This is a genomic window from Pseudomonas sp. 14P_8.1_Bac3 (assembly GCF_025466085.1).
Taxonomy (GTDB): Bacteria; Pseudomonadota; Gammaproteobacteria; order Pseudomonadales; family Pseudomonadaceae; genus Aquipseudomonas.
This window is the reverse complement of sequence record NZ_JANLOD010000004.1, coordinates 1-57,134: the sequence shown is the minus strand read 5'-3', so window position 1 is coordinate 57,134 and position 57,134 is coordinate 1. Positions and strand designations below refer to the sequence as shown.

Below are 57,134 nucleotides of genomic sequence, written 5' to 3'. Positions count from 1 at the left end.
GCCTCGTGGCTTTTGCTGGCGACACTTGCAGCGTTGTGGGCATTGCCGTCCCCGGCTGCGCAACTGGTGCGCATCGGTGCAGCACATTTCCCGCCTTATACCGTGCGCCCGGAATCCGGCGCGGACACCGGCCTGCTGCCGCAATTGGTCGTAGCGCTCAATGCCTTGCAAAGCGACTATCAGTTTGTGCTGGTGCCGACCTCGATTCCGCGACGCTTCGGCGACTTCAAGCAGGGCCGGGTGGACATGGCGATTTTCGAGAACCCGAACTGGGGTTGGAAGGACATTCCCCATACCGACGTGGACATGGGCCTGGAGGACGCCGAGATTTTTGTCGCGCAACGGCTACCGAATCGTCAGCAGAACTATTTCGCCGACCTCACCGGCAAGCGCCTGGCATTGTTCAGCGGCTATCACTATGAATTCGCCAACTTCAATGCCGACCCGAAAGTCCTCGCGCAAAACTACAACGCCACCCTGACCTATTCCCACGACAGCAACCTGCTGATGGTCCTGCGCGGGCGCGCCGACATTGCCCTGGTGACGCGCTCGTACCTGAGCGATTACCTGCTGCGCAACGAGAAAGTCGCCAATCAGTTGCTGGTGTCCCAGCGCGTCGATCAGGTTTATCACCACTACGCCATCCTCCGTCCGGCCGCGCCAATCAGCGGCGAGGCCTTTGGCAAATTGCTGCAAGGGCTGCGCGACAACGGCCAGATGCTGAAGATTTTCGATCCCTACAAGATCGCCGTGGTGCCGGTTCAGTAATCAGGTGGGAAACACACAAAACCTGTAGGAGCCAGCTTGCTGGCGATGGTCGTTAACGATGACGCGGGCTGTCTGCGTCACCGCGGCGCAGGTGTTTCCATCGCCAGCAAGCTGGCTCCTACAGTTATCGGGTTATCCGGGTGTTCCGGGAATTCGTGAAGAATCCTAAATTTCCCACGCTGGCTCACGTCACTTCGTTGAACTGTCGACGATTACCGTGAGCCCGACCCATGCCCGATCTGAATGACCTGACTGCCCTGGCCCTGCCGACGGGCAGTCGCCTCGTTGCCGACGAAAGCCAAAACCGGCTGAGCCTGAGCCTGGACGCGCAAGTGCTGATTACCCTGCAGTTGACCCGTGAGCCGGAAATGCAACTACGGGTCGAGGCAGGCGTGGACACGGACGCCGTATGGGCCGCGAGTTATTGGCTGTTTGCCCGCGATCCCGTTTGTCAGCAACTGACCTGGCACCTCGATGAAGCGCCTGCCGAAGCCTTGCTCAGCGGGTTGCTGATCCCGACCGACATCGCCGGCCAGTACCGTTGCGAGCGCACCTTGTTCTGGCAGTTGCCGCAGCCGTGGCTGGGCCACTCACTGACCAGCAGTTATCCACAGCAAATGGTCATCAGCGGCGGCAAGCGTCATCCACTGCGGCCGTTGAAACCGCGAGGGGAAGTGTATCGGCGTTTCGATGCGCGGCTGGGTGTATGGATTTCCCTGCGCACCCTCGACATCGACCTGGACCTGGCGCGGTTCAACCGCTGGCAGAACAGCGCGCGGGTCGCGAACTTCTGGCAGGAGCAGGGCAGTCTCGAAGAGCATCGCGACTACCTGGGCAAACTCGCAGCTGATCCCCACACGGTGACGCTGATCGGCTGTTTCGATGATCAACCGTTCGCCTATTTCGAAGCCTACTGGGCCAAGGAAGACCGCATCGCGCCGTTCTACGAGGCCGGCGATTACGACCGTGGCATTCACATGCTGGTCGGTGAAGAAAACCATCGCGGTCCGCACAAGGTGGCCAGTTGGTTATCGGCGTTGGCGCATTACCTGTTTCTCGACGATCCGCGCACGCAACGGGTGGTCGCAGAGCCGCGGGCCGATAACGCGAAGATGATCGGGTACATGCAGGGGCAGCGTTTTCATTGCAAGAAAGAATTCGATTTCCCGCACAAGCGGGCGGCGCTGATGGTGTTGGGGCGGGAGCGGTTTTTTGAGCGGTGCGACTTGGCTTGACGTTCGGGACTCAAGACCTACGGCGGTCTTGAGTCAGTCATCGCTGGCAAGCCCGCTCCCACAGGGTTAGCGATGAACCTGTGGGAGCTGGCTTGCCAGCGAAGCTTTTAGCGGCGGGCAAACGTGTCCGCCCGACTCCCCGACACCTTGCGGCAATGCACCAGCGCATCACGAATCATGAAGTTCACCAGGGTCGGCGACACGCCGAGCTCCTTGGCGATGTCCTTTTGCGGCACGCCGTGCAGGCGGTACATCTCGAAGGCATAACGGGTGCGGCTCGGCAGCTCGGTCAGCGCATCGGCGATGTGTTCCAGGGTGGAGAAATTGATGTGCGAAGTTTCCGGCGAAGCACCCTGGATGACCACGTTCAGACCTTCCTCTTCAGGTCCGGAATATTTCTGCTCCAGCGCCTGCTTACGGTAGTGATCGATCGCCAGGTTGCGCACGATCTGGAACAGGTAACTGAGCTGAGCCTTGATCGAGGACGTGATCTGCGGCGCCGATTGCAGGCGGAAGAATGCGTCCTGAACCACATCTTCGGCACGCGATCGGCAGCCGGTAATACGCGCGGCAATCTTGACCAGAATCAGTCGATTGTCGACGAACGCCTGAAGTAGCGGTGAATCGCACCTGCTTGTGGATACTGGTTCCGTCATGGAAATCACCTTGCAGCAAAAGGGGTCGTGGGACGTCAAGTCATTTCGAGCCGTCCTACACATCGAGCGACAAATTATTCTTAATGATAATGATTGTCAATTGAGAAAGAGAACTAATGCTTCCCGATGGTGCAGAGTGAGAACTGCAACACGCTGCCGCAACCTGCCCCCGTTGACGATGAAGCCTGCCGACTAATTATTTCAGAACGTCATCCGTTCTCATTGGTGAATGGAACAGCGCAAACCTCACAACCCTGTAGGAGCGAGCGCGCTCGCGTTGGTCGTCAACGATGGCGCTGACCGCCTGACACTCCGCGGCGTTCTCCTTTTTTCTCAAGCACTCGCCCTACAGCCGAATTCAGGCAGGAAACCCCATGACCGACGCGTTCGAAATACCTGGCACACTGGTCCAAGCCCTTCAGCGCCGCGCGGCCCAGACACCGGATCGGGTGGCCTTGCGTTTTCTCGCCGAAACCCCGAATCAGACGGTGGTGCTCAGTTATCGCGAGCTGGATCAACGGGCGCGCACGATCGCTGGCGCCTTGCAGGCCAAGACCGATTTCGGTGATCGCGCGGTCCTGCTGTTTCCCAGCGGCCCGGACTACGTCGCGGCATTCTTTGGTTGCCTGTATGCGGGCGTGATCGCGGTACCGGCCTATCCGCCGGAGTCGGCCAGGCGTCATCACCAGGAACGTTTGCTGTCGATCATCAGCGATGCCGAGCCGCGCCTGCTGTTGACCAGCGCGGGCCTGCGCGACACCTTGCTGCACATCGAAGGTGCGCCGCCGCTGCTGTGCGTCGATACCCTCGACAGTGCGCTGGCCGCCAGTTGGGTCGAGCCGAACCTGGCGGACGATCACTTGGCTTTCCTGCAATACACCTCCGGTTCGACCGCGCTGCCCAAAGGCGTGCAGGTCAGCCACGGCAACCTGGTGGCCAACGAACTGCTGATTCGCCACGGCTTCGGCATCGACCTCAACCCGGATGATGTGATCGTCAGCTGGCTGCCGCTGTACCACGACATGGGTTTGATCGGCGGGCTGTTGCAGCCGATTTTCAGCGGCGTGCCGTGCGTGTTGATGGCGCCGGCGTACTTCCTCGGTCGGCCGTTGCGTTGGCTGGAAGCGATCAGCGAATACCGCGGCACCATCAGCGGCGGGCCGGATTTCGCCTATCGACTGTGCAGCGAGCGGGTCAGCGAATCGGCACTGGAACGCCTCGACCTCAGTGGCTGGCGCGTCGCCTATTCCGGCTCGGAACCGATTCGCCTCGACACTCTGGAGCGTTTCGCCGAAAAGTTCGCCGGCTGCGGGTTTACCCCGGACAGTTTCATGGCGTCCTATGGCCTGGCCGAGGCCACGTTGTTCGTCGCCGGCACAGCCCGTGGCAACGGCATCTGCCATCTGCGGGTGGACGATCAGGCATTGGCGCAGCACCGCGCCGAGGTGGGCGAGGGCAGCGCCATCATGAGTTGCGGCAGCAGCCAGCCGGCGCACGCGGTGCGGGTGGTCGACCCATTAACCCTCGACGAGTTGGCCGACAATGCGGTTGGCGAAGTCTGGGCCGCCGGGCCGAGCATCGCCCACGGCTACTGGCGCAATCCCGAGGCCAGCGCCAGGACTTTCGTGCAACACGATGGGAAAACCTGGCTGCGCACCGGCGACCTGGGGTTCATGCGCGACGGTGAACTGTTCATCACCGGTCGCCTGAAAGACATGTTGATCGTCCGCGGACACAACCTCTACCCACAAGACATCGAGCAGACGGTCGAGCGCGAAGTGGAAGTGGTGCGTAAAGGTCGCGTCGCGGCGTTCGCGGTGAATATCGACGGTCAGGAAGGCATCGGCATCGCCGCGGAAATCAGCCGCAGCGTACAGAAAATCCTGCCGCCGGAGGCGCTGATCAAAGCCATTCGCCAGGCTGTTGCCGAGGCGTATCAGGAGCCGCCGAGGGTGGTGGTGTTGCTCAATCCGGGTGCCTTGCCGAAAACCTCCAGCGGCAAACTGCAACGCTCGGCATGCCGCAATCGCCTGGCGGACGGCAGCCTCGACAGCTACGCGGTGTTTCCGTCGGTGGATGCTCCAAGCGAGGAACAAGCGGCGTCAGGCTCTGAGCTGGAAAGCCTGATCGGGCAGATCTGGGCTGAGCAATTGCAGGTGAAACAGGTCAGCGCCGATGACCACTTCTTCCTGCTCGGCGGCAACTCGATCGCCGCAACGCAGGTGGTGGCGCGTTTGCGCGGAGCCCTGGGTCTGGAGCTGAACCTGCGCCTGCTGTTCGAAGCGCCGACCCTGGGCGCCTTTGCTGGAGCGGTCGCGCAGCAGCAACAGGACGGCGGCCTGGCCCAAGGCGCGATCAGCACGCTGTCGCGCACCGAAGCACTGCCGCAATCCCTGGCGCAAAACCGCTTGTGGATTACCTGGCAACTGGACCCGCAGAGCAGCGCCTACACCATTCCCGGTGCCTTGCGCTTGCGCGGCGAACTGAATGAAGAGGCCCTGCGCAGCAGTTTCCAGCAACTGATCGAGCGCCACGAAGCCCTGCGCACGCGCTTCTTCGAACGCGACGGCGCGGCGCTGCAACAGGTGGATGCTGCCAGCGAATTCGACCTGCAACGGATCGACATCAGCGACCTTCCCGCCGCCGAGCGTGAAGCGCGGGCGCAGCAAATCCGTGAAGACGAAGCGCACACCCAGTTCGATCTGCAGAAAGGTCCGCTGCTGTGGGTGACCCTGGTGCGCCTCGACGATGAGGATCATCAGTTGCTGGTGACGTTGCACCACATCATCGCCGACGGTTGGTCGCTGAACGTGCTGATCGACGAGTTCTCACGGCTGTATGCGGCGGCTTCACAAGGGCAGACGGCGACGTTGCCCGCATTGCCCACGCAATACGCCGACTACGGCAGCTGGCAGCGTCAATGGCTTGCGCAAGGCGAGGGCGAGCGGCAACTGGCCTACTGGAAAGCGCAGTTGGGCGACGATCATCCGCCCCTGAGCCTGGCCACCGATCACCCGCGTTCGGCGCAGCACCTGCACAGCGCGGCGCGTCACACCCTCCGTTTGGACGCAACCCTCAGCGATGCCATTCGCCAGACTGCCCAGGCCCATCAATCCACATCGTTCATGCTGTTGCTCGCGGCGTTCCAGAGCCTGTTGCACCGCTACAGCGGCCAGCGCGACATCCGCATCGGCGTGCCCAACGCCAACCGCCCACGCCTGGAAACCCAAGGGCTGATCGGTTTTTTCATCAACACCCAGGTGCTGCGCGCCGAGGTGGATTCGCGGCTGCCGTTCATCGAGCTGCTGGCGCAAACCCGCCACGCGGCGTTGGGCGCGCAAGCGCATCAGGACCTGCCGTTCGAGCAACTGTTGGAAGCGTTCCCCCAGGCTCGCGAGCAGGGCCTGTTCCAAGTCATGTTCAACCACCAGCAACGGGACCTGAGCGCGCTACGACGCCTGCCCGGACTGCTCGCCGAAGAACTGCCGTGGCACAGCCGCGAAGCCAAGTTCGACCTGCAGCTGCACAGCGAAGAGGACCGTAACGGGCGCCTGAGCCTGTCTTTCGATTACGCCAGCGAACTTTTCGACGCCAGCACCATCGAGCGTCTGGCCGAGCATTTCAGTCAGCTGCTACGCGCCGTGTGCGCGCAACCGAACACGGCTATCGGCGACCTGCCATTGTTGGCGCCGACCGAGCGCGATCAGCTCGCCCACTGGAGCGTCGCGCCGTGCCCGGTGGCCAGCCAATGGCTGCCGGAACTGCTTGGCGAACAGGCGCGCCTGACCCCGGAGCGCACCGCGCTGATCTGGGACGGCGGCAGCCTCGATTTCGCCGAACTGCACACCCAGGCCAATCGCCTTGCGCATTATCTGCGCGATAAAGGCGTCGGCCCGGACGTGTGCGTGGCCATCGCCGCGGAGCGTTCGCCGCAACTGTTGATCGGTGTGCTGGCGATCATCAAGGCCGGCGGTGCCTACGTGCCGCTGGACCCGGATTACCCCGCCGAGCGCCTCGCCTACATGCTCGGCGACAGCGGCGTGGAATTGCTGCTGACGCAAACGCAGTTGCTTGATCGACTGCCGGCCAGCGACGGTGTCAGCGTGATCGCCATGGACGCGTTGCATCTGGAGAACTGGCCGAGCCAGGCACCGGGCCTGCATCTGCACGGCGACAACCTCGCCTACGTGATCTACACCTCCGGCTCCACCGGCCAGCCGAAGGGCGTCGGCAACACCCACGCGGCGCTCGCCGAACGTTTGCAATGGATGCAGCACACCTATCGCCTGAACGACAGCGATGTGCTGATGCAAAAGGCGCCGATCAGTTTCGACGTGTCGGTGTGGGAATGCTTCTGGCCGCTGATCACCGGCGCGCGCCTGCTGATCGCCGCCCCCGGCGAACACCGCGACCCGCAGCGCATCGCGCAGCTGGTTCAGCAGTACGGTGTGACCACGCTGCACTTTGTGCCACCGCTGTTGACGCTGTTCATCGATGAACCGTTGAGCGCCGAATGCACCAGCCTGCGCCGGCTGTTCTCCGGTGGCGAAGCGTTGCCCGCCGAGTTGCGCAATCGGGTGCTGGAGCACCTGCCAGCGGTGCACCTGCACAACCGTTATGGCCCGACCGAAACCGCAATCAACGTCACCCACTGGCATTGCACCCGCGCGGATGGTGAGCGTTCGCCGATTGGCCGGCCGTTGGGCAACGTCGTTTGCCGAATCCTCGACAATGACCTCAACCCGGTTCCGGCCGGCGTGCCGGGTGAACTGTGCATCAGCGGTATGGGTCTGGCGCGAGGCTATCTGGGCCGTCCTGGCCTGACCGCTGAACGCTTCGTCGTCGATCCGTTGGGCGAGCAGGGCGCCCGTTTGTACCGCAGCGGTGACCGCGCGCGTTGGAGCGCCGACGGCGTGATCGAATACCTCGGCCGACTCGATCAGCAGGTCAAACTGCGCGGCTTCCGCGTCGAGCCGGAAGAAATCGAGGCGCGTTTGCTGGCGCAGGGCGGCGTCGCCCAAGCGGTGGTGCTGGTGCGCGAAACCGCCGCCGGTGGCCAACTGATCGGCTACTACACCGCCAGCGAAACCGCTGAAAGCGAAGACGCGCAAACCACGCGCCTGAACACCGCGCTGGCGGCCGAATTGCCGGAATACATGGTCCCGGCGCAACTGATGCGCCTGGACGCAATGCCCCTGAGCCCGAGCGGCAAACTCGATCGTCGCGCCTTGCCGGAACCGCACTGGCAAGTGCGCGAACACGTTGAACCGGTGACTGAACTTGAGCAGCAGCTCGCCGCCATCTGGCGAGAGGTGCTGGGCCTGAAGCGGATCGGTCTGCGCGACGACTTCTTCGCCCTCGGCGGCCATTCGTTGCTGGCGACGCAAATCATCTCTCGCAGCCGTCAGGCCTGTAACGTCGAACTGCCGTTGCGCGCGCTGTTCGAACACAGCGAACTGGGCGCGTTCGCCGAGCAGGTGCAACAGGTTCAGGCGAGCGGCCGCACCCATCAACAGCCGCCGATCGAGAAAGTCGACCGCAGCCAACCGGTGCCACTGTCCTATTCCCAGCAACGCATGTGGTTCCTGTGGCAGATGGAACCGGACAGCCCGGCCTACAACGTCGGCGGCATGGCGCGGCTGCGCGGGGTGCTGGATGTCGGGCGTTTCGAGACGGCGTTGCAAGCGCTGATCATGCGCCACGAAACCCTGCGCACCACGTTCCCGAGCGTCGACGGCGTGGCGCAGCAACGGGTGCACCCGGAGACCGGGATGCGCATGGACTGGAAAGATTTCTCGGCGCTGGTTGCCGAGCTGCGCGAACAACGGGTTCAAGCCCTGGCCGACAGCGAAGCGCATCAGCCCTTCGACCTGGAAACCGGGCCACTGCTGCGTGCCTGTCTGGTCAAGACCGCCGAGCAGGAACATTACCTGGTGCTGACCTTGCACCACATCGTCACCGAAGGCTGGGCGATGGATATTTTCGCCCGGGAACTCAGCGCGCTCTACGAAGCCTTCGTCGATGACCGCGAGTCGCCACTGGCGCCGCTGCCGGTGCAGTACCTGGATTACAGCGTGTGGCAGCGGCAGTGGCTGGAATCCGGCGAGCGCCAGCGTCAGCTCGATTACTGGACTGCGCAACTGGGCCGCGAACATCCGCTACTGGAACTGCCCGCGGACCGTCCGCGTCCTGCGGTGCAAAGCCATCAGGGCGAGTTGTTCCGGTTCGACCTCAGCGACGACCTCGCGGCACGGGTTCGCACGTTCAATGCGCAAAACGGCCTGACCCTGTTCATGACCATGACCGCCGCGCTGGCGGTGCTGCTTTACCGCTACAGCGGCCAGACCGACCTGCGCATCGGCGCGCCGGTGGCCAACCGGATTCGTCCGGAAAGCGAAGGCCTGATCGGCGCGTTCCTCAACACCCAGGTGCTGCGTTGTCAGCTCGACGGGCAGATGTCCGTCGGCGAATTGTTCGCGCAGGTGCGCCACACCGTCATCGAAGGCCAGTCCCATCAGGACCTGCCGTTCGATCATCTGGTCGAGGCGTTGCAGCCGCCGCGCAGCGCTGCCTACAACCCGCTGTTCCAAGTGATGTGCAACGTGCAGCGTTGGGAATTCCAGCAAAGCCGCACCCTCGCCGGCATGACCGTCGAGTACCTGGCCAACGATGCCCGCGCGACCAAATTCGACCTCAACCTGGAAGTCACCGACCTCGATCATCGCCTCGGTTGCTGCCTGACTTACAGCACCGACCTGTTCGACGAGCCGCGCATCGCGCGCATGGCCGGTCACTGGCGCAACCTTCTCGAAGCGCTGCTGGGCGATCCGCACCAGCGCCTCAGCCAATTGCCGTTGCTCGAAGCCACGGAGCAGCAACAACTGCTCGACAGCCTCGGTGTCGAGCCGGGCGAGCATCGTCTGGATCAGTGCGTTCATCACCTGTTCAGCGAGCGGGCCCTGGTGCGTAAAGACGCGCCGGCATTGACGTTCGCCGGGCAAACCCTGAGTTACGCCGAGCTCGACAGCCGCGCCAATCAACTGGCCTGGATGCTGCGCGAGCGCGGCGTCGGGCCGCAGGTTCGCGTCGGCCTGGCGCTTGAACGTTCGCTGGACATGGTCATCGGCCTGTTGGCGATCCTCAAGGCCGGTGGCGCCTATGTGCCGCTGGATCCGGAATACCCGCTCGACCGTCTGCATTACATGATTGAAGACAGCGGCGTCGGCCTGCTGCTCAGCGATGCAGCGATGTTTGCCGCGCTCGGTGAGCTGCCGGCTAACGTAGGCCGTTGGTGCCTGGAAGACGACGCGGCGGAACTGGCGAGTTACCCGATCAGCGAGTTGCCATCGATCAGCCTGCCGCAACATCAGGCGTACCTGATCTACACCTCAGGCTCCACCGGCAAGCCGAAAGGCGTGGTGGTGTCCCACGGTGAAATCGCCATGCATTGCCGCGCGGTGATCGAGCGTTTCGGCATGCGCCCGGACGACTGTGAGCTGCACTTCTACTCGATCAACTTCGACGCGGCAACCGAGCGGTTGCTGGTGCCGTTGTTGAGCGGCGCGCACGTCGTGTTGCGCGCTCAGGGCCAGTGGGACGCGGAAGAAATCTGCGGACTGATCCGTCGTCACCACATCAACATCCTCGGTTTCACCCCGAGCTACGGCAGCCAGTTGGCGCAGTGGCTGGCGACCCAAGGCGAGACGCTGCCGGTGCGCATGTGCATCACCGGCGGCGAAGCGCTGACCGGTGAACACCTGCAACGGATTCGTGCGGCGTTCACTCCGGGCCTGTTCTTCAACGCCTATGGACCGACCGAAACCGTGGTCATGCCGCTGGCCTGCCTGGCGCCGCAGCAACTGGAGGAAGGTTCGGCCAGCGTGCCGATCGGCAGCGTGATCGGCGCGCGCGTGGCGTACATCCTCGACGCCGACCTGGCCTTGGTGCCACAAGGCGCGACGGGCGAGTTGTACGTCGGCGGCGCCGGCCTGGCCCAGGGGTATCACGACCGCCCGGGCATCACCGCCGAGCGCTTCGTGGCCAACCCGTTTTCCACTGACGGTGGGCGTATTTACCGCACCGGCGATTGGGTGCGGCAGCGCGCCGATGGCCTGGTGGAATACCTCGGCCGCATCGACCATCAAGTGAAGATTCGCGGTTTCCGCATCGAGCTGGGCGAGATTGAAACCCGCCTGCTGGACCATGATTCGATCCGGGAAGCGGTGGTGCTGGCGCTCGACGCACCGAGCGGCAAGCAACTGGTGGGCTATCTGGTCACCGACGTCGCCGAACAGGACGACACGCAACAAGCCGCGCTGCGCGAAACCCTGAAAAATCATCTGAAATCCCAGTTGCCGGAATACATGGTGCCGACGCACCTGATCCTGCTGGCGAGCATGCCGCTGACCGCCAACGGCAAGCTTGATCGCCGTGCCTTGCCGGCGCCGGACCCAGAGCTCAATCGCCAACAGTACGTGGCGCCGAGCAACGAGCTGGAGATGACCCTGGCGCAGATCTGGTGCGACGTGCTGAACGTCGCGCAGGTCGGCCTCAACGACAACTTTTTCGAACTGGGCGGCGACTCGATCCTGTCGATCCAGGTGGTCAGCCGCGCGCGGCAGCAGGGCATTCACTTCAGTCCGCGGGACCTGTTCCAGCACCAGACCGTGCAGACCCTCGCCGCCGTGGCCAGCCGTACCGAGCAAGTCACGGCAGAGCAAGGCTTGCTCAGCGGTGAGTCGCGCTTGACGCCGATCCAGCATTGGTTCTTCGCCACCGACATTGCCGAGCGTCAGCACTGGAACCAGGCGTTGCTGCTGGAGCCCACCGTGATGCTGGAACCGCATCGCCTGGAGCAAGCGCTGTTGGCGGTGATCGAACAGCACGACGCGTTACGCCTGCGTTTCAGCGAGACGGCGGGCGGATGGACTGCCGCGCATCAGCCGGTGTCCGACGCTCCCGCATTGTGGCAAGTGCGGGTAACGGCGATGGAGCAATGCGCGGCGCTGTTTGCCGACGCCCAGCGCAGCCTTGATCTCGACCATGGGCCGTTGATGCGGGTGTTGCTGGTCGACGGTCCCGAGGGCCAGCAACGGCTGTTCCTGGCGATCCACCATTTGGTAGTGGACGGTGTTTCCTGGCGCGTGCTGCTGGACGATCTGCAAACGGTGTATCGCCAACTGCAAGCCGGGCAGTCGGTCAAGCTGCCGGCGAAAACCAGCGCCTTCAAGGACTGGGCCGCGCGCTTGCTGGCCTATGCCGGCAGCGAATCCCTGCGCGAAGAACTGCGCTGGTGGCAAGCGCAACTGGCCGGGCCGAGCGCCGAATTGCCGTGTGAGCGTCCTGAAGGCGGCCGGCAGCATCGTCACGCCGACACCGTCAGCGTGCGCCTCGATGCCGAGTCCACCCGGCAACTGCTGCAACAGGCGCCGAGTGCCTATCGCACTCAGGTCAACGACCTGTTGTTGACCGCACTGGCGCGCGTGCTGTGCCGCTGGAGCGGTGATGAATCGGCGTTGATTCAACTTGAGGGCCACGGTCGCGAAGCCCTGTTCGACGAGATCGACCTGACCCGCACCGTCGGCTGGTTCACCAGCGCCTACCCGCTGCGCCTGACCCCCGTGCACATCGAAGAAGCGGCCGGGCAGGGCGCCTCGATCAAGGCGATCAAGGAACAGCTGCGCGCTGTGCCGCACAAGGGGCTGGGCTATGGCGTGCTGCGTTACCTCGCCGATGAAGCGTGCCGGGAGGCCATGGCCGCGCTGCCGCTGGCGCCGATCACCTTCAACTACCTCGGCCAGTTCGACCAGAGCTTTGGCGCGGACGCATTGTTCCGTCCGCTGGATGAGCCGGTCGGAGCCGCCCACGATCCGCGGGCGCCGCTGCCCAACGAGCTGAGCGTCGACAGTCAGGTCTACGGCGGCGAACTGGTGCTGCGCTGGACCTTCAGCGCCGAACGCCACGACCCGCAAACCATCAACGAACTGGCGGACGCTTACCTCGGCGAGCTGCAGAGCCTGATCAGGCATTGCCTGCGCGACGATGCGGGCGGCCTGACGCCGTCGGATTTCCCGCTGGCCAGGCTGACCCAACCACAGCTCGACGCCTTGCCAATTCCCGCCGCGCTGATCGAAGACGTCTACCCGCTGACGCCGATGCAGGAAGGCATGCTCCTGCACACCTTGCTCGAACCCGGCACCGGCCTCTACTACATGCAGGATCGTTACCGCATCAACAGCGCGCTGGATCCGCAGCGATTCGCCGACGCCTGGCAAGCGGTGATCGCCCGTCACGAAGCGTTGCGCGCGTCGTTCTGCTGGAACGTCGGCGAGGCCATGCTGCAAGTGATCCACAAGCCGGGCAGCACGCCGATCGACTACCTGGACTGGCGCGCAATCGCCGAAGCCGAACAGGAGCCGAAGCTGCAGGCACTGTTGAAAAGCGAGCGCGAAGCCGGCTTCGATCTGCTAAACCAGGCACCTTTCCACCTGCGTTTGATCCGCGTCGGCGAAGCGCGCTACTGGTTCATGATGAGCAATCACCACATCCTCATCGACGCCTGGTGCCGTTCGCTGCTGATGAACGATTTCTTCGAGATCTACACTGCGCTCGGTGAAGGCCGGGAGGCGCAACTGGCGGTGCCGCCGCGTTATCGCGACTACATCGGCTGGCTGCAGCGCCAAAGCCTGGCCGAGGCGCGGCAGTGGTGGAAAAACAACCTGCAAGGCTTCGAACGGACCACGCCGATTCCGAGCGACCGACCGTTCCTGCGCGAACACGCCGGTGACAGCGGCGGCATGATCGTCGGCGACCGCTACACCCGCCTCGACGCCCGCGACGGTGCGCAATTACGCGAACTGGCGCAGGCCCATCAGTTGACCGTCAACACCTTCGCCCAGGCGGCGTGGGCCCTGGTGCTGCGGCGCTTGAGCGGCGATCGCGACGTGCTGTTCGGCGTCACGGTGGCCGGGCGCCCGGTGGAGATGCCGGAAATGCAACGCACCGTCGGCCTGTTCATCAACAGCATCGCGCTGCGGGTGAAAATGCCCGAAGACGATCAGCGGTGCAGCGTGCGCCAGTGGCTGAGCGGTTTGCTCGACAGCAACATGCAACTGCGTGAGTACGAATACCTGCCGTTGGTGAGCATCCAGGAAAACAGCGAATTGCCGAAAGGCCAGCCGCTGTTCGACAGCCTGTTCGTCTTCGAAAACGCGCCGGTGGAAGTCTCGGTGCTGGACCGCGCGCAAAGCCTCAATGCGACCTCGGATTCGGGGCGGACCCACACCAACTTCCCGCTGACGGCGGTGTGTTACCCAGGCGATGACCTCGGTCTGCACCTGTCCTACGACCAGCGATATTTTGACCAATCCACCGTCGATCGCATGCTCGCTGAGTTCAAGCGTTTGCTCCTGGCGCTGGTGGAAGGCTTTCATGGCGACATGGCGGACTTGCCGCTGCTGGGTGGCGCAGAACAGGATTTCCTGATCCACGGCTGCAACCAGAGCGAGCACCCGTACCCGCTGGAGAAAAGCTACGTTGAGTTGTTCGAGGCTCAGGTGGCGCTGCATCCACAACGGATCGCCGCCAGTTGCCTCGATCAGCAACACAGCTATGCCGAGCTGAACCAGCGCAGCAACCGTCTCGGCCACGCGCTGATCGCGGCCGGTGTCGGGCTGGATCAACCGGTGGCGTTGCTGGCGGAACGCAACCTCGATCTGCTCGGGATGATCATCGGCACCTTCAAGGCGGGTGCGGGTTATCTGCCGCTGGATCCGGGGCTGCCGAGTCAGCGGTTGAGCCGGATCATCGACCTGAGCCGCACGCCGTTGCTGGTCTGCACGCGGGCCTGCCATGAACAGGCGCGAGCGTTGCTGGACGAATTCGCCTGTGCCAATCGGCCTCGGCTGCTGGTGTGGGAGGACGTGCAGGCGAGCGACGTGTCGGATGTGAATCCCGGCCTTTACAGCGCCCCGGATAACCTGGCCTACGTGATCTACACCTCGGGCTCCACCGGCCTGCCGAAGGGCGTGATGGTCGAGCAGCGCGGCATGCTCAATAACCAGTTGAGCAAGGTTCCGTACCTGGATCTGAGCGCGGCCGACGTGATCGCACAGACCGCCTCGCAAAGCTTCGACATTTCGGTCTGGCAGTTCCTCGCCGCGCCGTTGTTCGGTGCGCGGGTGGACATTGTGCCGAACACGATTGCCCATGATCCGCAAGGCTTGCTGGCGCATGTGTCGGCGCAAGGCATCACCGTGCTGGAGAGTGTGCCGTCGCTGATCCAGGGCATGCTCGCCCCGGAGCGCATGCGCCTCGATGGCCTGCGCTGGATGCTGCCGACCGGTGAAGCGATGCCGCCAGAGCTGGCCCATCAGTGGTTGCTGCGCTACCCGGACATCGGGCTGGTGAATGCTTACGGGCCGGCGGAATGCTCGGACGACGTGGCGCTCTTCCGCGTCGATATAGCCTCGACCCGCGGCAGTTATTTACCGATTGGTACGCCGACCGACAACAACCGTTTGTACCTGCTCGACGGCGCGCTGGAGTTGGTGCCCTTGGGTGCGGTAGGCGAGCTGTGCGTGGCGGGCACCGGCGTTGGGCGCGGTTACGTCAGCGATCCGCTGCGCACCGCGCAAGTGTTTGTACCGGATCCGTTTGGCGCGCCGGGCGATCGGCTGTATCGCACCGGTGACCTGGCCCGCCGTCGCAGTGATGGCGTGCTGGAGTACGTCGGTCGCATCGACCACCAGGTGAAGATTCGCGGCTATCGCATAGAACTGGGTGAAATCGAAGCGCGTCTGCATGAGCAGCCCGAAGTGCGTGAAGCGGCGGTCGGGGTGCAGGAGGGCGTGAACGGCAAGCACCTGGTGGGTTATCTGGTGGCGGCGGATTGCACGTTGAATCCGGCCGAACGCCTGGAGCGCATCAAGCAGCGTCTGCGCGCCGAACTGCCGGAATACATGGTGCCGCTGCACTGGTTGTGGCTGGAGCGGATGCCGCTCAATGCCAACGGCAAACTGGACCGCAAGGCATTGCCGGCGCTGGAGATCGGCCAGTTGCAGCAGCAGGATTACCAGGCACCGCGCAATGAACTGGAGCAGACCCTGGCGGCGATCTGGGCCGAGGTATTGAAGGTCGGGCAGGTGGGCATTCGCGACAACTTCTTCGAGCTCGGCGGCCATTCGTTGCTGGCGACGCAGATCGCTTCACGGGTGCAGAAAACGCTGCAACGGGATGTGCCGTTGCGGGCGATGTTCGAGTGCAGCACGGTGGAGGAGTTGGCCGGGTACATCGAGGGGTTGGCGGCCAGTGACATCACCGGGGAGAAGGTGGATCGGTTGAATGATTTGATGGCGGAGCTGGAAGGGCTCTAGTTCTTTAGCGCCTGTACCGGCCATTTCGCGGGCAGCCCGCTCCCACAGTGGAATGCATTCCTCCTGTGGGAGCGACCCTGCTCGCGATGGCCTCATCGGATTTTGCGACAATTGACGAGTTGACTGCCGAGTCCTGCCAACCCAGTCTGCCGTCTCCCTTTTGGCAATGGAGACAGCCCAATGCCTTTCGTTACGATTGACGGACAGAAACTTCACTACCTCGACCAAGGCACCGGCCCGGCCGTCGTCCTGGCCGGCAGTTACCTCTGGGACCATGCCCAATGGGTGCCGCAGATGCTCGCCTTGTCACGCCATTACCGGGTGATCGCCCCGGACCTCTGGGGCCACGGTCAATCCGGGCCGCTGCCCGACGGCACCACAACCCTGGACGACATCGCACGACAGCAGTTGGCGTTGCTGGATCATCTGGGCATCGATCGGTTCACCCTGGCGGGGCTGTCGGTGGGTGGCATGTGGGGTGCGCGACTGGCGTTGTCGGCACCGCAACGAATCAACGGTCTGGTGTTGATGGACACCTACCTCGGCAGCGAGCCGGCACCGACCCGCGACTATTATTTTTCGTTGTTGAAACAGATCGAAGACACGGGCGAGATAACGCCGCAGCTGCTGGATATCGTAGTGCCGATTTTCTTCCGTCCCGGCATCGATCGGGAGTCGGTGCTTTATCAGGAGTTTCGTGCCTCACTGGCGCTGCTCCCCGCGGATCGATTGCGTGAAAGCATCGTGCCGATGGGGCGGATCACGTTTGGGCGGGATGACCTGTTGCCGCGTCTGGGTGAACTGAATGCTCGTACCACACTGGTGGTCTGTGGTGATCAGGATATTCCCCGGCCACCGGCGGAGGCGAAAGAAATGGCGGAGCTGATCGGTTGTCCGTATGTACTGGTGCCGGAGGCGGGGCATATCTCCAATCTGGAAAATGCTTCGTTTGTCACGGAGGCGTTGTTGATGTTTTTAAGCGAGAGGAATCGCGCGGTTTGACCGTTCCCTGCAGGAGCGAGCACACCCGTTACTTCGGCCCGAGAATCTTCACCAACTTGTCCGGCGAAGGCGCACCCTGCTGCTGTTGCAACTCGCCCTTGTCGTCCATGTAGAAAATCGCCGGTGTCGCCTGCAACTCCAGGTCTTCCATCAACTGCATGTTCGCCGCCAGTTTCGCCTGAATGGCCGGCGGTACGTCTTTCAGGGCCTTGAGCGTACTGGCCTTGCCGGCCCCTTCGTGATCTTGCAGGGCTTTTTGCGGATCCTTCGCCGCCAGCAAGGCAGCCGATTTACCCGGACTGTCTTCGCGGATGATCCCGACCATGATGTGCCGCAGCTGTACCTTGCCGGCCTTCACCCATGGTCGCGCCTGTTCCCAGAACATGTTGCAGTAAGGGCAGTTAGGGTCGCTGAACAGATAGACGACGCGCGGGGCGTCCTTGTTGCCGTCACCGATCCAGTTGCTGGCTTCCATCTTGCCCCAGACTTCCTTGGACATTGGCGCGTACACCAGTTTCTGCAACGGCGCGCTGCTCAGGTCGTTGCCGTCGGCGTCGTACAAGTTACCCAGCAGCACGTGCTTGCCATCCGGCGTCAGGTACAGCGCCATGCCGCGGTTCTGGTATTGCGCGGCGTAACCCCGCAGGCCGTCGGGGGCGTCGAACTGGCCGACAATCTTCGCGCCCTTGGCTTCGATCTTCTTGATCGCCTCAGGCAGTTCTTCGGCAGCCTGCACCGACGGCAAATGCAGCAAGGCAGCGCCGAGGGTCAGTGTCAGCAGGTGGCGGAGGCGGGGCATGGCAATTTCCTTGACGAGGTGGCCGGTTCGGCCGGATTCGGGGTATCGAAGTTTTCCAGGGCGCGGGCCAGGCTGGCCTCTGACAGCTCGCCCAGATGGCTGCCCAACAGACGACCGTCGGGGCTATAGAACAGCGTAGTCGGCAACGCCATGGAGCCGACGGCCTGGCCCAGGCGACCACTGCCATCGAACAGCACGTTGGACAGGCTCAGGCCCTGGGTTTCCAGGAAGGTGCTGACGCTTTGCATGCTTTCGGCCTGGTTGACGAACAGGAAGGTCAGGTCAGGGCGCTGTTGCTGGGCGTTTTCCAGCACCGGCATTTCCCGGCGACACGGCGGGCACCAGGTGGCCCAGAGATTGATCACCAATGGCCCGCCCTGGTAATCCGTCAGTTGCACGGTTTCCCCGGCGGCGTTGCGCAGGGCGATCTCCGGCAGGCGCGTGCCTTGTTCGTAGATGCTCAGGGAGAACGTCGCCAGCAACCAGAACGCCAGGCCGCTGGCCACGCCAAAGCCCAATGGCCGGCGCAAACCCGGGCGACGCCAGCCGCGGTACAGCGTGGCGAGCAGCAGTGCAATCACCCCCGGCAAGGCGAGGAAACCGCCATCGCGCAGGTCGATGACTTGCCACGGATCGTTGCGATAGTGAGTCCAGTAGACCGCGACGAAACTGATCCGCGCCGCGAGCATGCCCAACAGAAACAGGCTGAACAGCACCGACTCGGGATTTTCGCCACCGCGCTTGGCCGCCCGCCAGCCGACAAACGTCGCCAGCGCCAGGGCACTGATCAGCAGCAGGTGGTTCAGCGCGATGGCAAACGTGCCGAGGGTAAAGGTCAGCATTAACGGGCGTCTCGGGTGGTGGTCCAGCGTTGCAGGAAGGTGTCGGCATCGACCTCGCCGGTGATGCGCTGGCTGCGACGTTCTTCACCGTCGGCACCGATCCACAGAAAACTCGGTGGCCCCGGCACTTTATAACGGCTGAGCAATTCGCGGCTGGCGGCATTGTCGGCGGTGACGTCCAGCCGTAGCAAGCGCACGCCGTTCAATGCATCGAGCACGCGGGCCTGGCCGAACACCTGTTTTTCCATGACCTTGCACGACACGCACCAGTCAGCGTAGTAATCCAGCAGCACCCACTGGCCTTGAGTCTTTGCCGCGTCCAGCTCTTGTTGCAGAACGGCCGGGTCGTTGATCGTGGTGAACGCGTCGTGCCCGACCGGGCGGGCCACAGCGCTGGCGTTTGCCGCGCTGTACACCCGCAGCGGTTTGAACAAATCATCGCCGCCGCCCGCCGCGCCAATGATCAACAGACTGCCCCATAAGCCGAGCAGCAACGCGCTGGCGCCGAACAGATGGGCGATGCGGCCGAAACCTTCCGACTGTTTCCAGGCACTGTACGCGGCGATCAGCAGCAACGCGCCGCACAGGCCGATCCACAGCGACTCGTCCAGCACCGGACGCAGCATCAGCAACGCGGTGGCGAGGAACAGGAAGCCGAACACGCCTTTGAGCAGGTTCATCCACGCACCGGGTTTGGGCAGGAAGCGATTGCCGACCGTCACCAGCAGCAACAGCGGCACGCCGATGCCGATGCCCATGGCGAACAGAATCAGCCCGCCGTGCAGGGCGTTACCGCTTTGCGCGATGTAGAGCAGGGCACCCGCCAGCGGCGCAGTCATGCACGGGCCGACCAGCAGGCCCGACAACGCGCCCAGCGCACCGGCACCGAGCAGGCTGCCACCGCGTTGGTTGCGCGACACATTCTCCAACCGATCGCGCACGGCCACCGGCAGTTGCAGCTCGAAGAATCCAAACATCGGCAACGCCAGCAGTACAAACACCGCCGCGAAGCTGCCCAGCAACCACGGGTTTTGCAGCAGCGCCTGCACATTCGCCCCCAGCAGCGCGGCGAGTACGCCCATCGCCGCGTACACTAAAGCCATGCTCACCACATAGCTGGTGGCCAGGGCAAAGCCGCGTCGGGGCGTGGCGCCGCTGCCGACGATCAAACCGGCCAGGATCGGCAGCATCGGCAACGAGCAAGGGGTGAAGGCCAGCAACAGGCCCAGCCCGAAGAACACCAGCAAGCTCCAGCCCAGCGCCCGTTGTTGCAGGCTGCTGGCCAGGGCCTGATCCGGAGCTTCGCCGACGGATTGCGCTGCCGCTGCGCCGCCGAGGTCGATCACCCGGGTTTGTGGTGGATAACACAGGCCGGCATCGGCGCAGCCCTGATAGCCCACTTTGATCTGACCGGTGGCGCCGGCCGGGATCTTCAATTCCAGCCCCTGGCGATACACCGGCTGTTCGCCGAAGAACTCGTCACTGTGGGATTCGCCGTCGGGCAATGACGGTAAATGGTCCGGCGCCAGCCCATCGAATTTCAGGCGTTTCTGATAGAGGTAGTACCCGTCGGCGATCTGCCAGAACAGTTGGGTTTCACCAGATTCCAGACGCTCGGAGGTCAGGATGAAGGCTTTGTCGACCGGCAGAAACTCCGCTTTTTTCGCAAACGGGTCGGTCCCTGCCTGGGCCAGACCCGAGATCAACAGAATAAACAGTAGAAAATAGTGACGCATGGAAAAGCCTTGTTCCTGTGCAAGTGGGGTGCACAGTGGAGGGTCGCGATTAACCAATGATTAACCGGGTCTTTCCATGCGCCGGGCCAATGAGATTTTGGTTCACCCTGGCGTAATCATCGGATTATTGACCCCGTAAAAGGCCGGGCCAGGTCAGGTCATTGATGTTACGCAAGCCACCTTCGACCCAACCTTTCTGGATGTTGTAAACCAGGTACTTATTGTCGGTGAGGAAGATGTACCAGTAACTGTCGGCAAAGGCCCGATCGTTTTGTGCCGCCGTGATGATGCGATGTTTGTAAGGTTCGAGTCCGCGCATGCTGCTATTGGTAATTGCCTTGTAAGCAAGTTTCTTGTTGTCGCTGTAGTCGAAGGATAAGAAATGACCGTTATTCAAAAGGAAGCGAAACAGGAAGGGGTGCCCGGAAATTTGCAGCCACGTCCCGGCCACAATGTTATCGAAGTAGGGGAGTATGGGCGCCCAGATAGAATCGGCGACTTTATAAAAAGCGGCGGCGTTATCCGTGTCCTGATCGTAGGCACAGACCATCGGCGTATCACCCTGATAATAGAATAACCACGCGATATCGCTATCGTCGAACAGGCCTTTGCCCAGCGACGTCGTGGTGAAACCGAAGCGTAGATATCTGGCGTACGGCTCGAACCCTTTCCAGTTACCTTTGACCGGCGCGGGATACATGTCCGGTATGCTTCTGTCGGCAATGTTGTAGCGGGAATAAGTGTCGGTGTCTTTGAAAAAGAAGTAAATGCGGTCAGGTCCGGCACGCCAGTCGATCGCAACAATGTTTTTGAAGGTGGCCATTATTGTTGTCCGTTAAAGTATAGTGATGCTTAGTTGGTTTTATTTGTCGTGAGAAACGATTGAAGATTAACTTGCGTAATAATTTTCCAATATCGATTTCTTGAGGCTATTTGTTTCTGGTTTGTAGGTGTTGATTGGAAGTTGTGGTGCGCAAGTTAGAAGTGTTACATGACTTGCATTTATTCAATTGGCGCCAATACTTATACAAAACGGAATCGCGCTTTTCGTCCGGCCAGTCGCTTGTCATAATTGCGGCTTAATCCTCATCTGTTTGACTCACGTTTTTGCCAATGGAGCTCCCATGCACGTACTGGTTTGCGAAGACGATGAGTTGATCGCCAGCGGGATCGTGGCCGGGCTGACGGCGCAGGGCCTGACGGTTGAGCACGTCAACACCGCCTCCAAGGCGCGGGGCATGCTCAAGGTCGCCGAGTTCGACGTGATGGTGCTCGATCTCGGTCTGCCCGATGAGGACGGTTTGAAGCTGTTGCAGCAGTTGCGCCACAGCGGCCTGGAGATCCCGGTGTTGATTCTCACCGCGCGGGATTCGGTCACGGACCGCGTCGATGGCCTGCAGGCGGGTGCCGACGATTACCTGCTGAAGCCGTTCGACCTGCGTGAGCTTGCCGCGCGTCTGCACACGTTGTTGCGGCGGGTGGCGGGACGCAGCGTCAACCTGATCGAGCACGGTCGCTTGACCTACGACCCAAGCAGCCGCGAAACCATGCTCGGCGGGCAGCCGGTGGACCTGTCCCGTCGCGAACAGTCGCTGTTGCAGGCCTTGTTGCATAACCGTGGCCGGGTGCTGTCCACCGAACAGTTGAAAGACAGCGTGTATGGTTTCAACGATGAACTGGAGAGCAACGCGCTGAATGTGCATATCCATCACCTGCGGCGCAAACTCGGCAATGGCATCGTCGAGACGGTGCGCGGCCTGGGCTATCGCCTGGGGCCGGCCGATGGCGCAGAGGACGTGAAAAAGTGATGAGCCTGCGTTTGCGCCTGAGCCTGACCCTCGGCGCCGCTTTTGCGTTGATCTGGGCCCTGGCGGCCGCCTGGATGCTCAGCGACCTGCGCAACCAGATGATGTTTTCCCTCGACCAGCGCCTGGTGGCATCGGCGCGCATGGTCGCCGGCCTGATGGAGCAATTGCCGGCCTTGCCGACCAAGGGCGAGGGCACCCATTTCAGCGCCGAACAACTGAACATTCCGGGGGGCATGGCCTGTCAGGTCAGCTCCCTGCGCGGCGAAATCCTCGCGCGCAGCCACACCGATCCGCAGCAAACCCTGGAAGCCGAAAAGATGGGTTTCCACGATCAGATGATCGACGGCGCGCCTTGGCGCAGCTTCACCCTGGCCCGTGGCGATCTGCGCATCACCACCGCGGATCGGCAGATCGAGCGGGAAGCCCTGAACATGTCGATCCTGCTGGCGGCTTCGGTGCCGGTCGGCGTGGCGTTGCTCGGTTGCCTGTGCCTGCTGTGGCTCGGCATCGGCCAAGGCCTGGCGCCGCTGAACCGCATGCGCGATGCCCTGATGCGCCGGAGCGCCGACTCGCTGGAACCGTTGCAGATTCAGCCGCTGCCCAGTGAGTTGCAACCGTTGCTGGACACCCAGAACCAGCTGTTCCAGCGCATCGGCAAGACCATTGAACGCGAGCGCCGTCTGACCGGTGACGCGGCCCATGAACTGCGCAGCCCGCTGACGGCGATCAAGACCCACCTGCAAGTGGCGCGCATGACCGACGGCGCGGCGCGGGACCAGTCCCTGGCCCGGGCCGAGGAGGGCGCCGACCGCTTGCATCGGACCCTTGAACAATTGCTGTTGCTGGCGCGGGTCGAGGGCAGCCTGTCGTTCGATGACGGCGTGCAATGCAGCGCCGAACAAGTGGCGAAACTGGCGATTCAGGATGCCGCCAGCGACGACCGCCAGCGCATCCGGTTCAAGGTGCCGACGTCCGCCTCCCAAGCTCCGGTGCAAATGCCCGCCGTGCTGTCGATCGCCGCGTTGCGCAACCTGCTGGACAATGCCCTGCGCCATACGCCGAACGACGGTCCCGTCGAGCTGAGCCTGGAAACCACCGGCAATCGCGTGCAGTTCGTGGTGCGCGACCACGGTCCTGGCATTGCCGCCGACGATCTGCAACACCTGACCCAACGCTTCTGGCGCAATGGCCAGAGTACCGGCTGCGGCCTCGGGCTGGCGATTGTCCAGGCGATCGTTCAGCGCTGCGGGTGTTCGCTGCATTTCGACAGCCGGCCGGATGGCTTGCGGGTCGAGCTGACGATGCCTCTACAGCCCATCTGACCATCACCTCAGGACCCATGTGGGTTGCACATCAAATGTAACGGCTCTCCATTGGCATTCCCGTCACCCCCGGCGCTATCTTCCGCGACAGCTTTCTCTCAATGGATTGAGGTCACAGCGCCATGGATGCACCCCTGAACATCTGCAAGGCAACTCCCGCCGATGCCGGCATCATCAGCCGGATCGTCCAGCGGTCGATCCGCGTCGGTTGCGTACTCGACCACCGTAACGACCCGCAAACCGTCGCTACCTGGACCCGCAACACATCCGTCGAACACATCCAGCCCTGGCTGACTGACCCGCGCTTGTACCTGAACATTGCGCTGTTGCGGGACAAACCGGTGGGTGTGGCGATGGCGGCGATCAGCGGCAAGGTGGCGTTCTGTTACGTGCAGCCGGAGTGGTTTCGACGGGGAGCTGGACTGGCGCTGGTGCGGGATCTGGAAGGTTGGCTGATTGACCAGGGCCTGGCGCAGGCTCGGCTCAACAGTACGCGAACCGGCGAACCCTTTTATCGTCGACTTGGCTATCAGCCCTGCGCTGAAAGTTTCAGCTCCGCCGGGCTCCACGCCATTCCCATGCACAAGGCCCTGCCGGCCCCTTCTGAGAAAGCTGATCAAGGGTCTAAATCCTCGGCGCGCTGATGCGTTTCCAGAACAGGAAAACCTTTATCTGAGGGGGCGAGAGATGTCAGTTGCTACCAGTCTTATGGAAGATCAGTCGGCACGGATCACTCCGGCGTCGGCCGAGACGCTTTATCAATTCAGTGAATCGCCCTTGCTGGCGCGCCAGAGCCAGCAGGAGTCGAATGCCCGCAGCTACCCGCGGCGCATTCCCCTGGCGCTCAAGCGTGCCAAGGGCATTTATGTCGAAGACGTCGAGGGCCGCAGTTTCATCGACTGCCTGGCCGGCGCCGGGACATTGGCCCTGGGGCATAACCATCCGGTGGTGATTGAAGCGATCCGGCAAGTGCTGACCGATGAACTGCCGCTGCACACCCTCGACCTCACCACCCCGGTCAAGGACCAGTTCGTCCAGGACCTGTTTGCGCTGCTGCCGCCGGCCCTGGCTGCTGAAGCGAAGATCCAGTTCTGTGGCCCGACCGGGACCGATGCGGTGGAAGCCGCGCTGAAACTGGTACGCACCGCCACTGGACGCAGCACTGTGCTGTCGTTCCAGGGTGGTTATCACGGCATGAGCCAGGGCGCGCTGAGCCTGATGGGCAGCCTCGGGCCGAAAAAGCCGTTGGGCGCGTTGCTCAGCAATGGCGTGCAATTCATGCCGTATCCCTACGATTACCGTTGCCCGTTTGGTCTTGGTGGTGCGCAAGGGGTGCAGGTCAACCTCAACTACCTGGAAAACCTGCTGAACGACCCCGAGGCCGGCGTGCAATTGCCCGCGGCGGTGATCGTGGAAGTGGTGCAGGGCGAGGGTGGGGTGATCCCGGCTGACCTCGACTGGTTGCGCGGCGTGCGGCGAATCACCGAGCAGGCGGGCGTGGCGCTGATCGTCGACGAGATCCAGAGCGGTTTTGCCCGCACCGGCAAAATGTTCGCCTTCGAGCATGCCGGGATCGTTCCGGACGTGGTGGTGATGTCCAAAGCCATCGGTGGCAGCTTGCCGCTGGCGGTGGTGGTCTACCGCGACTGGCTCGACACCTGGCTGCCGGGCGCCCATGCCGGCACTTTCCGCGGCAATCAGATGGCGATGGCGGCGGGCTCGGCGGTCATGCGTTATCTGGTGGAACACAAGGTATGCGAGCACGCGACCGCCATGGGTGAGCGCCTGAGCGAACACCTGCGCATCCTGCAGCGGAGCTTTCCGCAACTGGGCGATATTCGGGGTCGTGGGTTGATGCTCGGCGTTGAACTGGTTGATCCGACGGGTGTGCCGGATGCGCAAGGTCATCCACCGGTGTTCGGTCGCCTGGCGCCGTTGGTTCAGCGTGAATGCCTCAAGCGCGGCTTGATTCTCGAACTGGGCGGACGTCATGGCGGTGTGGTGCGCTTCCTGCCGCCGCTGGTGATCACTGCGGCGGAAATCGATCGGGTGGCGGAGATTTTCGGACGGGCGATGGCCGCTGCCACCGCCGGCCTCTAAATTTCCCGGGCCCCGGAACGTTCTTTCTACATAACGGCTGCGCACGCAGTGCAGCCCACCTAACAGCGATGGAGAGACACCATGACTTCAGTATTCGACCGCGAAGACATTCTTTTTCAGGTGGTGGTCAACCACGAAGAGCAGTACTCGATCTGGCCCGACTACAAAGCCGTGCCCGAGGGCTGGCGCACCGTGGGCAAGAGCGGTCTGAAAAAGGAATGCCTGGCGTACATCGAAGAGACCTGGACGGACATGCGCCCGTTGAGTTTGCGCAAGAAAATGGAAGAGCAGGCGGCCGTGGCCCGCTAGGATTTTCGTGTGCATGCCAGCCCGCTGGATCGTCGATCGGCGGGCTTTTTATCGCCTGGATTCCCGGAGCCATCGCTCCTGCAGGAACCGCTGTGAACCCGAATCACCCTGCAGAGCCCACCCACCCTAAGCCCCGCTCAACCCCTTGATCACCAAATCCACATTCCCCTCCAACTCAGCCACTGGATCCGCCGCGTCCACACTCAACACCACCAACCGACTTCCCGCCTCGGCAATCACTGCTTTCACCGCATCCGAAGGCTGCCGGTGATGCAACACCACTGCCACGTCATTGTCCTTCAAGGTCGCACCCAACTGCTTCAGCGCGTCCGGCGTCCACTCGGCATCCGGGCGCGCATCGACGCCGATCAGCTCCAGGTTGAGCCCTCCCACCAGATAACCGAAGTGATCACTGAGGCTCAGCACACTCAGGTTATCGGCACTGGCCAGCCGCGCTTCGCTGTCGGCGCTGAACTTGAGCAAACGCTGCTTCAGCGCCGCGAGGTTGGCCTCGATGATTGGCTTGGCGTCCGGCGCCAGGCGCACCAGGTCCGCCGCCATTACGTCCGCCATGCGTCCCATGTTGTTGCTGGAAAGCCACGGCTGGCTGTTCAACCCGTCGACCTTGTTCCCTGGCTGCACCGCGATGCCGGGCAGGGCGCCGTCCACCGGGCGGGCGGCGTCGACTTCGACGATCCGAATGTTGCTGCGCCGCGAGATCGGGTACAGCGGATCATCGGCCCACAGCGAACGCACGCCGATCACGGCGTCGGCGTCGCTCGCCAGTTTGGCCAGCGCCGGCGCACCACGGCCGGTGAAGTACGCGCTCTGGCGGCTGCCGGGCAGGTTATCCGGCGCCGCCCGTTCAAGGTTGACGTGGGTGCCTTTGAGCAACACTTCGCCCAAACCGTAAGTGATCGGCAAGGACGCCAGCACGTGCAGCGGTTTGCCGCCGTCCGCCGCGAAGGCGGTGTTGACCAGCCCGCTCAGGGCGACGGCCAGGGTCAGTTGACGCAGAGAAAATGACATTTATCCAAGGTTCCCTTTCAGGCTGGGGACGATGCCGCGGGCGATGGCGGCGAGGGCGAAGGCGATACCGGCCACCAGAATGATCGCGGCGCCGGACGGGATAGGCAGGTCGAAGACGATCGGCGCGAGAATCCCGCACAGGGTGCTGAGCGTGGCGATCAGCACCGAACACCAGAAAAAGCCCTTCAGCGATTGACTGAGCAACCGCGCCGCCGCCGCTGGAATCACCAGCAGCGCACCGACCAGGATCGCGCCGATCACCTTCACCGCCGCCACGGTGATCATCGTCACCAGAATCACAAAAAGATAATCGAGGGTCTTCACCGCCACTCCACGGACCGCCGCCAGTTGCGGGTTGAAACTGGCGAGCATGATGCGGTTGTACAGCGGCAAGGCCAGGGCCATCACCAGTGAACCGACGATGGCCAGCACCAGCAGGTCATTGCCGTTGACCGTCAGCACCGAGCCGAACAGCACGTTTTCCAGGATGTGCACGTTGATCTTGCCGGCCAGGATCAGCAGCAGGCTCGCACCCAGGGCCAACGACACCGAGAGGAACACGCCGATCAACGTATCCGGCGCCAGTCCCGTGCGGTTGCGCAGGTAGTTGAGCAAAATACCGAACAACAGGCAGTAGCCGAACAGGCTGCCGTACGGGCCGGTGTAGGGTTCGCCGAGCAGAATGCCGATGGCCACGCCGGTCAGTGCCGCATGACCCACCGCTTCGGAGAAAAACGCGAAGCGCTTGACCACCACCAGTGTGCCCAGGCCACCAAGCACCGGGCCGATCAACAGTCCGGCGAGCAACGCGTTGACCACGAATCCATAGGCCAGCGCTTCCGGGAGATAGCCCGAAGACGCCCAACCCTGAACCATCAAACGAAAAGCTTCGTAACTCATCAGACAGCGCTCCGTGGATGGGTGGAAAACAGGGTCAGCAAACGCTCCGGCGTCAGTGCCTCATCAGGCGTGGCATCGAACAGCACTCGGCGATTGAGCCCGGTGACGCGATCCGCCAGACGCCCGACCGCTTCCAGGTCATGCTCGATCCACAGTACGGTGATGCCGCGCTGGCGCCAGTCACCCAGCAGTCGTTCGAACACCTGGATGCCTGCCTCATCGAGGGCGGACATCGGTTCGTCCAGCACCAGCAATTGCGGGGCCGGGATCAACCCCTGGGCCAGCAACACGCGTTGGCGCTCGCCACCGGACAGCGCGCCCATGCGCCGCTTGCGCTTGTCCTGCATGCCGACCCGTTCCAGCGCTTCGCCGATCGCCGCCGCATAGTGCTTGCTCAGCCCCAGGAACGCCGGGCGCCGCTGGCACATCGCGGCCATGAAATCGTCGACAGTCATCGGCAAGCCGCGATCGAACTCCAGCGCTTGCGGCACGTAGCCGATGGTGCCGGGTGCGCCCGGCCATTGCAGGCTCAGGCGACCCTGATGCGGCATCTGCCCGAGCAGGGTCTTGATCAGCGAACTCTTGCCGCCACCGTTGGGGCCAACCAGCGCATGCACGCTGCCGGGTTGGACCTGGAAGGTAACGTTGTCGAGGATCGTGGTGCGGCCCAGGGTCAGGCTGACCTCCGCAAAATCCAGGGTCGGTCCGGCGCGCAGTGGGAGCGAGCCTGCTCGCGAAGGCGTCGTGTCAGTCGACACTGATGTTGACTGATCCACTGCCTTCGCGAGCAGGCTCGCTCCCACAGGGGATTGGGCGTCAATGAGTTTTTCGTTCGCGGTCATGCCCCCGACTCCTGAATCGCCCGCACCACGGTGTTGAGGTTGCCGGTCATTTCCTTTTCGTACTTGTCGGCGGTGTATTCGCCGTAGGAAATGTGCGACAGCGGGTACAGTTTCACCCCGGACTCACGCTGGATGGTGTCGACGTAGGTGGACGGGAAATCCATCTCCGAGAAGATCACTTTCACGTCCAGTTCACGCAATTGATCGATGGTCTTTTTCAACTGGCTCGGGCTCGGTTCGATGCCGTGTGCCGGCTCGACCACGGCGGTCACCTCCAAACCGAATTCGCGCAGCAGATAGTCGTAGGCCGCGTGGACGGTGGCCACCCGCAGTTCGGCATTCGGCGCCTGGGTCAGTTTGGCCAAGGCGTCGGCGCGCATCTGCCGCAGGCGTTTGCCATAGGCGCGGGCGTTCTGGGTGTAGGTCCTGGCGTTGTCCGGATCGAGCTTGCCCAGTTCACGGGCGATGTTGTTGACCTGGGCGATGGAGGCGCTGATCGACAGAAAGGTGTGCGGGTTCACCACTTTGCCGGCACCGCGCGCGGCGGTCCCGGTGGCGGCCAGCAGCGGCACATTTTCGTTGGCTTCGATCACCGGTACGTTTGGCGTTTCACTGGCGGCGATCATGCGGTCGGCGAAGTCGTCATGCCCGACGCCGTTGAGCACGATCACGTCCAGCCCGCTGATGCGCTTGATGTCTTCGGCGCGGGGCTCGTAGGCATGTGGGTTGAAGCCGGCGGGAATCAGCGGCACGACCTCGGCCTTGTCGCCGACGATGTTGGCCACGTAGCTGTAATAAGGATGGAGGGTGATGCCGATGCGCAGGCGCTTGGCTTCGTCGGCGCTGGCCAGTGGCGTCAGCAGGCAGGCGAGCAGGCCGACCAGCAGCAGGCGCAGGAATGAGCGTTGAGATGAAATGGGCATGGGAAAGCGGTCTTCTCTCGGGTGAAGGCGAGGGTTCAGTGCCGATGCTGGCGGGTTACACCGGCGTCGAATTGCGCGACGATCTGCTGCCAGCCGGCGCTTTCCAGCGCGGCGTCCGTGAGGTCGGCGGGGGCTTTGAGACCCGCGGCACGGTTGAGCCAGACGTCAGGCGCGTGGTCGTCAGCGGTCAGGCGCATCAGGAACGAACCGGCCACGCTCGGCGCCTGGCTCTGGCCGAAGTAGGCCATGGCATCCAGCAATTGCCAGGCATGCGCGCCACGGCTGATGGAACTGGCATCCTGGGCGAACGGCGCGAAACCTTCGTCGGCGAGGGCTTCGGGCGTCGGCAGGGTTTGCTGTTCCTGGCGCAGCAGGTGAATCTCGTCCAGCGTCACCCGCAGGTCGGCGTAGAGGCCTTGCTCGGCGGCGCTGAGGTCGCGACGGGCATCCAGTTGATGGCTGTTGACGCTGCTGGTTTCCCGGGATTCGTGGCGCCAGGCGACCACCGAGCCGGCGACCGCCAGGATCATCAGGCACAACAGCAGCACATACAGGGTTTCATGGCCGGCACCGGCAGGGCGGACGACGTGGGTGGTGGGCATACTCATGGCGCTTCGATGTCCGCTTGATCGATCTCGACCACGTGGCCCGGACCGGCGTCGAACAGCACGTAGAACTCGGCACCGGGTTTCTTGAAGGTCAATTTTGAATCGGCGCCGAGCTTGCCAGGCACCAGGATGGTTTCGTCATAGCCGATCACGTCCAGGGTCACGCCCGGCGCGCCGCTGCCGTCGGAGAAACCACCGGTGCACTGGATCTGCTCGGCGTCGATGGCCTTGCACTCGCACATCGGGTTGTGGGCCAGGGCGCTGGCGCTGAAGCCGGCGCACAGCACCAGCACGACCGCGTGGAGAGGGCGAAATGCGTTGATCATGGTTTGCCTCCTTGTTGGTTCAGCCATGCAATGGTGGCCGGGGACGCCTGGCTCAGCGGGATGGAGGCTTGATGCATGGCGCCGTCCCAGCCTTCCATGGTTATCCACAGCTCGGCGTCAGCCTTGGTTTTTTCCGGGACAGGCAACAGGGCGCCCATGCGGTACGGCGTGCCAAAGAAAATCACCCCGGCGGCGCGCAAGCTGCGCGGCTTGCCGATGCGCAGGTAAGTGGCCTTGACCTGATCGCGGCAGGCGTCGCAGAGCGCGGCATTGAACATTTTCATGGGGCCGGCAGCATCGGGCCGTGGTGCTTCGTTGCGCAATTCGGCCAGGCGCAGGCTCCATGGCCCGACCTGCACTTCGCCGACTTCCCGCTCACCGAGACCGGTATCCCCGCGAAACAGCGCGGCTTCGGAAAAGTACTTGGGCATGAAACCCAACGGCACCAGCAACAGCAGAACGTTGATGTGGAAGCGCCATTTGTGCCAGAAGCGGCTCAACCCCGAGCCCGGTTTTTCAGCGGCGAACAGGCTCATTGGCTGACCTCCGTGGTGCCGTGTTGGGTGACTTGAGCCGCGTCGGCCGTGTGCGGGCGCTTGTTGCTGCGCTTGAGGGCGTTGGCCGTGGCCAGCGCGGTGCGCTTGGTCCAGATCAGCAGGCCGCTGAGGACCATCATGCTCAGGAGCAGGCCGAAGAAGAACCAGATCAGCTTGATCCAGAGCCCGCCGAAATCACCGGTGTGCAGCGGGCGCATCGATTCGGTCACCAGCTCCAGGCCCGAGCGGTCCGACAGCAGGCGCGTGACGGCAACGTCGCCGGTGTACGGGTTGATTTCGGCTGTCTGGAAAATCAGCGGATACCAGCTGCGGCCGCCGACCGAGAGGTAGCTGTAGGCATTGGCGGGCAAGCTGACGAAGCTGTCGTCGAGGCCGGGGATGCGCTGCTTCACTTGATTGATCGCTGCTTCCAGGCTGATCATCGGCGCCGGCGAGCCATCTGCGGTGAGCGGCACGCTTTCACGCGCCACCACCGGGGCAATCGGCGCGGTGGAAATCGAAATCTGGTTATCGAACAGGAACGCTTCCAGCAGGAACCAGGTGCTGGTGACGGAAATCACCGCGATAAACCAGATCGACCAGATGCCGCTGAGCCGATGGAAGTCGCCCCAGAAAATCCGCGCGCCGTGACGCAGGCGCAGGGTCGGTTTCAGGAAGCCTTTCCAGAAGCGCTTATAAACCACCAGCCCGGTGATCAGCGACGCCAGCATCGGCAGGCTGAGGAACGACACCAGGTACCAGCCCCAGCTGTAGCCGTTGGTGAAGGGCACCAGCCACCAGCCGTGCAGCGCGCGGGTAAACGCCTGGAAGTTGAACTGCGGCGCTGTGCCCTGGATCACCCCGCTGTACGGATTGACGTACACCGTGGAGGTGCGACCGTCGGGGTAGGTGACGCTCACATCAAGGGCGAAATGCGACTCATCGGGCCGGCTGATGGACTCCACCAGGGTATTCGGCTCGGCTTTCTTCATCTCGGCGATGATCTGGTCGTAGCTGAGCAGCGGCGCATCGTCGGCGGGCTGGCTGGCGCGCATCTGCGGGTTGGCCAGCCAGACGATTTCCTGGCTGATCACCGCCAGCGTGCCGGTGACACAGACGATCAGCACGAAAAACCAGATCGGCAGGGCCAGCCAGCTATGCACCAGAAACCAGAGTTTTGAGCGGGATTTCTTAGACATGATGAGAGTCTTGTATCGATGAGAGGGCCTTGGCTGCGGGCTTCCCAGCGTGGGGTCCATGAAAGGCCGGCCGTGGCTTTTGCCTACGCGAACCGACTGCATCTATATAGGACGAATGAGCATGCGAAATCCCGAACCGGGATATGAAAGTAAATGTTTCCTGTTCCAGCCCACGCCATTCCCTGTGGGAGCGGGCTTGCTCGCGAAGGCGGTGTGTCAGTTGCCACCTCATTGACTGAAAGATTGCTTTCGCGAGCAAGCCCGCTCCCCCAGGGGGATATGGGTGTGCCCCGCTGATCCAACACGAACCATGTTCCAAGGGATCACTTTCCGGCCATTGATGGTGCCGGGCGACTGCCTAAGATGGAGCGCAGACGCCTGAAACCCGCGAGCCTGAGCGAATACCCCATGACTTCAGCAAGAACCCTCTACGACAAACATATCGATTCCCATACGGTGTGTCGTCTCGATGACCAGGGCCACGTCCTGTTGTACATCGATCGCCAGGTCATCAACGAATACACCAGCCCCCAGGCGTTCAGCGGTTTGCGCGAGGCCAAACGCGGGGTGTGGCGCCCTGGGACGGCGCTGGCGGTGGTCGATCATGTCAACCCCACGGCACCGAACCGGGTGGCGGCCATGCCGGATGCCGGCGGCGCGCGGCAGGTGTCGTACCTGGCGGAAAACTGCCGGGACTTCGGCATCGAACTGCTCGACATTCTCGACAAGCGCCAGGGCATCGAACACGTGATCGCTCCAGAGCAGGGCTTCATCCTGCCGGGCATGGTGATTGCCGCGGGCGACAGCCACACCACCACCTACGGCGCCCTCGGTGCGTTCGGTTTTGGCATCGGCACCTCTGAAATCGAGCACCTGCTGGCGTCCCAGACCCTGGTCTACAAACGCCTGAAAAGCATGCGGGTGACGGTGGACGGCGAACTGGCGCCGGGGCTGACCTCCAAGGACGTGATCATGGCGCTGATCGGCAAGATCGGCGCGTCCGGGGCCACCGGCTACGCCATCGAGTTTCGCGGCTCGACCATCGATGCGCTCAGCGTCGAAGCGCGCATGACCATCTGCAACATGGCGGTGGAGGCCGGGGCGCGAGGGGCGTTCATGGCGCCGGACGAAAAAGTCTTCGATTACCTCAAGGACAAGCCCCGTGCTCCGAAGGGCGCGCTGTGGGACCAGGCCGTCTCCAAGTGGCGCGCCCTGCACAGCGACGCGCAGGCGCAGTTCGACCGCGAAGTATCGCTGGACGCCAGCGCGCTGGAGCCAATGGTCACCTGGGGCACCAGCCCGGATCAGGCCTCGCCGATCGGTGCCCGGGTGCCGGACCCGCAGGATGTCAGCGACCTGATCCTGCGCCAGGACATGCGCCGCGCCCTGACGTACATGGGCCTGGAAGCCGGCACGCCGTTGAGCGATATCGTCATCAGTCATGCCTTCATCGGTTCCTGCACCAACGCGCGCATCGAAGACCTGCGCGATGCCGCCAGTGTGGTGCGCGGTAGACGCGTCGCCGACCACGTGCGGGCGATGATCGTGCCGGGTTCCACCGAAGTGCGAAATCAGGCCGAAGCCGAAGGCCTGGCGGCGATCTTTATCGAGGCCGGGTTCGAGTGGCGGCAGTCGGGGTGCTCGATGTGCCTGGCAATGAACGACGACGTGCTGGCCCCGGGCGACCGTTGCGCCTCGAGCACCAACCGCAATTTCGAAGGCCGACAGGGCGCCGGCGCGCGCACGCATCTGATGAGCCCGGCGATGGTCGCGGCGGCGGCGATCAGCGGCCACCTCACCGATATCCGCCACTTTGGAGAGCGCCCATGAGCCTGCAACCGTTCACCCGCGTTAGCGGCAAGGCTGCACCGATGCTGGCGGCCAACATCGACACCGACGTGATCATGCCCAAACAGTTTCTCAAGGGCATCGACCGCGCCGGGCTGGATCGCGGACTGTTTTTTGATCTGCGGTTCTTGCCGGACGGGCAGCCCAATCCCGAGTTCGTGTTGAATCAGCCGGCGTGGCAGGGCGCGCGTTTCATGGTGGTCGGGCCGAATTTCGGTTGCGGTTCCAGCCGTGAGCACGCGGTGTGGGGCTTGAAGCAGATGGGCATCCGCGCGCTGATCGGCAGCAGTTTTGCCGGGATTTTCTACGACAATTGTCAGCGCAACGGCGTGCTGCTGATCACCCTGGACGAGACGGTGTTGCAGCGACTCGGGCAAGTGGTCAGTCAGCCTGACCGTTCGCAGATCAGCGTGGACCTGGAGGCGCAGGCGATTCAGTTGCAGGACGGCCAGGTCATCCCGTTCGACATCGATACCTTGCGCAAGACCGCGTTGCTGCTCGGCCTCGATGCCATCGGCAGCACCTTGCAGGGCAGCGAACAGATCAAGGCGTTCGAGCGCGAGCACCTGACGGCCAACCCTTGGCTCGGCTGAACGCAGCCAGCCTGTGGAGCAATGGTCTTCACTGACACAACACAAAAAAAATGTGGGAGCGGGGCCTCGACTAAACCGACAGGCCCTTGAAATGCTCCTGCAAAAACTCCACACACGCGCGCAACTTCCCCGAGTACGCCAGCCGCGTCGGGTACACCGCCCAGACGTTGGCGCTCTGGGTGTACGCGGGTAGCACCTGCACCAGCCGGTCCTGATCCAGCAACGGCTTCACATCCCACAATGACCGCAGCACCACCCCGCGCCCATCCAGCGCCCACTGCAAGACAATCTCGCCGTTGTTGGACGACAACGGCCCGCTGACCCGCACGCTCTCCTGCACCCCGCCGCGCTCCAGGTTCCAGATGCCGAACGCGTTGTCGCGCTCCTTGATCACCAGGCAATGATGCTGCTCCAGTTCGCCTAATGCCTGCGGCACGCCGTGACGTTTCAGGTAATCAGGCGCGGCACAGAGCACCCGCCGGTTGCTCACCAGGCGCCGGCCGATGTGCTGACCGGGAATGTCGTCGCCGACGCGGATCTCCAGGTCGAAACCTTCGCTGACGATGTCCACCACCCGGTCGAACAGGTCGAGACGAATCTCCAGGTCCGGATAACGCTCGGCCAGCAACGACACGGCCGGCGCCACATGATGGCGGCCGAAACCGAAACTGCTGCACAGGTGCAGACGCCCGCGCGGACTGTCGTGAGCGTCGGACAGTTCGTCGTGCAGTTGCTGGAAATCATCGAGAATCCGCAAGGCCCAGCGTTGCACGCGCTCGCCGTCTTCGGTCAGTGCGATGCGCCGACTGGTGCGGTGCAGCAGGCGGGTGCCGAGGGTGGTTTCGAGAATCTGGATACGCTTGCTGACGTAGGCGGGCGACAGGCCCAGTTCATCGGCGGCCGCGGCGAAACCGCTTTTGCGCACGACGGTGAGGAAAACACGCAGGTCTTCGGGCAGGGGCACGGTGTCTTTCTTGGTGGTCATGACAGAACGGGCACTGGCGGCATGAGCCGCCAGCATAGCATCGGTGTGTGGGCTTTCTATTCAGCGGAAAGCTTGGCGGCGGCCCGGGCACGTCGGCCACGCTTGAGGGCAATCGGCGCCATTTTGCTGCGGTCCAGCTCACCTTCCCACGCCGCCACCACCAGGGCTGCCACCGCGTTGCCGATGATGTTGGTCAGGGATCGGCATTCCGCCATGAAACGGTCAACGCCGAGGATCAACACCATCGCCGCCACGGGCACGGTCGGCACCACAGCCAGACTCGCCGCCAGTGCGACAAAACCGGCACCGACCACCGCGCCCGCGCCCGCGCCTTTGGAGGTGAGCATCGCCACGGCCAGCAAGGTCAGTTGCTGCTCCAGCGTCAGGTCAATATTGGTCGCCTGGGCCAGGAACAGCACGGCGAGGGTCATATAGATGTTGGTGCCATCCAGGTTGAACGTGTAGCCGGTCGGCACCACGATCCCCACAACGCCTTTCGATGCGCCGAGGCTTTCCAGTTTCTGGATCAACTGCGGCAGCGCCGATTCCGAAGAACTGGTGCCGAGCACGATCAACAACTCAGCCTTGATGTACGCCAGCAGTTTGAAAATGCTGAACCCGGCATAACGAGCGATGCTGCCCAGCACGCAAGCGACGAAAATAAACGCGGTCAGGTAGAAGGTGCCGATCAGTTTCAGCAGCGGCAGCAACGAGCCGAGGCCGTACTTGCCGATGGTGAACGCAATCGCACCAAACGCGCCGATCGGCGCCACGCGGCTGATGAAGCCGACGATACGGAAAAACACTTCGCTGGCCTGATTGATGATGCCTACCAATGGCCGGCCTTTTTCTCCGACCATTACCAGCGCAATACCGAACAGCACTGAAACGAACAGTACCGGAAGGATTTCACCTTGGGAAAACGCCTCGAAAAATGTGCTCGGAATCACATGCAACAGAAACCCGGTCACGCCTTCACCGTGTTGCGCCTGACCGACAAAGCCGGCGATGGCCGTCGAGTCCAGTGTCTTCACGTCAATGTTGAAACCCGCCCCCGGATGCAACGCATGCGCCGCGAGCAACCCGATCAACAGCGCAACGCTCGACACCACTTCGAAATACAGCAACGCCTTGCCACCGACCCGGCCCACCTGTTTCACGTCGTGCATGCTGGTGATCCCGGAGACCACGGTGCAGAAGATGATCGGGCCGATGATCATCTTTATCAGCTTGATGAAACCGTCGCCCAACGGCTTGAGATCGATGCCGACCTGCGGCCAGTAGTGCCCGATCGCTATGCCCAGGGCGATGGCGATAAGCACCTGCACATAGAGGGTTCCCAGCAGTTTTCTGATTGTCATTTTTATTATCTCGAGACGGTTTTTGGGCATGACGATCCCGCGCGGGCCAGTGACAGCCCGCGGTGGGAGGTGGATTCAGGTCAGGCTGTTGCGGGTGTCAGCGCAGGAAGCCGAGTACTTCGGCGAGCAACAGTTCCGGGGCTTCCTCGGCGATGTAATGGCCGGCGGGCAACGCTTTGCCACGTACGTCGGTGGCGACGCGCTGCCATTCCTTGAGCGGCTCGAAGCAGCGTCCGACCGTGCCTTCGGCGCCCCACAGCACCAGCAGCGGCAGACTCAGTTGATGGCCGGCGTCGATGTCGGCGCGGTCATGTTCCAGGTCGATGCTGGCGCTGGCGCGGTAATCCTCGCAGATGCCGCGCGCCGTGCCGGGGAGCTTCAGGCAACGCAGGTATTCGCTGAACGCTTGCGAGGTGAAGGGTTTCAACCCGGCGCTGCGGCTGCCCATCACGCTGCGCAGGTAGGCTTCGGGGTCGGCTTCGATCAGGGTTTCCGGCAGTGGCGCCGGGCGGATCAGGAAGAACCAGTGCCAGTAGGCACGGGCGAAGGCCTCGTTGGTTTGCGCATACATCGACAGCGTCGGGGCGATGTCCAGCAGCACCATGCGTTGCACGGTGTCGGGATGATCCAGCGCCAGGCGATGGGCCACGCGCGCGCCGCGGTCATGGGCCAGCACCGAGAACTGATCGAAGCCCAGAGACCGCATCAGCTCGACACCGTCCTTGGCCATTTCGCGTTTGGAATAATGGGTGTGGTGATCGTCGGCTGGCGGTTTGCCGCTGTCGCCATAACCGCGCAGGTCGGCGGCGACCACGGTGAAATGCTCGGCCAACTGCTCGGCGACTTTGTGCCAGATGACGTGGGTCTGCGGGTGACCGTGCAGCAACAGCAAACCCGGCCCGCTGCCGCCGATGCGGTAGGCAATGTCCACGCCGTTGACGTGGCGCTGGTCTTTCAGGAATCCGGCAAACATGGGAATGACTCCTTGTTGTAGTTGCCTGCATCCTGGAAGTGTTGGGCGGTGAGGGCAAGGTGCAAAGCGTGGTGGGCTCGTTCATGAAGTGTGTTCGAGGGAGGGTGTGGTGATGCGGATGGCCCCTTCGCGGGCAAGCCCGCTCCCACATTGAAATGCATTCCACCTGTGGGAGCGGGCTTGCTCGCGAAGAGGCCTGATCAGGCACCGATGTTTCAACCCTGCTGAAACATCTCTTTGGCCCGCTGCTCAATCTGCGCCTGGGTCAAATCCTCCTTGCGCGTCGCCAGGAACCACAGATGCCCATAGGGATCCTTCAAACTCCCTGAGCGGTCGCCATAAAACTGATCCTTGACCTCGGACACCACCGTGCCGCCCGCCGCAATGGCCTGTTTGAACGATTTGTCGACATCGTTCACGTACAGATGCAGGCCCACCGACGGCGCAGTGTCCGGGTTGCGCAACGGTCCCTGATCGCACGGCGTGCCGAGCATGATCGGGCAATCGCCGATGCGCAGTTCGGCGTGGCCGATGCCGCCATCGGGCATGGACAGGCGCATGACTTCGGTGGCACCGAAGGCTTTTTTGTAGAACTCGATGGCCTCGGCTGCTTTCTGGATGCCCAGGTACGGAGTGACGCTGTGGTAGCCCTCGGGAATGGGTTTGACGCTCATGATCCGTCTCCTTTTTGTTGGGGGGAGTGAAGGGGGTCCTACGCCGATTTCCGGTCGAGTAACTATAGGTCAGCCCTTTTCCGGCGACCAAGTGTCCGACCAGCAGCAGCGCCACTGTTCAGCCATCAACAGTGAAACAGCAGAATGCTCGGGTTACGCGTTTTCATGGCCGCCAAATACCCCTGAACCGCCCGAAAACACGGGCTTTGGCAGTCAGGCACAGAAGCTGCAATGTGCTCCGGTAAACACCTGTACCGAGAGAGCTGTATGCCTGAATCTGCCGTTTATCCGATCAACCCGCCGGCCGCCCATCGGATCGCCGATGAAGCCGAAGCGCTGCGCGTGGCCGAGCGCGTCGCCACCGTTTTACTGGAGCAGGACGCCGAACGCGATCGCACGCGCCACGTGCCCGCCGAGATTGTCGACCTGTATTCCAACAGTGGGCTGTGGGGCATCAGCGTGCCGAAGGCATTCGGCGGCGCGCAGGTGTCCTACGCGGTGCTGGCGCAGGTCATCGCGATCATTTCGGCGGCCGATCCGTCCCTGGGGCAGATCCCGCAAAACCACTATTGCCTGCTGGAGGACATCCGCCTGCAAGGCACCCCCGAGCAGCAGGCGCACTTCTTCGGTTTGGCGTTGCAAGGGCATCGCTTCGCCAACGCGCTGTCGGAAACCGGTGGCAAGAACGTGCAGGACATCCAGGCGACGATCCGTCATTACGGCGATGGCCACGTCATCAACGGGCGCAAGGGTTATTGCACCGGTTCGCTCTACGCCCACTGGCTGGCGGTACTGGCGCTGGACGAAGAGCAGAAAGGCCAGCTGTCCTTTGTCGAGCGCGGCACACCGGGGCTGGTGATCGTCGACGACTGGGACAGCATCGGTCAGCGCACCACCTCCAGCGGCACCGTGCTGGCCGAGGACCTGCACGTCCCGGCGTTCAACGTGTTCCCGACCTATCGCTCCTATGAAAGCCCGACCCTGGCCGGCCCTTTCGCGCAATTGACCACGGCAGCCATCGACGCCGGCATCGCCCGCGCGGCGCTGCGAGACACCATCGCCTTCGTCCAGCAATTCGCCCGGCCATGGATCGATGCCGGTGTGGAAAAAGCCAGCGAAGACCCGCTGACGATTATTCAGGTTGGCGGCCTGGAGATTCGCCTGGAAGCCGCCGAAGCCTTGCTCGAACGTGCCGGTTGGGCACTGGATGCGGCGCGCTCGGCACCTGATGAAGACAACGTCGCCCGAGCATCCCTCGCGGTGGCCAAGGCGAAGGTGCTGACCACGGAAATCGCCATCGAGGCCAGCAACAAACTGTTCGAACTCGGCGGCACCCGCTCGACCCTGAAGAAGCACAATTTCGACCGTCACTGGCGCAACGCTCGGGTCCACACCCTGCACGATCCGGTGCGCTGGAAGTATCACGTGGTCGGCAACTGGCTGCTCAACGGCGTGAAGCCACCGCGTCACGACTGGTCCTGATCATGGCCGACTGGTTCAAGAACATTTACTGGGCCGACATCGGCCAGGCGTGCCTCGACACCTTGAGCATGCTCGGCGCCGCCCTCGGTTTTACCGTGCTGCTGGGCTTGCCGCTGGGGGTGGTGCTGTTCCTCACCGGCAAGCGCCAATTGCATGAAGCGATCGGTGTATATCGGGTGCTGTCGGTGATCGTGAACATGCTGCGTTCGCTGCCGTTCATCATTCTGCTGATCGTGCTGATCCCCCTGACCACGTTGCTGGTCGGCACCTCGCTGGGCGTGCCGGGGACCATTCCACCGCTGGTGGTCGGCTGCACGCCATTCTTCGCACGGTTGGTGGAAACCGCGTTGCGCGAAGTCGATCGCGGAGTGGTGGAGGCGACCCAGGCCATGGGCGGCACCACCTGGCAGATCATCCGCCACACCTTGTTGCCTGAGGCGCGCGGCGGGTTGCTGGCGGCGGTGACGGTGACGGCAATCGTGCTGGTGGATTACACGGCGATGGCCGGTGTGATCGGCGGTGGAGGCCTGGGCGACCTGGCGATTCGCTACGGCTACCAGCGTTTTCAGACCGACGTGATGGTGGTCACCGTGGTGCTGCTGCTGATCCTGGTGCAGGCCCTGCAAATGACCGGCGACCGTCTGGTGGCGCGCTATAGCCGGCGCTAAACAGTTCAAAACAAGCAATCGGGCCCTCGACGGCCACTTCAATCTGCCTAGGAGCACAGCATGAAAAAGACCCTGGCCATTCTGGCCGCCCTTGTGTCGTTGAGCGTGCACGCCAACGAAAAACTCACCGTCGGTGCCACCCCGGTGCCGCACGCGGAGATCCTCGAGTTCGTCAAACCGGTCCTGGCCAAGGAAGGCGTGGACCTGGACATCAAGGTCTTCACCGACTTCATCCAGCCCAACCAGCAGCTGGCCCTGAAGAACCTCGACGCCAACTACTACCAGTACCGGCCGTTTCTCGATGACTACAACAAGACCCGCCACACCGACCTGGTGCCGGTGGTGGGCGTGCACATCGAACCGTTCGGGGCTTATTCGACCAAAATCAAAAACATCGCCGAGCTGAAGGACGGCGCCAGCGTGTCCATCCCCAACGACCCGGTCAACACCGGCCGCGCGCTGGTGCTGTTGCACGAAGCCGGACTGATCAAGCTCAAGGACCCGAGCAACACCCTGGCGACTCAACGGGACATCATCGAAAACCCGAAGCACCTGAAAATCCGTGAGCTGGAAGGCGCGTTGCTCGCACGTTCGGTGAGCCAGGTGGACCTGGCGTTCGTCTTCGCCAACTACGCCCTGGAAGCCGGGATCGACACCAACAGTGCGTTGATCGTCGAGAAGGGCAAGAGCCTGTACATCGAATTCCTCGTGGCCCGCCCGGACAACATCAATGACCCTGGTATTCAGAAACTGGCCAAAGCGTTGAATTCGGATGAGGTGCGGCAGTTCATCCTGACGCGCTACAAAGGGCAGATTGCGCCGGGGTTCTAATCCTGGTTTGGCCTTGCGCACGCTTTCGCGGGCAAGCCCGCTCCCACCTTTGGAATGCGTTCCCCTGTGGGAGCGGGCTTGCTCGCGAAGGCCGCACCGCTATTTTGGATCAGTCCCCGATTCCAGCAGTTGCGCCCCCGGCCCCTGTTCCCCCAACACATCCCCATAGTTCCTCAACGGACACGCCTCCATCGACAAACACCCGCAGCCAATACAGCCATTGAGCTTGTCCCGCAGTGAGGTCAACTGGTTGATCCGCTCATCCAGCTCCCGGCTCCACTGCGCCGACAACACTTGCCAGTCCGCCGCAGTCGGCGCCCGGTTGTCCGGCAATGTTTGCAACGCCGCGCCGATCTCCGCCAGCGGAATGCCCAGTCGCTGTGCCACTTTGATCAGCGCCACTCGCCGCAACACCTCTCGCGGATAACGCCGCTGATTGCCCTGATTGCGATTGCTTTTGATCAGTCCCTTGGCTTCGTAAAAGTGCAGCGCCGTGACCGCCACACCGCTGCGGGCAGCGACCTGGCCGACGGTGAGTTCTTTATGCAGGTGTTCCGAGGTGATCATTCGAAAAATGCCCCTTGACCTTGACTTAACTGGAGGTTTTACCCTGCAAGCCTTCGGATCGCAAGATTCGTCTTACACGCAGTGGGGATTCTTCATGCAAGCGTTAGAGAAAAATCGCAGCTTCACCCAGTTGATCGAATTCGAGATCGAACCCCATCAACAACCGGCATTGGTGTCGGCGTTATCCCGGCAAACCGAACGTCTGGCCCAGGGCTACAGCGGATTTCTGAGCGCCAGTATCCAGGCCAGCGACGATGGCCGGCGGGTGCTCAACTACCTGCAATGGCAGTCTCGCGAGGCGGGGGAGGCCGCGTTCCGGAGCTTTGAAAGCGGCGAGCAGGATTTCTGGCAACTGATTCGCGCCCATCAGGCGAAAACCGTGACCTTCGGCTCGTTCCAGGTGGTGCACAGCCTGGAACGCAGCCACGACGACGCACTGCATTGCAACCTGGTGAGCTAGATCGACAGCTGCATCAAGCGCTCGCCCTGAACGTTTTCCGTGGGGCGGCGCTTGTTCACGGCCAACTCTCCGATCTTGATCAGGCGCGTGCGTGTCACGTTGCGGCTCAGGCCCAACAGCGCTGCGGTGTGCACCTGGTTGTAATGGCTGAAGCGGTAGGCCGCACGCAACAGGGCGTCTTCGACTTTCTCGTGCAGCGCGCCGGCCTGTTGCTCGAACAGCTTCTGAAAGGCGCGATCGAGCAAGGCTTCCGGTGAATCGTCGAGAACGCCGTGGGCGTCGTCCTGACGCTCGATGCGCATGTTCGACATACGCAGGTCATCCCGCTCGATCACGCCGTTGCGGCAGATCAGCAGGGTGTGGTGAATGACGTTTTCCAGTTCGCGGATGTTGCCCGGCCAACTGTAGCTACGCAGTTTCAGCTCGGCTTCCTTGCTGATGGTGACGGTGCCATAGCCCAGGCGCTGGCTGTAGGCTTCGATGAAGTGCCGGGTCAGCGGCAGGATGTCGCCGGGGCGCTCGCGCAGCGGACTGAGTTCCAGACTGACCACGTCGAGGCGGTAATACAGGTCCTCACGGAAGTGTCCGGCATTGATGGCTTTTTCCAGCTGCACGTTGGTCGCCGCCAACACGCGCACGTTGATCGGGATGCTCTTGCGCGAGCCCAGGCGCACCACTTCACGTTCCTGCAGCACCCGCAACAACTTGACCTGAATCGCCATCGGCAAATCGCCGATCTCATCGAGGAACAACGTGCCGCCGTCGGCTTCTTCGAACCAACCGGCCTTGGCGCTCAGGGCGCCGGTGAAGGCACCTTTTTCGTGGCCGAACAGTTCGGCCTCGACCAGGGATTCGGAGAACGCACCGCAGTTCACCGCCACGAACGGCCGGGTGCGACGGGCGCTGAGGTTGTGGATATGCCGTGCCACCAACTCCTTGCCCGTGCCGGTTTCGCCAATGATCAGCACGCTGGCTTCACTGGGTGCGACTTGCTGGATGTGGGCGAGCAAGGCCTGGGATTTCGGGTCTTCGAACACCTGGGCCGTGGCGCGAATCGAGGTGGCCAGCGCAGGCGAGGGCGGTAAGGTCAGCAGTTGCATGGTGCAGGCTCCATGAGAAGGCTATGAATAGAAAGTCGGAATCGGTAGGGCCTGGTTCAGCGCCCAATCGCCCAGTTCATGGAGTTTGTAATCCACCGGGTCGTGCAAGGTTTGCGTGCGCAGGTTGCGCCAGTGGCGGTCCAGGCGCAGCGAGGCGTGAGTGGAGCGGGCACCGGTCACTTCGAACAGTCGGCTACAAAGTTCGAGGCCGTTGCGGGTGGCGGCGACCTTGGCCGTGGCGATGGCCGTGGCGAGATGCCCACGTTCTTCGGCGCCGAGGTTCGGGCCTTTCGCCCAGGCTTTGTCGAGCAGGTCGGCGGCGCGCTCCACCAGCAGGCGAACGCCCTCCAGCGCCACCCAGAACTCGCCATAGTGGCCGAGCACATAAGGGTCCTGACGCACATCCTGCGCGCTGGACTTGTGCCATGGCCGGGTTTCCGTGAGCGTGTACTGCCGGGCTTCTTCAAAGGCGCCTTCGGCAATGCCGAGGAACATGTGGGTGAAGGTCAGTTGCGCGATCAGCGGGCGCAGGCAGGCGAACGGTGTGCTAAGCGGGCCTGGGTCGAGCAGCAGTTCCGATTCTTCGACCCGCACCCGTTCGAACGTGGCGCTGCCGCTGTCGGTCTGGCGCTGGCCCATGTTGTTCCAGTCGTTGTGCAGGGTGATGCCGCTGCGGCCGCTGGGGATGGCCGCGATCAACAGCTTGCCGCCGGCGCTTTCGTCCACGGCCGAGGCGATCAGCATTTCCGAGTCGCTGGCGCCGGAGCAGAAACTTTTCTTGCCGGAAAATTCGCGCCAGCCACCGAGCTTTTTCACCACGGTGCGGGTGTCCAGGGGATTCAGGGCATTGCCCCAGAACCAGTTCTTGCGCGCGGTCTGTTCGAACCAGGGCTGCCATTGTTCGGGGCGGGCGAACAGGCGCACGGTGGCGAGCATCAGATGATGAAAACCGAAGACGTGGGCGATCGAGCTGTCGACCTTGGCGAATTCACGCACGATGCCCAGGGTGTCGCTCCAATTGGCGCCGAGGCCGCCGTACTGGGTAGGAATACTCAAGGCCAGCAGGCCGCTTTGGCGCAGGGCATCACGTTCGGCTTTCGGCGTGCCGCCGCGTTCGTCGCGCTCGACGGCGGTCAGGGCAAACTCGGCGGCCAACTGGCGGGCGGTTTGCAGGGGGGAGATCAGGGTGCTTAGCGGCTTGGCGGTCACGCGGGGGTTCCTCTTCGAATTCAACGCCGATCCCCTGTAGGAGCGAGCTTGCTCGCGATGGTCGTTAACGATGACGCTGACATTCAGGTACTCCGCGTTATCGTTGCGCTCCATCGCGAGCAAGCTCGCTCCTACAAGGTCCTGCGTGGGTCAGGCCGTGGCTTTGGCCGGCAGCACATCATTGGCGATCATTTCGCCAAACGGCCCGGTGAGGTTGGTCACACCGCGCCCTGCCAGGCTTGCGTACGGCTCGGGCAACAGCGGGAACACCAACTCGGCAAAGCGATAGGCCTCTTCGAGGTGCGGGTAGCCGGAGAAAATGAAGCTCTCGATGCCCAGATCCGCGTATTCCTTGATCCGCGCCGCCACTTGTTGCGGGTCGCCCACCAGCGCCGTGCCGGCACCGCCGCGTACCAGGCCAACGCCAGCCCACAGGTTGGGGGCGATTTCCAGGTTGTCGCGACGCCCGTCATGCAACGCCGCCATGCGCCGCTGGCCTTCGGAATCGAAACGTGAGAACGACTTCTGCGCGGCGGCGATGGTGTCGTCGCTGATGTGCTCGATCAGTTTGTCCGCCGCTTTCCAGGCGTCTTCCGCGGTCTCGCGGACGATCACGTGCAAGCGAATCCCGAATTTCACCGTGCGCCCGTTGCGTGCCGCGCGCTCACGCACATCGGCGATTTTTTCCGCGACGGCGGCGGGCGGTTCGCCCCAGGTCAGGTAGACATCGACCTGCTCGGCGGCGAGATCATGGGCCGCCTCGGAAGAGCCGCCGAAATACAACGGCGGGTAGGGTTTCTGCACCGGCGGATACAGCGCCTTGGCGTTTTGCACCTGCAGGTGCTTGCCTTCGAAATCCACCGCCTCGCCTTGCAGCACGCGACGCCAGATCTGCAGGAATTCGTCGGTGACTTCGTAGCGTTCGCTGTGATCGAGGAAGATGCCGTCGCCGCGGTTTTCGTCCGGGTCGCCGCCGGTAACCACGTTGATCAGCAAGCGGCCGTTGGACAATCGATCCAGGGTGGCGGCCATACGGGCGGAAACCGTCGGCGAAATAATCCCCGGACGAATCGCCACCAGATAACGCAGGCGTTCGGTCAGCGGCACCAGTGCCGAAGCGATCACCCACGAATCCTCGCAGGAGCGTCCGGTGGGAATCAGTACACCGTGGTAGCCGAGGCTGTCGGCGGCCTGGGCCACCTGTTTCAGATAGTTGAGGGTCACCGGGCGTGCGCCCTGGGTGGTGCCCAGGTAATGGCCGTCGCCGTGGGTCGGCAGAAACCAGAAAACATCCATGAACAGATCCTTAAGCGATTTTCAGCAGATTTTTGGGGTGCACGCCAAACAGCGGCGCGGCGCGTTCTGCAGCAAGACGAATGCGGGCCTTCAAGGGCTCACTGGTTATTTGGTAATTGGCGAAATCGGCTTCGGTGGCGTAGACGCCGATCGGCAGGGTCAGCGCCTGGAAGAAACTGAACAGCGGGCGCAGTTGGTGATCGAGCACCAGCGCATGCCGTTCGCTGCCTCCGGTGGCAGCGAGCAGCACTGGCGTATCGATCAGCGCATTCAGGTCGATCAGGTCGAAAAGATGTTTCAGCAGGCCCGGGTAGGAACCCCGATAGACCGGCGCGGCAACGATCAGCAGATCGGCGTTCTCGATGGCGTGCAGCTCGGCTTCGACATCAGCGCTCAATTCCTGGCGCGACAGGGCGGCGCCCAGTGGACGGGCGATGTCACCCAGTTCGATCAGCTTGCTCTCGATCGGCAGTTGCTCAGCCAATTCGGCCAGCAATGCCTGGGTCAGCACCAACGTGCGGGACGGACGCCAGGTACCGCCGGAGAGGGCAACGACTTTCAATGGACGCGACATGACAGTTCCTTTCTGAAGATTGCTCGGTGAGCCAGTTTTAAACAGCTGCTCAGCGAGCAGTGAGTAGTCACAGGGCTTGAGCAAGAGCTGTACCAATCCATGGAGCCCAGGTTTTCCGGGGCTTGCAGCGTATGACTGATAGCGCGCTGTTCGATTTGCAGCACTGTTTGTTGAATGACTGTTGCCTGGCGAACAGTTGCGTGGGCAACAGTTGATGCTGGCGGTGAGGTTGTTATAAAGCGTCGCTGTTATTCCGTAAAAGATCATTACAGGATATTTATAGATCATTTGGAGATATGCGCGCTCTTGTAGGAGCCAGCTTGCTGGCGATGGCGGCCAATGGTCACCAGATGGCTCAAGATCCTTCCGCGAGCGAACCGCCACTGGAAGGGCAGTGATTTCCAGATCTTGATACCCACTATCGAAAGCGTTGATTTCTGCCCACGAAAGCGCGCGGGTAGCCTGTGTTCATTGCCCCGAACCCAGCTCCCAGGACGCCACCTCATGAAAACCCTGCTCGCCACTTGCTTGCTGCTTGCGGTCTCCGTTCTTGCCGGATGTGCCAGCCATGTGTCCCCGGAACTGCGCCCGTACAGCGCTGAAGAACGCAAGGAGCTGGCGCTGGAGGCGTTGAACCGCCGCGGCTTGTCGTTCGACGAATACCACGCGAAAAAAGCCGAATTGCTCGGCCAACCGCAGAAAGCCTTCAGCTTCGATAAACAAGGTGAAATGAACGCCGAACGCGCCGTTCAACTGCACGGTCGCCCAAGCTGAACGACTGTACTGCTCGAAGTTTCACCCAACTGTCCATGGGTTTCCCCGAAGGGGTGCGATAGGGTCAGTACCTGACTGACCCTGATGGACTGGCACCGATGACGCTCTCCCTCGATCTGCTGCTGGGCTTCGCCCTGTTCGCGCTTGTCACCTCGATCACTCCCGGCCCGAACAACACCATGTTGCTGGCATCGGGCGTGAACTTCGGCTTTCACCGCACCATTCCCCATATGCTTGGCATTACCTGCGGGTTTTTCGTCCTGGTGGTGGCAGTGGGTTTTGGCCTGGGCGCGGTGTTCCAGGCTTATCCGTTGCTGTACACCGTGCTGCGTTACGTCGGCGCGGCATACTTGCTGTACCTGGCGTGGAAAATTGCCCATTCCGGCCCGGTTTCCGACAGTGAACAGGGCGAGAGCAAACCGATCAGTTACCTCGGCGCGGCAGCCTTCCAATGGGTCAACCCCAAGGCCTGGATCATGGCCATCGGGGCCATCAGTACCTACACGCCAATGCAAGGCTATTTCACCAACGTCATCGTGATTGCGGCGGTCTTCGCCTTGATCAACCTGCCAAGCGTCGGTGTCTGGGTTGCGTGCGGCACGTTGTTGCGCAACGTGCTGAAGGATCGCCGCTGGTTGCGCCTGTTCAACTGGGGCATGGCGGCGCTGCTGGTGGTTTCGCTGTATCCGTTGTTGCTTGAAAGCTTTAGCTGACGCATTGCTTCAACCGGTTGCCCGATGCCTGTTAAGCTCGACTTCAGGAGCGTTCCTACGCACTTTTAAATGAAGTCGTACTTCTTTAACGCATCCGATCAGGATTGCTGTTTACTGCTTCCAGCATCCTGATCCCGGAACAAGCTCTGCGAGTCCTTTATGAATAAGCGTCCGTTGTATTTCGACTACGCCGCCACCACGCCGGTGGACGAGCGAGTCATCCAGGTCATGGTCGAGTGCCTGGGCTTTAACGGCAATTTCGGCAACCCGGCGTCCAGCTCCCACACGTTCGGCCGGCAGGCCCGGCAAACGGTCGAGCAGGCGCGGCAGCAAGTGGCCGACCTGGTGGGCGCGCAAGCCGACCAGATCGTCTGGACCTCCGGCGCCACCGAATCCAACAACCTCGCCCTCAAGGGCGTGGCCCAGGCCCGCGGAACATCCGGCGGCCACCTCATCACCAGCCAGATCGAGCACAAGGCAATTCTCGACACCGCGAAGCAATTGCAGGACGCCGGCGTTGCCGTGACCTATCTGGTGCCGGATGCGCAGGGGCTGATTACCCCGCAAGCGGTCAGCGAAGCGATGCGCGAAGACACCTTTCTGGTATCGCTGATGCTGGTCAATAACGAACTGGGCACGGTCAATGACATCGCCGCCATCGGCGACGCGGTGCGGGCGCGGGATGCCCTGTTCCATGTCGACGCCGCTCAGGGCGCCGGGAAAGTGGCCATCGACCTGGCGCAATTGCCGGTGGACCTGATGTCGTTTTCGGCGCACAAGGTCTACGGGCCCAAGGGCATCGGCGCGTTGTATGTCGGGCCTCGCGCGCAGCAGCGCTTGCAGGCGCAAATCCACGGCGGCGGCCACGAGGGCGGTTTGCGTTCCGGTACGTTGGCGACTCACCAGATCGCCGGTATGGGCGTGGCGTTCGCGTTGGCAGCGCAACTGTTCAATGAAGAGAAAGCCGCCATCGCGAGCCTGCGTGAACGCTTTCTCGAACAACTGCTGAGCATCCCCGGCGTTCGCCTCAACGGCAGCCCGACCCAGCGTATTCCCCATACCTTGAGCCTGACCTTCAGTGAAGGCGAGTTCAATTCGGCGGCATTGAGCAACTCGATCGCGTTTTCCGCGACTTCGGCCTGCAACTCCGCGAGCAATGCGCCTTCCCACGTACTGCTGGCCCTGGGGCATGACGCCCGTTCGGCGAGTCGCACCATTCGCTTGAGCCTGGGACGTTTCACCACCGAACAGGATGTCGACCAGGCGGTGAACCTGATTAAAGCGGCCTGCGCCAGTGCTCCGGCATTCTGGCAGTAAGCCTCAAGTGCCGACCTCGATCGGCACTCAACAATAATGATGAAGTGATTAGCAGGAGACATGATGAGCACGCAGCCTTCAAACATTGGATCGGTGCCCGAGCGCCTGGCGCACACCCGCGAGCTGATGAGCCGGGAGGGTATCCATGCCCTGCTGGTGCCGTCGGCCGACCCGCACCTCTCGGAATACCTGCCCGGTTACTGGCAGGGGCGGCAGTGGCTGTCGGGCTTTCACGGCTCGGTCGGTACGCTGATTGTTACGCCGGATTTCGCCGGGGTCTGGGCCGATAGCCGTTACTGGGAGCAGGCGACCAAGGAACTCAAAGGCAGCGGCATCGAACTGGTCAAGCTGCAACCGGGACAGCCGAGTCCGCTGGACTGGCTGGCCGAGCAAACCCCTGAAGGTGGTGTCGTCGCTGTCGACGGTGCGGTGATGGCCGTGGCCTCGGCGCGTACGCTGGGCAGCAAGCTTGAAGAACGCGGTGCCCACCTGCGGACCGACATTGATCTGTTGAGCGAAGTCTGGAGCGATCGCCCGACCCTGCCGAACGAACCGATCTATCAGCACTTGCCGCCACAGGCGACGGTCAGCCGTGGCGAAAAACTTGCCAACCTGCGTGAAGGGTTGAAAGCCCGCGGCGCCGATTGGCATTTCATCGCCACCCTCGACGACATCGCCTGGCTGTTCAACCTGCGCGGCGGCGACGTGTCGTTCAATCCGGTGTTTGTGTCCTTTGCGCTGATCAGCCAGGAGCAGGCGACGCTGTTCGTGGCCTTGAGCAAAGTCAGCGCCGAACTGCGCGCGATCCTCGAACAGGACGGCATCACCCTGCGCGACTACAGCGAGGTAGCTGCTGCTTTACGCGCGGTGCCAAGCGGGGCGAGCCTGCAAGTCGATCCGGCGCGCGTGACGGCGGGGCTGCTGGATAACCTGGACAGTGGCGTGAAACTGGTTGAAGGCCTGAACCCGACGACACTGGCCAAATCGCAAAAAAGCCTGGCCGACGCCGAACACATTCGCCGGGCCATGGAACAGGATGGCGCGGCGCTGTGCGAATTCTTCGCCTGGCTGGAGTCGGCGTGGGGCCGCGAGCGCATCACCGAACTGACCATCGACGAGCACCTGACGGCGGCACGCACCCGACGTCCGGATTATGTGTCGTTGAGCTTCAACACCATTGCGGCATTCAACGCCAACGGCGCCATGCCGCATTACCACGCCACCGAAGAAGAACACGCGGTGATCGAAGGCGACGGCCTGTTGCTGATCGATTCCGGTGGCCAATACCTCGGCGGCACGACCGATATCACGCGCATGGTACCGGTCGGTACGCCCACCGATGAGCAGAAGCGCGATTGCACGCGGGTGCTCAAAGGCGTGATTGCGCTGTCCCGTGCGCAATTCCCGCGGGGCATCCTGTCGCCGCTGCTGGATGCCATCGCTCGCGCGCCGATCTGGGCGGAAAATGTCGATTACGGTCACGGCACCGGGCACGGCGTCGGCTATTTCCTCAACGTTCACGAAGGTCCGCAAGTGATCGCCTACCAAGCTGCGACCACACCGCAAACCGCGATGCAACCGGGCATGATCACCTCCATCGAACCCGGCACTTACCGCCCCGGCCGCTGGGGTGTGCGGATCGAGAACCTGGTGCTGAACCGTGAGGCGGGCAAGAGCGAATTCGGTGAGTTCCTCAAATTCGAAACCCTGACCCTTTGCCCGATCGACACCCGTTGCCTCGAGCCGTCATTGCTGACGGACGACGAGAAGCAATGGTTCAACGGGTATCACGCCGAAGTGCGCGAGCGTTTGAGCCCGTTGCTCGATGGTGCGGCATTGGAGTGGTTGAACACCCGCACCGTCGCTATCTGACGGGCCTGAGTTCAGGCGCTGCCGCCAGCGCCTGGCTCACGTAATCGACAAAGGCTTTGACCCGGGCGGATTGGCGACGATTCGCCGGGGACACGGCATGAATCGGCAGCGACTGGGCGATATAGTCAGGCAACACCGCTTTCACTCGCCCGGCCTTCAGATCGTCGCTGAACAGCCACACCGGCGACAGCGCAATTCCCAATCCACCCAGCACCATCTCGCGGATCGCCTCCGAGTTGTTGCTTTGTGCGTTGCCCTTGATCCGCACTTCGTAGCGCCGTGCATCCTTTTGGTAGGTCCACACATTCTGACTGTTCAGCAGGTTGAACTGCAGACAATTGTGCTCGCCAAGAGCTTCCGGTGACTGCGGTTGGCCGTGTTGCTGCAGATAATCGGGCGCGGCGACCGTCACGCGATGGGTGGTGCCAATCTGACGGGCGATCAGGCCGCTGTCGCTCAATTCGCCGATTCTGAACGTGACATCCAGACCTTCACTGACCAGGTCCTGGTTCTGATCATTCAACTGCAGATCGATGTCGATGCCTGGATGGCGTTCGAGAAATTCCGCGAGGCGCGGGGCAATTTGCAGGCGCCCGAAACTGACCGAGGAGCCTATGCGCAGATGGCCAGCGATGTTTTCTCTGCCTGACTGGAAGCTGTGCTCGGCCGCATCGACGGCAGCGAGGATGTGTCGACATTCGTTGTAATAACGCTGACCCTCATCGGTGAGTGACAGCCGACGGGTGCTGCGGGCTATCAGTTTTCCACCCAGTTCGGTCTCCAGTGCCCGCAGCACCTTGCTGATGGTCGGCTGACTGGTCTGCAGTTCTCGGGCAACGGCCGAAAAGCTGCCACGTTCAACGACCCGAACGAAGATCGCCATCGCATTGAGCTTGTCCATGGAGTTTCTCATTGATGCCAAATGGGCATGATCACTATAGCGATTCAACGTCTTATCGGCATGGGTAGGTTGGACGAAGATTTATCCCACAGCCTCCTCTGACGGGAATATTCGAAATGACTGACACACTGGACATGCGCGCTCTGATTGTCGACTCGGCCAATGCGCCGCTACGCTTGGCTTCCATCCAACGGCCGATGCCGGAAGCGGGGCAGGTGCTGGTTCGGATCAAGGCCAGTGGGGTGAATCCGCTGGACGGGAAAATCCGATCGGGGCAAGCCGCCCATGCTCGTCAGCCGTTGCCGGCGGTATTGGGCATTGATCTGGCGGGAATCGTTGAGGCGGTGGGGGAAGGTGTCAAAGAATGGCGCCCGGGCGATGAGGTCTATGCCATGGCGACGGGGATTGGCGGGGCGCAGGGTTCGTTGGCCGAATACGCCGCGGTCGATGCTCGACTGCTGGCGCCGAAGCCGGCCAATCTGGGCATGCGTGAAGCGGCGGGGTTGCCTTTGGTGCTGATCACTGCGTGGGAAGGTCTGGTGGATAGGGCGCGGGTGCGTGCGGGCCAGAAGGTGTTGATTCATGGCGGGGCGGGCGGAGTGGGGCACGTTGCGATACAGATTGCCCGTGCGTTCGGTGCCGAGGTTTATGCCACGGGCTCCGCGAAACAGCAGGCAATCATCGAAGGTTTCGGTGCGACGTTTATCGATTACCGCCAGTCTTCGGTCGAGGACTATGTGGCGCAGCACACGGGCGGCGAGGGTTTCGATATTGTCTATGACACGGTGGGTGGCGAAACCCTGGATGCTTCGTTCAAAGCGGTGCGGGTCTACCTGGGGCATGTGTTGAGTTGCCTCGGTTGGGGGCAACACGGCCTGGCGCCTCTTTCATTTCGCGGGGCAACGTATTCCGGGGTGTTCACCTTGCTGCCGCTGCTTACCGGTGCGGGACGCGAACATCACGGGCACATTCTGCGCGAGGCGGCCCGGTTGATTGAGGCGGGCTCGCTCAAGCCTTTGATGGATCCGCGAGCATTCACCCTGGAAACGGCCGGGTCTGCCCATGAGCTGCTCGTTTCGGGAGCGGCTCAGGGACGGTTGGTCGTCGAGATCTAACTCAAGGCTTCAATGACGAACTCAAGGCGATCCTGGCCGAAGAACAGTTCGTCATCGACGAACATGCTCGGGGCACCGAACACCCCGCGTTTTATGGCTTTCTCCGTGTTGTCCTTGAGTGCGGCTTTGACGGCTTCATCGGCGGTCAAGGCCAGTATTTCCTGGGGATCAAAGCCGTTTTGGGTGAGCACGGACGCGACGGTTGCCAGGTCATCAAGGTTGCGCCCTTCAACCCAGAGGGCATGAAACAGGCAGTCGATGAAAGCATGAAAACGTTCCGGATGGCGTAACTGTATACCGGTGACCGCGCGCATGAGCATCAGTGTGTTGATGGGGAAGTTCGGATTGAACGTCAGTGCCACGCCATACCGCTGGGCATAGCGATCCAGGTCCTTGAACATATAGAGGCCTTTGGCGGGGATGGTCGCCGGGGAGGCGTTGCCAGTGGCTTTGAACACGCCGCCCAGCAATATCGGGATGTAGATCAGCTGGCTGTCGGTCTGCTTGCAGATTTTTGGCAGTTGCGTATAAGCCAGATAGGTCGCAGGGCTGCCGAGGTCGAAGTAGAACTCCACGGTTTTGCTCATGATCGATACGCTCTTTTATTGTTGTGGGGAGGGCTTACCAGCGTTCGCTCCAGGGGCGCAGGTCCAGCTCGAAAGTCCAGGCGTCGCGAGGCTGGCTGTGCAGGTACCAATAGTTCTCGGCAATATGTTCGGGGTTGAGGATGCCGTCCTGATCCTTGGTCGTGTACTTTTCGGGGAAATTGTCACGAATGAAGTCGGTATCGATGGCGCCGTCGACGACTACGTGGGCGACGTGGATATTCATGGGGCCCAGTTCACGGGCCATGCTCTGGGCCAGCGCTCGAATCCCGTGCTTGGCGCCAGCGAATGCGGCGAATCCCGCCGCGCCGCGCATGCCGGCGGTAGCGCCGGTAAACAGGAGGGTGCCCCGTTGACGCTTGGCCATGCGCTTGGCCACTTCCCGAGCGTTGAGGAAGCCAGAGAAGCAGGCCATTTCCCAGATTTTGAAATATTTGCGGGCGGTTTCTTCGAGGATGCTGCACGGCACGTTGGCGCCGATATTGAACACAAACGCTTCGATGGCGCCGATCTGGCTTTCAATCTGCTCGACCAGCGCAATTACGTCCTCTTCCTTCCGCGCATCGCAGGCAAATCCATGGGCTTCACCGCCACTGGCGTTGATGGCGTCCACCAAAGGCTGGAGTTTGTCTGCACTGCGCCGCGTCACACACGCGACGAAACCTTCTTGCGCAAAACGTTTGGCGATCGCGCCGCCGGTGGCATCACCTGCGCCGACAACCAGTACGACCTTCTTGTTGTTCATGGGTAGTTCCCTTTGCTAAACGATCGTTAACTAAACGAACGTTATGCTACGATTCAGCAGGCGTCAAGACGATGAATTCTGAGGGCAAGGCAATGCGTTACTCGGCCAGTCACAAACTGGAAACCAGAGAGAAACTGTTGGAAAGCAGCGCGGTATCAGCGAAAACGTCGGGTTTCGCAACGGTCGGCGTCGATGCCTTGATGAAAGCGATCGGCCTGAGCGGCGGCGCTTTCTACAGTCATTTTTCGTCGAAGGATGAGCTGTTTGCTTCCATCGTCGAGCGAGAGCTGGGTCAAAGCCTGGAGCGCCTGGGGGCTGGTCAGGGCCGCGAAAAACTCGAACGCTGCCTCAAGCTTTACCTGAGCATGTCCCATGTCGAACACCCGGAGTCCGGCTGTGCGTTGCCGGCGCTGGGGGCAGAAATCGCGCGATCGGACGTCTTGATACGCCAGCAGGCGGAACACTGGATCTGCAAGCTTCAGGAAAGTTGGGCGCGGATTCTGGAGAGCGACAGCCTGGCCTGGGCCATTCTGTCCCAGTGCATCGGTGCATTGGTGGTGGCGCGAATGCTGGTCACGCCGGAGATTCAGCGAAAGGTGCTGAAGTCCAGTTACGATGAGATTGGCCGCCAGATCGCAGGTCCGCAGACCTGAAAGGACGGCATCAACCTATTTGCAGAGGACGATCATGCTGCGGCTGGTATAGCCGGCGGGATTGAGACCAAACGGATAATCCCCCGGTTCTTCCACGCCATCCCCCGATTTGGCGATGACTTTGTATCCCTTCGGCGCGCACGAGTCGGCGGCGCTGGTGTAACACTTGTCCCAGGACGACGAGAGCCCGGAACAGTTGATGTGTAACCCTTTCTTGCCACGCTTGGTGTGGGTTTCCGAAGTCGCCGCGCAGCCCGCAACGGCAAGTACGGCGATCAGTATCAAAATTCGTTTCATTGCTGTCCTTAAAGCGTCCCGGATCTTTGTGCCCAGGTCTGGCAGTATTCGCTTTCGCTCGAAGCGTCTCTGATATCCCTGTCTTGAAAAGTCCATGTTCTACATCGGGTTGCGGGCGTAAACATGGCCTAAATGAGCGACAAATACCAGAGCTTCGTCACATCCGCCTCAATCCGCTGCGATGGCGGGCTTGGCAGCACTGCCCATGGTCATGGTTGCGCCGACGGACGCCAGAATGATGCACATGATCGCCATCCATTGTGCCAGCGAGAGGTACTCGTGGAGGAACAGCAGCCCTGAAAGCGCGCCGAACGCCGGTTCAATGCTCATCAACGTGCCGAACGTGCGGGCTGGCATTCGAGTCAGCGCGACCATTTCCAACGTATAGGGCAGGGCGGTGGACAGGATGGCGACTCCCAGGGCTACGGGGATCAATGATGGCGTCAGCAGGGAGGCGCCGGCATGGACAATGCCGATCGGCGCTACGAACAATGCAGCGATCATCACGCCGAGCGCGGCGGTCTGGACGCCATTGTCGGCGCCTGCCTTCTGGCCGAAGAGGATGTACAGCGCCCAGCAGGCGCCAGCGCCGAGGGCGTAACCCGCTCCGAGCAGGTCAATGCCCTCGGTTGTGGCGCCTGTCGGTATGAGCAGCAGCAATCCGACAGCCGCGAGGGCAATCCACAGAAAGTCGATTGCCCGACGTGACGCATAGATGGCGACCGCCAGCGGGCCGGTGAACTCGAGCGCAACCGCGATGCCCAGCGGAACCGTGCGCAACGACATATAGAAGAGGAAATTCATGCCCCCCAGCGCCATTCCGTACACGATGACGGTACGCAGGGATCTTGCGGTGAGCTTCGCACGCCAGGGGCGCAACAGCACCAGCATGATCAGGCTGGCGAAAATCAATCGCAGGGTGGTGGTGCCTTGGGCGCCGACAACAGGGAACATGCTTTTGGCCAGAGACGCTCCGGACTGGATCGACGCCATGGCTATCAATAGCAGGCCAACCGAGAAGAGGGTCGAGGCAAGGCTGCGAGGCTGGTCATTCATTGCGTGGCATCGTCCAAGGCAGGAAACGAGAGTGTTGCTTTTTATGTTGGGCAATATACTGCGCATTCCTGATGGTCGCGTCTATATATAAGCAGTGTTTTTGAGCGCGGTAATAGAAAAGCCAAATTAGGGGTTGACGGCAGATTCTGGAG

General features: G+C 62.3%; 48 protein-coding genes (1 of these 48 running past the window's edge). 21 read left to right on the top strand and 27 right to left on the bottom strand.

From position 1 onward, the window contains the following. Positions 1-768 carry the 3' portion of a substrate-binding periplasmic protein gene (locus NTD84_RS00935; protein WP_262162829.1) on the top strand. The gene continues 3 nt to the left of window position 1, outside the view, so the window shows 768 of its 771 coding nt (coding positions 4-771); its start codon lies off the left edge, out of view; its stop codon occupies positions 766-768. A 230-nt stretch (positions 769-998) separates the two neighbouring features. Beyond that, on the top strand, positions 999-2,003 hold the full coding sequence (locus tag NTD84_RS00930; protein WP_262162827.1) for a GNAT family N-acetyltransferase: 1,005 nt from the start codon (positions 999-1,001) through the stop codon (positions 2,001-2,003). A gap of 107 nt (positions 2,004-2,110) precedes the next feature. Here the strand turns inward: NTD84_RS00930 and NTD84_RS00925 are convergent, their stop codons facing one another. Beyond that, positions 2,111-2,659 carry an RNA polymerase factor sigma-70 gene (locus NTD84_RS00925; RefSeq protein WP_262162825.1) on the bottom strand — a complete coding sequence of 183 codons (549 nt, stop codon included), beginning with the start codon at positions 2,657-2,659 and terminating at the stop codon, positions 2,111-2,113. Positions 2,660-3,033: 374 nt separating this feature from the next. Between NTD84_RS00925 and NTD84_RS00920 the strand changes: the two genes are divergently transcribed. Both NTD84_RS00920 and NTD84_RS00915 read left to right on the top strand, forming a co-directional pair. Further along, positions 3,034-16,032 carry a non-ribosomal peptide synthetase gene (locus NTD84_RS00920; protein WP_262162822.1) on the top strand — a complete coding sequence of 4,333 codons (12,999 nt, stop codon included), beginning with the start codon at positions 3,034-3,036 and terminating at the stop codon, positions 16,030-16,032. Between the two features lie 180 nt (positions 16,033-16,212). Beyond that, a complete protein-coding gene (locus NTD84_RS00915) occupies positions 16,213-17,034 on the top strand; it encodes an alpha/beta fold hydrolase (protein ID WP_262162820.1) in 822 nt (273 codons plus the stop codon). A gap of 28 nt (positions 17,035-17,062) precedes the next feature. Here the strand turns inward: NTD84_RS00915 and dsbG are convergent, their stop codons facing one another. The 4 genes from dsbG to NTD84_RS00895 form a co-directional block, all read right to left on the bottom strand. Beyond that, on the bottom strand, positions 17,063-17,833 hold the full coding sequence (gene dsbG / locus NTD84_RS00910; protein ID WP_262162818.1) for a thiol:disulfide interchange protein DsbG: 771 nt from the start codon (positions 17,831-17,833) through the stop codon (positions 17,063-17,065). Further along, positions 17,809-18,675, bottom strand: coding sequence for a TlpA disulfide reductase family protein (locus NTD84_RS00905; RefSeq protein ID WP_262162817.1), 867 nt, complete (start codon positions 18,673-18,675; stop codon positions 17,809-17,811). The genes dsbG and NTD84_RS00905 overlap by 25 nt, the downstream gene beginning before the upstream one ends. Continuing rightward, positions 18,675-20,411: a protein-disulfide reductase DsbD gene (dsbD, locus tag NTD84_RS00900; protein ID WP_262162816.1), complete on the bottom strand. Its 1,737-nt coding sequence runs from the start codon at positions 20,409-20,411 to the stop codon at positions 18,675-18,677. The genes NTD84_RS00905 and dsbD overlap by 1 nt, the downstream gene beginning before the upstream one ends. Before the next feature lie 124 nt (positions 20,412-20,535). After that, positions 20,536-21,234, bottom strand: a complete 699-nt coding sequence (locus tag NTD84_RS00895; protein WP_262162814.1) for a hypothetical protein — start codon at positions 21,232-21,234, stop codon at positions 20,536-20,538. 301 nt (positions 21,235-21,535) lie between these two features. Here NTD84_RS00895 and NTD84_RS00890 point away from each other — a divergent pair, with 301 nt between their 5' ends. The 5 genes from NTD84_RS00890 (at position 21,536) to NTD84_RS00870 (ending at position 25,950) form a co-directional block, all read left to right on the top strand. Continuing rightward, on the top strand, positions 21,536-22,219 hold the full coding sequence (locus NTD84_RS00890; protein ID WP_262162813.1) for a response regulator: 684 nt from the start codon (positions 21,536-21,538) through the stop codon (positions 22,217-22,219). Continuing rightward, the gene (locus NTD84_RS00885; RefSeq protein ID WP_262162810.1) at positions 22,216-23,541 is read left to right on the top strand and encodes an ATP-binding protein; all 1,326 of its coding nucleotides are present in this window, start codon (positions 22,216-22,218) and stop codon (positions 23,539-23,541) included. Before NTD84_RS00890 ends, NTD84_RS00885 begins: the two co-directional genes overlap by 4 nt. 122 nt (positions 23,542-23,663) lie before the next feature. Next, positions 23,664-24,185, top strand: a complete 522-nt coding sequence (locus NTD84_RS00880) for a GNAT family N-acetyltransferase (RefSeq protein ID WP_262162808.1) — start codon at positions 23,664-23,666, stop codon at positions 24,183-24,185. 43 nt (positions 24,186-24,228) lie between these two features. Then, positions 24,229-25,641 (top strand): aspartate aminotransferase family protein, encoded by a 1,413-nt coding sequence (locus tag NTD84_RS00875; protein ID WP_262162807.1) that lies wholly within the window; start codon positions 24,229-24,231, stop codon positions 25,639-25,641. Positions 25,642-25,722: 81 nt separating this feature from the next. Next, positions 25,723-25,950: an MbtH family protein gene (locus NTD84_RS00870; RefSeq protein ID WP_262162804.1), complete on the top strand. Its 228-nt coding sequence runs from the start codon at positions 25,723-25,725 to the stop codon at positions 25,948-25,950. Positions 25,951-26,076: 126 nt separating this feature from the next. On the opposite strand, the gene NTD84_RS00865 is transcribed toward NTD84_RS00870, so the two are convergent. Genes NTD84_RS00865 through NTD84_RS00830 form a run of 8 tightly spaced genes read right to left on the bottom strand, consistent with a single transcriptional unit; the run spans position 26,077 to position 32,313 of the window. Next, the gene (locus tag NTD84_RS00865; protein ID WP_262162803.1) at positions 26,077-26,979 is read right to left on the bottom strand and encodes a metal ABC transporter substrate-binding protein; all 903 of its coding nucleotides are present in this window, start codon (positions 26,977-26,979) and stop codon (positions 26,077-26,079) included. Continuing rightward, positions 26,980-27,879 carry a metal ABC transporter permease gene (locus NTD84_RS00860; RefSeq protein ID WP_262162802.1) on the bottom strand — a complete coding sequence of 300 codons (900 nt, stop codon included), beginning with the start codon at positions 27,877-27,879 and terminating at the stop codon, positions 26,980-26,982. It abuts the gene before it with no gap. Beyond that, entirely contained in the window at positions 27,879-28,721 is an 843-nt protein-coding gene (locus NTD84_RS00855; RefSeq protein WP_262162801.1) for a metal ABC transporter ATP-binding protein, read from the bottom strand. The genes NTD84_RS00860 and NTD84_RS00855 overlap by 1 nt, the downstream gene beginning before the upstream one ends. Further along, positions 28,718-29,644, bottom strand: coding sequence for a metal ABC transporter substrate-binding protein (locus NTD84_RS00850; protein ID WP_262162799.1), 927 nt, complete (start codon positions 29,642-29,644; stop codon positions 28,718-28,720). Before NTD84_RS00850 ends, NTD84_RS00855 begins: the two co-directional genes overlap by 4 nt. Before the next feature lie 35 nt (positions 29,645-29,679). Continuing rightward, a complete protein-coding gene (locus tag NTD84_RS00845) occupies positions 29,680-30,252 on the bottom strand; it encodes a DUF6162 family protein (RefSeq protein ID WP_262162797.1) in 573 nt (190 codons plus the stop codon). Further along, on the bottom strand, positions 30,249-30,578 hold the full coding sequence (locus tag NTD84_RS00840; protein WP_262162793.1) for a hypothetical protein: 330 nt from the start codon (positions 30,576-30,578) through the stop codon (positions 30,249-30,251). Before NTD84_RS00840 ends, NTD84_RS00845 begins: the two co-directional genes overlap by 4 nt. Continuing rightward, a complete protein-coding gene (locus tag NTD84_RS00835) occupies positions 30,575-31,114 on the bottom strand; it encodes a thiamine pyrophosphate-binding protein (protein ID WP_262162790.1) in 540 nt (179 codons plus the stop codon). The genes NTD84_RS00840 and NTD84_RS00835 overlap by 4 nt, the downstream gene beginning before the upstream one ends. Next, positions 31,111-32,313, bottom strand: coding sequence for a PepSY-associated TM helix domain-containing protein (locus NTD84_RS00830; protein ID WP_262162788.1), 1,203 nt, complete (start codon positions 32,311-32,313; stop codon positions 31,111-31,113). Before NTD84_RS00830 ends, NTD84_RS00835 begins: the two co-directional genes overlap by 4 nt. A gap of 408 nt (positions 32,314-32,721) precedes the next feature. Between NTD84_RS00830 and leuC the strand changes: the two genes are divergently transcribed. Further along, entirely contained in the window at positions 32,722-34,143 is a 1,422-nt protein-coding gene (gene leuC, locus NTD84_RS00825) for a 3-isopropylmalate dehydratase large subunit (RefSeq protein WP_262162786.1), read from the top strand. Beyond that, the gene (gene leuD, locus NTD84_RS00820) at positions 34,140-34,754 is read left to right on the top strand and encodes a 3-isopropylmalate dehydratase small subunit (RefSeq protein ID WP_262162783.1); all 615 of its coding nucleotides are present in this window, start codon (positions 34,140-34,142) and stop codon (positions 34,752-34,754) included. The genes leuC and leuD overlap by 4 nt, the downstream gene beginning before the upstream one ends. Positions 34,755-34,824: 70 nt before the next feature. Here the strand turns inward: leuD and NTD84_RS00815 are convergent, their stop codons facing one another. From NTD84_RS00815 to NTD84_RS00800, 4 genes are all read right to left on the bottom strand, one after another. Further along, entirely contained in the window at positions 34,825-35,775 is a 951-nt protein-coding gene (locus NTD84_RS00815) for a LysR substrate-binding domain-containing protein (protein ID WP_262162780.1), read from the bottom strand. Between the two features lie 20 nt (positions 35,776-35,795). Beyond that, positions 35,796-37,100: a C4-dicarboxylate transporter DctA gene (gene dctA, locus NTD84_RS00810; protein WP_262162778.1), complete on the bottom strand. Its 1,305-nt coding sequence runs from the start codon at positions 37,098-37,100 to the stop codon at positions 35,796-35,798. Positions 37,101-37,197: 97 nt separating this feature from the next. Next, complete coding sequence (locus NTD84_RS00805) at positions 37,198-38,073, bottom strand: alpha/beta fold hydrolase (protein ID WP_262162775.1); 876 nt, start codon at positions 38,071-38,073, stop codon at positions 37,198-37,200. 215 nt (positions 38,074-38,288) lie between these two features. Continuing rightward, positions 38,289-38,747, bottom strand: coding sequence for a VOC family protein (locus NTD84_RS00800; protein ID WP_262162772.1), 459 nt, complete (start codon positions 38,745-38,747; stop codon positions 38,289-38,291). Positions 38,748-39,014: 267 nt separating this feature from the next. On the opposite strand from NTD84_RS00800, the gene NTD84_RS00795 reads away from it, so the two are divergent. From NTD84_RS00795 to NTD84_RS00785, 3 genes are read left to right on the top strand one after another with little or no spacing between them, the layout of a single operon-like run. Then, a complete protein-coding gene (locus tag NTD84_RS00795) occupies positions 39,015-40,229 on the top strand; it encodes an SfnB family sulfur acquisition oxidoreductase (protein WP_262162770.1) in 1,215 nt (404 codons plus the stop codon). Positions 40,230-40,231: 2 nt separating this feature from the next. Then, positions 40,232-40,897, top strand: coding sequence for a methionine ABC transporter permease (locus NTD84_RS00790; protein WP_262162768.1), 666 nt, complete (start codon positions 40,232-40,234; stop codon positions 40,895-40,897). A gap of 60 nt (positions 40,898-40,957) precedes the next feature. Next, entirely contained in the window at positions 40,958-41,728 is a 771-nt protein-coding gene (locus NTD84_RS00785; RefSeq protein WP_262162766.1) for a MetQ/NlpA family ABC transporter substrate-binding protein, read from the top strand. Between the two features lie 99 nt (positions 41,729-41,827). On the opposite strand, the gene soxR is transcribed toward NTD84_RS00785, so the two are convergent. After that, on the bottom strand, positions 41,828-42,295 hold the full coding sequence (gene soxR, locus NTD84_RS00780; protein WP_262162764.1) for a redox-sensitive transcriptional activator SoxR: 468 nt from the start codon (positions 42,293-42,295) through the stop codon (positions 41,828-41,830). A 94-nt stretch (positions 42,296-42,389) separates the two neighbouring features. Between soxR and NTD84_RS00775 the strand changes: the two genes are divergently transcribed. Continuing rightward, entirely contained in the window at positions 42,390-42,755 is a 366-nt protein-coding gene (locus NTD84_RS00775) for an antibiotic biosynthesis monooxygenase (RefSeq protein WP_262162763.1), read from the top strand. Here NTD84_RS00775 and NTD84_RS00770 read toward each other — a convergent pair. From NTD84_RS00770 to msuE, 4 genes are all read right to left on the bottom strand, one after another. Beyond that, positions 42,752-43,855 (bottom strand): sigma-54 interaction domain-containing protein, encoded by a 1,104-nt coding sequence (locus NTD84_RS00770; protein ID WP_262162761.1) that lies wholly within the window; start codon positions 43,853-43,855, stop codon positions 42,752-42,754. The two genes, NTD84_RS00775 and NTD84_RS00770, sit on opposite strands and share 4 nt — an antisense overlap. Positions 43,856-43,876: 21 nt before the next feature. Next, a complete protein-coding gene (locus NTD84_RS00765) occupies positions 43,877-45,064 on the bottom strand; it encodes an acyl-CoA dehydrogenase family protein (RefSeq protein WP_262162759.1) in 1,188 nt (395 codons plus the stop codon). Positions 45,065-45,214: 150 nt separating this feature from the next. Beyond that, on the bottom strand, positions 45,215-46,360 hold the full coding sequence (gene ssuD / locus NTD84_RS00760) for an FMNH2-dependent alkanesulfonate monooxygenase (protein ID WP_262162757.1): 1,146 nt from the start codon (positions 46,358-46,360) through the stop codon (positions 45,215-45,217). 10 nt (positions 46,361-46,370) lie between these two features. Then, entirely contained in the window at positions 46,371-46,934 is a 564-nt protein-coding gene (gene msuE, locus NTD84_RS00755; protein ID WP_262162755.1) for an FMN reductase, read from the bottom strand. 504 nt (positions 46,935-47,438) lie between these two features. Between msuE and NTD84_RS00750 the strand changes: the two genes are divergently transcribed. The 4 genes from NTD84_RS00750 (at position 47,439) to NTD84_RS00735 (ending at position 51,610) form a co-directional block, all read left to right on the top strand. After that, the gene (locus NTD84_RS00750) at positions 47,439-47,708 is read left to right on the top strand and encodes a hypothetical protein (protein ID WP_262162754.1); all 270 of its coding nucleotides are present in this window, start codon (positions 47,439-47,441) and stop codon (positions 47,706-47,708) included. A 98-nt stretch (positions 47,709-47,806) separates the two neighbouring features. Continuing rightward, positions 47,807-48,421, top strand: coding sequence for a LysE family translocator (locus NTD84_RS00745; protein ID WP_262162753.1), 615 nt, complete (start codon positions 47,807-47,809; stop codon positions 48,419-48,421). 159 nt (positions 48,422-48,580) lie between these two features. Then, the gene (locus NTD84_RS00740) at positions 48,581-49,738 is read left to right on the top strand and encodes a cysteine desulfurase family protein (RefSeq protein ID WP_262162752.1); all 1,158 of its coding nucleotides are present in this window, start codon (positions 48,581-48,583) and stop codon (positions 49,736-49,738) included. A 63-nt stretch (positions 49,739-49,801) separates the two neighbouring features. After that, positions 49,802-51,610 (top strand): aminopeptidase P family protein, encoded by a 1,809-nt coding sequence (locus NTD84_RS00735; RefSeq protein WP_262162751.1) that lies wholly within the window; start codon positions 49,802-49,804, stop codon positions 51,608-51,610. Here the strand turns inward: NTD84_RS00735 and NTD84_RS00730 are convergent. Then, positions 51,603-52,511 (bottom strand): LysR family transcriptional regulator, encoded by a 909-nt coding sequence (locus NTD84_RS00730; RefSeq protein WP_262162749.1) that lies wholly within the window; start codon positions 52,509-52,511, stop codon positions 51,603-51,605. The two genes, NTD84_RS00735 and NTD84_RS00730, sit on opposite strands and share 8 nt — an antisense overlap. A gap of 116 nt (positions 52,512-52,627) precedes the next feature. Between NTD84_RS00730 and NTD84_RS00725 the strand changes: the two genes are divergently transcribed. Beyond that, positions 52,628-53,626: a zinc-dependent alcohol dehydrogenase family protein gene (locus NTD84_RS00725; protein WP_262162747.1), complete on the top strand. Its 999-nt coding sequence runs from the start codon at positions 52,628-52,630 to the stop codon at positions 53,624-53,626. Here NTD84_RS00725 and NTD84_RS00720 read toward each other — a convergent pair. Both NTD84_RS00720 and NTD84_RS00715 read right to left on the bottom strand, forming a co-directional pair. Next, positions 53,623-54,213: a 2-hydroxychromene-2-carboxylate isomerase gene (locus tag NTD84_RS00720; protein WP_262162744.1), complete on the bottom strand. Its 591-nt coding sequence runs from the start codon at positions 54,211-54,213 to the stop codon at positions 53,623-53,625. The genes NTD84_RS00725 and NTD84_RS00720 overlap by 4 nt on opposite strands. Before the next feature lie 34 nt (positions 54,214-54,247). Then, positions 54,248-54,976, bottom strand: a complete 729-nt coding sequence (locus tag NTD84_RS00715) for an SDR family oxidoreductase (RefSeq protein ID WP_262162743.1) — start codon at positions 54,974-54,976, stop codon at positions 54,248-54,250. Between the two features lie 92 nt (positions 54,977-55,068). On the opposite strand from NTD84_RS00715, the gene NTD84_RS00710 reads away from it, so the two are divergent. Further along, complete coding sequence (locus NTD84_RS00710; RefSeq protein WP_262162922.1) at positions 55,069-55,629, top strand: TetR/AcrR family transcriptional regulator; 561 nt, start codon at positions 55,069-55,071, stop codon at positions 55,627-55,629. Positions 55,630-55,644: 15 nt separating this feature from the next. Here the strand turns inward: NTD84_RS00710 and NTD84_RS00705 are convergent, their stop codons facing one another. After that, positions 55,645-55,926, bottom strand: coding sequence for a hypothetical protein (locus NTD84_RS00705; RefSeq protein ID WP_262162740.1), 282 nt, complete (start codon positions 55,924-55,926; stop codon positions 55,645-55,647). Between the two features lie 168 nt (positions 55,927-56,094). Beyond that, positions 56,095-56,982: a threonine/homoserine exporter RhtA gene (gene rhtA / locus NTD84_RS00700; RefSeq protein WP_262162738.1), complete on the bottom strand. Its 888-nt coding sequence runs from the start codon at positions 56,980-56,982 to the stop codon at positions 56,095-56,097. Positions 56,983-57,134 lie beyond the last annotated feature (152 nt).

What these genes read in the sequence shown, in the direction of transcription:
- NTD84_RS00930 (WP_262162827.1), top strand. Translation starts at nt 999, where the DNA reads ATGCCCGATCTGAATGACCTGACTGCCCTGGCCCTGCCGACGGGCAGT.
- NTD84_RS00925 (WP_262162825.1), bottom strand. Translation starts at nt 2,659, where the DNA reads ATGACGGAACCAGTATCCACAAGCAGGTGCGATTCACCGCTACTTCAG.
- NTD84_RS00920 (WP_262162822.1), top strand. Translation starts at nt 3,034, where the DNA reads ATGACCGACGCGTTCGAAATACCTGGCACACTGGTCCAAGCCCTTCAG.
- NTD84_RS00915 (WP_262162820.1), top strand. Translation starts at nt 16,213, where the DNA reads ATGCCTTTCGTTACGATTGACGGACAGAAACTTCACTACCTCGACCAA.
- dsbG (WP_262162818.1), bottom strand. Translation starts at nt 17,833, where the DNA reads ATGCCCCGCCTCCGCCACCTGCTGACACTGACCCTCGGCGCTGCCTTG.
- NTD84_RS00905 (WP_262162817.1), bottom strand. Translation starts at nt 18,675, where the DNA reads ATGCTGACCTTTACCCTCGGCACGTTTGCCATCGCGCTGAACCACCTG.
- dsbD (WP_262162816.1), bottom strand. Translation starts at nt 20,411, where the DNA reads ATGCGTCACTATTTTCTACTGTTTATTCTGTTGATCTCGGGTCTGGCC.
- NTD84_RS00895 (WP_262162814.1), bottom strand. Translation starts at nt 21,234, where the DNA reads ATGGCCACCTTCAAAAACATTGTTGCGATCGACTGGCGTGCCGGACCT.
- NTD84_RS00890 (WP_262162813.1), top strand. Translation starts at nt 21,536, where the DNA reads ATGCACGTACTGGTTTGCGAAGACGATGAGTTGATCGCCAGCGGGATC.
- NTD84_RS00880 (WP_262162808.1), top strand. Translation starts at nt 23,664, where the DNA reads ATGGATGCACCCCTGAACATCTGCAAGGCAACTCCCGCCGATGCCGGC.
- NTD84_RS00875 (WP_262162807.1), top strand. Translation starts at nt 24,229, where the DNA reads ATGTCAGTTGCTACCAGTCTTATGGAAGATCAGTCGGCACGGATCACT.
- NTD84_RS00870 (WP_262162804.1), top strand. Translation starts at nt 25,723, where the DNA reads ATGACTTCAGTATTCGACCGCGAAGACATTCTTTTTCAGGTGGTGGTC.
- NTD84_RS00865 (WP_262162803.1), bottom strand. Translation starts at nt 26,979, where the DNA reads ATGTCATTTTCTCTGCGTCAACTGACCCTGGCCGTCGCCCTGAGCGGG.
- NTD84_RS00860 (WP_262162802.1), bottom strand. Translation starts at nt 27,879, where the DNA reads ATGAGTTACGAAGCTTTTCGTTTGATGGTTCAGGGTTGGGCGTCTTCG.
- NTD84_RS00855 (WP_262162801.1), bottom strand. Translation starts at nt 28,721, where the DNA reads ATGACCGCGAACGAAAAACTCATTGACGCCCAATCCCCTGTGGGAGCG.
- NTD84_RS00850 (WP_262162799.1), bottom strand. Translation starts at nt 29,644, where the DNA reads ATGCCCATTTCATCTCAACGCTCATTCCTGCGCCTGCTGCTGGTCGGC.
- NTD84_RS00845 (WP_262162797.1), bottom strand. Translation starts at nt 30,252, where the DNA reads ATGAGTATGCCCACCACCCACGTCGTCCGCCCTGCCGGTGCCGGCCAT.
- NTD84_RS00840 (WP_262162793.1), bottom strand. Translation starts at nt 30,578, where the DNA reads ATGATCAACGCATTTCGCCCTCTCCACGCGGTCGTGCTGGTGCTGTGC.
- NTD84_RS00835 (WP_262162790.1), bottom strand. Translation starts at nt 31,114, where the DNA reads ATGAGCCTGTTCGCCGCTGAAAAACCGGGCTCGGGGTTGAGCCGCTTC.
- NTD84_RS00830 (WP_262162788.1), bottom strand. Translation starts at nt 32,313, where the DNA reads ATGTCTAAGAAATCCCGCTCAAAACTCTGGTTTCTGGTGCATAGCTGG.
- leuC (WP_262162786.1), top strand. Translation starts at nt 32,722, where the DNA reads ATGACTTCAGCAAGAACCCTCTACGACAAACATATCGATTCCCATACG.
- leuD (WP_262162783.1), top strand. Translation starts at nt 34,140, where the DNA reads ATGAGCCTGCAACCGTTCACCCGCGTTAGCGGCAAGGCTGCACCGATG.
- NTD84_RS00815 (WP_262162780.1), bottom strand. Translation starts at nt 35,775, where the DNA reads ATGCTGGCGGCTCATGCCGCCAGTGCCCGTTCTGTCATGACCACCAAG.
- dctA (WP_262162778.1), bottom strand. Translation starts at nt 37,100, where the DNA reads ATGACAATCAGAAAACTGCTGGGAACCCTCTATGTGCAGGTGCTTATC.
- NTD84_RS00805 (WP_262162775.1), bottom strand. Translation starts at nt 38,073, where the DNA reads ATGTTTGCCGGATTCCTGAAAGACCAGCGCCACGTCAACGGCGTGGAC.
- NTD84_RS00800 (WP_262162772.1), bottom strand. Translation starts at nt 38,747, where the DNA reads ATGAGCGTCAAACCCATTCCCGAGGGCTACCACAGCGTCACTCCGTAC.
- NTD84_RS00795 (WP_262162770.1), top strand. Translation starts at nt 39,015, where the DNA reads ATGCCTGAATCTGCCGTTTATCCGATCAACCCGCCGGCCGCCCATCGG.
- NTD84_RS00790 (WP_262162768.1), top strand. Translation starts at nt 40,232, where the DNA reads ATGGCCGACTGGTTCAAGAACATTTACTGGGCCGACATCGGCCAGGCG.
- NTD84_RS00785 (WP_262162766.1), top strand. Translation starts at nt 40,958, where the DNA reads ATGAAAAAGACCCTGGCCATTCTGGCCGCCCTTGTGTCGTTGAGCGTG.
- soxR (WP_262162764.1), bottom strand. Translation starts at nt 42,295, where the DNA reads ATGATCACCTCGGAACACCTGCATAAAGAACTCACCGTCGGCCAGGTC.
- NTD84_RS00775 (WP_262162763.1), top strand. Translation starts at nt 42,390, where the DNA reads ATGCAAGCGTTAGAGAAAAATCGCAGCTTCACCCAGTTGATCGAATTC.
- NTD84_RS00770 (WP_262162761.1), bottom strand. Translation starts at nt 43,855, where the DNA reads ATGCAACTGCTGACCTTACCGCCCTCGCCTGCGCTGGCCACCTCGATT.
- ssuD (WP_262162757.1), bottom strand. Translation starts at nt 46,360, where the DNA reads ATGGATGTTTTCTGGTTTCTGCCGACCCACGGCGACGGCCATTACCTG.
- msuE (WP_262162755.1), bottom strand. Translation starts at nt 46,934, where the DNA reads ATGTCGCGTCCATTGAAAGTCGTTGCCCTCTCCGGCGGTACCTGGCGT.
- NTD84_RS00750 (WP_262162754.1), top strand. Translation starts at nt 47,439, where the DNA reads ATGAAAACCCTGCTCGCCACTTGCTTGCTGCTTGCGGTCTCCGTTCTT.
- NTD84_RS00745 (WP_262162753.1), top strand. Translation starts at nt 47,807, where the DNA reads ATGACGCTCTCCCTCGATCTGCTGCTGGGCTTCGCCCTGTTCGCGCTT.
- NTD84_RS00740 (WP_262162752.1), top strand. Translation starts at nt 48,581, where the DNA reads ATGAATAAGCGTCCGTTGTATTTCGACTACGCCGCCACCACGCCGGTG.
- NTD84_RS00735 (WP_262162751.1), top strand. Translation starts at nt 49,802, where the DNA reads ATGAGCACGCAGCCTTCAAACATTGGATCGGTGCCCGAGCGCCTGGCG.
- NTD84_RS00730 (WP_262162749.1), bottom strand. Translation starts at nt 52,511, where the DNA reads ATGGACAAGCTCAATGCGATGGCGATCTTCGTTCGGGTCGTTGAACGT.
- NTD84_RS00725 (WP_262162747.1), top strand. Translation starts at nt 52,628, where the DNA reads ATGACTGACACACTGGACATGCGCGCTCTGATTGTCGACTCGGCCAAT.
- NTD84_RS00720 (WP_262162744.1), bottom strand. Translation starts at nt 54,213, where the DNA reads ATGAGCAAAACCGTGGAGTTCTACTTCGACCTCGGCAGCCCTGCGACC.
- NTD84_RS00715 (WP_262162743.1), bottom strand. Translation starts at nt 54,976, where the DNA reads ATGAACAACAAGAAGGTCGTACTGGTTGTCGGCGCAGGTGATGCCACC.
- NTD84_RS00710 (WP_262162922.1), top strand. Translation starts at nt 55,069, where the DNA reads ATGCGTTACTCGGCCAGTCACAAACTGGAAACCAGAGAGAAACTGTTG.
- NTD84_RS00705 (WP_262162740.1), bottom strand. Translation starts at nt 55,926, where the DNA reads ATGAAACGAATTTTGATACTGATCGCCGTACTTGCCGTTGCGGGCTGC.
- rhtA (WP_262162738.1), bottom strand. Translation starts at nt 56,982, where the DNA reads ATGAATGACCAGCCTCGCAGCCTTGCCTCGACCCTCTTCTCGGTTGGC.